This is a genomic window from Reichenbachiella sp. (assembly GCF_039944555.1).
In the GTDB taxonomy this organism is placed as follows: Bacteria; Bacteroidota; Bacteroidia; order Cytophagales; family Cyclobacteriaceae; genus Reichenbachiella.
Genome location: NZ_JBDUYN010000006.1, coordinates 807,399 through 865,069, shown reverse-complemented (window position 1 = coordinate 865,069; position 57,671 = coordinate 807,399). Strand labels below are relative to the sequence as shown.

General features: G+C 41.7%; 45 protein-coding genes (1 of these 45 only partly in view). 20 read left to right on the top strand and 25 right to left on the bottom strand.

Annotated elements, in window-relative coordinates; genetic code table 11:
• Positions 1–32 precede the first annotated feature (32 nt).
• A complete protein-coding gene (locus ABJD64_RS08220) occupies positions 33–1,187 on the top strand; it encodes a hypothetical protein (protein WP_348180313.1) in 1,155 nt (384 codons plus the stop codon).
• A 14-nt stretch (positions 1,188–1,201) separates the two neighbouring features.
• Here ABJD64_RS08220 and ABJD64_RS08215 read toward each other — a convergent pair whose 3' ends face one another.
• Positions 1,202–2,056, bottom strand: coding sequence for a LytTR family transcriptional regulator DNA-binding domain-containing protein (locus ABJD64_RS08215; RefSeq protein ID WP_348180312.1), 855 nt, complete (start codon positions 2,054–2,056; stop codon positions 1,202–1,204).
• Positions 2,057–2,210: 154 nt separating this feature from the next.
• On the opposite strand from ABJD64_RS08215, the gene ABJD64_RS08210 reads away from it, so the two are divergent.
• On the top strand, positions 2,211–3,365 hold the full coding sequence (locus tag ABJD64_RS08210) for a redoxin domain-containing protein (protein ID WP_348180310.1): 1,155 nt from the start codon (positions 2,211–2,213) through the stop codon (positions 3,363–3,365).
• 3 nt (positions 3,366–3,368) lie between these two features.
• Here ABJD64_RS08210 and ABJD64_RS08205 read toward each other — a convergent pair whose 3' ends face one another.
• The 6 genes from ABJD64_RS08205 to ABJD64_RS08180 form a co-directional block, all read right to left on the bottom strand.
• The gene (locus tag ABJD64_RS08205; RefSeq protein WP_348180308.1) at positions 3,369–4,580 is read right to left on the bottom strand and encodes an MFS transporter; all 1,212 of its coding nucleotides are present in this window, start codon (positions 4,578–4,580) and stop codon (positions 3,369–3,371) included.
• Positions 4,581–4,922: 342 nt separating this feature from the next.
• Positions 4,923–6,761, bottom strand: a complete 1,839-nt coding sequence (locus ABJD64_RS08200; protein WP_348180307.1) for a carboxypeptidase-like regulatory domain-containing protein — start codon at positions 6,759–6,761, stop codon at positions 4,923–4,925.
• A gap of 23 nt (positions 6,762–6,784) precedes the next feature.
• Entirely contained in the window at positions 6,785–8,782 is a 1,998-nt protein-coding gene (locus ABJD64_RS08195; protein WP_348180305.1) for a tail fiber domain-containing protein, read from the bottom strand.
• Positions 8,783–8,793: 11 nt separating this feature from the next.
• Complete coding sequence (locus ABJD64_RS08190) at positions 8,794–10,017, bottom strand: caspase family protein (RefSeq protein ID WP_348180304.1); 1,224 nt, start codon at positions 10,015–10,017, stop codon at positions 8,794–8,796.
• A 13-nt stretch (positions 10,018–10,030) separates the two neighbouring features.
• Positions 10,031–10,786, bottom strand: a complete 756-nt coding sequence (locus ABJD64_RS08185) for a hypothetical protein (protein WP_348180302.1) — start codon at positions 10,784–10,786, stop codon at positions 10,031–10,033.
• Between the two features lie 7 nt (positions 10,787–10,793).
• Positions 10,794–12,659, bottom strand: coding sequence for a FlgD immunoglobulin-like domain containing protein (locus tag ABJD64_RS08180; RefSeq protein WP_348180300.1), 1,866 nt, complete (start codon positions 12,657–12,659; stop codon positions 10,794–10,796).
• A gap of 377 nt (positions 12,660–13,036) precedes the next feature.
• On the opposite strand from ABJD64_RS08180, the gene ABJD64_RS08175 reads away from it, so the two are divergent.
• The 3 genes from ABJD64_RS08175 to ABJD64_RS08165 are packed head-to-tail and all read left to right on the top strand — an operon-like array spanning position 13,037 to position 18,773.
• Positions 13,037–14,182, top strand: a complete 1,146-nt coding sequence (locus ABJD64_RS08175; RefSeq protein WP_348180298.1) for an efflux RND transporter periplasmic adaptor subunit — start codon at positions 13,037–13,039, stop codon at positions 14,180–14,182.
• Between the two features lie 3 nt (positions 14,183–14,185).
• Complete coding sequence (locus tag ABJD64_RS08170) at positions 14,186–17,401, top strand: efflux RND transporter permease subunit (protein ID WP_348180296.1); 3,216 nt, start codon at positions 14,186–14,188, stop codon at positions 17,399–17,401.
• Positions 17,402–17,414: 13 nt separating this feature from the next.
• Positions 17,415–18,773 (top strand): TolC family protein, encoded by a 1,359-nt coding sequence (locus ABJD64_RS08165; RefSeq protein ID WP_348180295.1) that lies wholly within the window; start codon positions 17,415–17,417, stop codon positions 18,771–18,773.
• Between the two features lie 24 nt (positions 18,774–18,797).
• On the opposite strand, the gene ABJD64_RS08160 is transcribed toward ABJD64_RS08165, so the two are convergent.
• Positions 18,798–19,313, bottom strand: coding sequence for a DinB family protein (locus ABJD64_RS08160; RefSeq protein WP_348180294.1), 516 nt, complete (start codon positions 19,311–19,313; stop codon positions 18,798–18,800).
• 245 nt (positions 19,314–19,558) lie between these two features.
• Between ABJD64_RS08160 and ABJD64_RS08155 the strand changes: the two genes are divergently transcribed.
• From ABJD64_RS08155 to ABJD64_RS08110, 10 genes are all read left to right on the top strand, one after another.
• Positions 19,559–20,200 carry a sigma-70 family RNA polymerase sigma factor gene (locus tag ABJD64_RS08155; protein WP_348180293.1) on the top strand — a complete coding sequence of 214 codons (642 nt, stop codon included), beginning with the start codon at positions 19,559–19,561 and terminating at the stop codon, positions 20,198–20,200.
• A gap of 122 nt (positions 20,201–20,322) precedes the next feature.
• Complete coding sequence (locus tag ABJD64_RS08150; protein WP_348180292.1) at positions 20,323–21,357, top strand: FecR domain-containing protein; 1,035 nt, start codon at positions 20,323–20,325, stop codon at positions 21,355–21,357.
• A gap of 166 nt (positions 21,358–21,523) precedes the next feature.
• Positions 21,524–24,844 carry a SusC/RagA family TonB-linked outer membrane protein gene (locus ABJD64_RS08145; RefSeq protein ID WP_348180291.1) on the top strand — a complete coding sequence of 1,107 codons (3,321 nt, stop codon included), beginning with the start codon at positions 21,524–21,526 and terminating at the stop codon, positions 24,842–24,844.
• 17 nt (positions 24,845–24,861) lie between these two features.
• Positions 24,862–26,268, top strand: a complete 1,407-nt coding sequence (locus ABJD64_RS08140) for a RagB/SusD family nutrient uptake outer membrane protein (protein WP_348180290.1) — start codon at positions 24,862–24,864, stop codon at positions 26,266–26,268.
• Between the two features lie 24 nt (positions 26,269–26,292).
• Positions 26,293–27,291, top strand: a complete 999-nt coding sequence (locus ABJD64_RS08135) for a hypothetical protein (RefSeq protein WP_348180288.1) — start codon at positions 26,293–26,295, stop codon at positions 27,289–27,291.
• 44 nt (positions 27,292–27,335) lie between these two features.
• Positions 27,336–28,808, top strand: coding sequence for an IPT/TIG domain-containing protein (locus ABJD64_RS08130; protein ID WP_348180286.1), 1,473 nt, complete (start codon positions 27,336–27,338; stop codon positions 28,806–28,808).
• A gap of 105 nt (positions 28,809–28,913) precedes the next feature.
• On the top strand, positions 28,914–30,425 hold the full coding sequence (locus ABJD64_RS08125) for an IPT/TIG domain-containing protein (protein ID WP_348180284.1): 1,512 nt from the start codon (positions 28,914–28,916) through the stop codon (positions 30,423–30,425).
• Positions 30,426–30,465: 40 nt separating this feature from the next.
• Positions 30,466–32,136: a T9SS type A sorting domain-containing protein gene (locus ABJD64_RS08120; protein ID WP_348180282.1), complete on the top strand. Its 1,671-nt coding sequence runs from the start codon at positions 30,466–30,468 to the stop codon at positions 32,134–32,136.
• Positions 32,137–32,377: 241 nt separating this feature from the next.
• Positions 32,378–34,501 (top strand): T9SS type A sorting domain-containing protein, encoded by a 2,124-nt coding sequence (locus tag ABJD64_RS08115; protein ID WP_348180281.1) that lies wholly within the window; start codon positions 32,378–32,380, stop codon positions 34,499–34,501.
• A 121-nt stretch (positions 34,502–34,622) separates the two neighbouring features.
• A complete protein-coding gene (locus tag ABJD64_RS08110) occupies positions 34,623–35,693 on the top strand; it encodes a metallophosphoesterase (RefSeq protein ID WP_348180279.1) in 1,071 nt (356 codons plus the stop codon).
• Positions 35,694–35,953: 260 nt separating this feature from the next.
• On the opposite strand, the gene ABJD64_RS08105 is transcribed toward ABJD64_RS08110, so the two are convergent.
• Together ABJD64_RS08105 and ABJD64_RS08100 are read right to left on the bottom strand one after the other, a co-directional pair.
• The gene (locus tag ABJD64_RS08105; protein WP_348180277.1) at positions 35,954–38,617 is read right to left on the bottom strand and encodes a fused MFS/spermidine synthase; all 2,664 of its coding nucleotides are present in this window, start codon (positions 38,615–38,617) and stop codon (positions 35,954–35,956) included.
• A gap of 194 nt (positions 38,618–38,811) precedes the next feature.
• On the bottom strand, positions 38,812–40,152 hold the full coding sequence (locus tag ABJD64_RS08100; protein ID WP_348180276.1) for a D-alanyl-D-alanine carboxypeptidase: 1,341 nt from the start codon (positions 40,150–40,152) through the stop codon (positions 38,812–38,814).
• 88 nt (positions 40,153–40,240) lie between these two features.
• Here ABJD64_RS08100 and ABJD64_RS08095 point away from each other — a divergent pair, with 88 nt between their 5' ends.
• Together ABJD64_RS08095 and ABJD64_RS08090 are read left to right on the top strand one after the other, a co-directional pair.
• On the top strand, positions 40,241–41,209 hold the full coding sequence (locus ABJD64_RS08095; RefSeq protein ID WP_348180274.1) for a zinc dependent phospholipase C family protein: 969 nt from the start codon (positions 40,241–40,243) through the stop codon (positions 41,207–41,209).
• A gap of 91 nt (positions 41,210–41,300) precedes the next feature.
• Complete coding sequence (locus tag ABJD64_RS08090) at positions 41,301–41,792, top strand: hypothetical protein (protein ID WP_348180273.1); 492 nt, start codon at positions 41,301–41,303, stop codon at positions 41,790–41,792.
• Here the strand turns inward: ABJD64_RS08090 and ABJD64_RS08085 are convergent, their stop codons facing one another.
• From ABJD64_RS08085 to ABJD64_RS08065, 5 genes are all read right to left on the bottom strand, one after another.
• Entirely contained in the window at positions 41,793–43,496 is a 1,704-nt protein-coding gene (locus ABJD64_RS08085) for a hypothetical protein (RefSeq protein ID WP_348180271.1), read from the bottom strand.
• A 166-nt stretch (positions 43,497–43,662) separates the two neighbouring features.
• Positions 43,663–44,541: an alpha/beta hydrolase gene (locus ABJD64_RS08080; RefSeq protein ID WP_348180269.1), complete on the bottom strand. Its 879-nt coding sequence runs from the start codon at positions 44,539–44,541 to the stop codon at positions 43,663–43,665.
• 48 nt (positions 44,542–44,589) lie between these two features.
• Complete coding sequence (locus tag ABJD64_RS08075) at positions 44,590–45,186, bottom strand: TetR/AcrR family transcriptional regulator (protein ID WP_348180267.1); 597 nt, start codon at positions 45,184–45,186, stop codon at positions 44,590–44,592.
• 155 nt (positions 45,187–45,341) lie between these two features.
• Complete coding sequence (locus ABJD64_RS08070; protein ID WP_348180265.1) at positions 45,342–48,284, bottom strand: DUF2723 domain-containing protein; 2,943 nt, start codon at positions 48,282–48,284, stop codon at positions 45,342–45,344.
• A gap of 19 nt (positions 48,285–48,303) precedes the next feature.
• Positions 48,304–48,819, bottom strand: coding sequence for a DinB family protein (locus ABJD64_RS08065; protein WP_348180264.1), 516 nt, complete (start codon positions 48,817–48,819; stop codon positions 48,304–48,306).
• Positions 48,820–48,999: 180 nt separating this feature from the next.
• On the opposite strand from ABJD64_RS08065, the gene ABJD64_RS08060 reads away from it, so the two are divergent.
• Positions 49,000–50,052 carry a bestrophin family ion channel gene (locus tag ABJD64_RS08060; protein WP_348180263.1) on the top strand — a complete coding sequence of 351 codons (1,053 nt, stop codon included), beginning with the start codon at positions 49,000–49,002 and terminating at the stop codon, positions 50,050–50,052.
• A gap of 184 nt (positions 50,053–50,236) precedes the next feature.
• Positions 50,237–50,647 (top strand): nuclear transport factor 2 family protein, encoded by a 411-nt coding sequence (locus ABJD64_RS08055; protein ID WP_348180262.1) that lies wholly within the window; start codon positions 50,237–50,239, stop codon positions 50,645–50,647.
• 23 nt (positions 50,648–50,670) lie between these two features.
• Here ABJD64_RS08055 and ABJD64_RS08050 read toward each other — a convergent pair whose 3' ends face one another.
• From ABJD64_RS08050 to ABJD64_RS08035, 4 genes are all read right to left on the bottom strand, one after another.
• Positions 50,671–50,898, bottom strand: coding sequence for a hypothetical protein (locus tag ABJD64_RS08050; RefSeq protein ID WP_348180261.1), 228 nt, complete (start codon positions 50,896–50,898; stop codon positions 50,671–50,673).
• A gap of 202 nt (positions 50,899–51,100) precedes the next feature.
• A complete protein-coding gene (locus ABJD64_RS08045; protein ID WP_348180260.1) occupies positions 51,101–51,301 on the bottom strand; it encodes a hypothetical protein in 201 nt (66 codons plus the stop codon).
• Positions 51,302–51,312: 11 nt separating this feature from the next.
• A complete protein-coding gene (locus ABJD64_RS08040) occupies positions 51,313–52,281 on the bottom strand; it encodes a sodium-dependent bicarbonate transport family permease (RefSeq protein ID WP_348180259.1) in 969 nt (322 codons plus the stop codon).
• A gap of 5 nt (positions 52,282–52,286) precedes the next feature.
• Positions 52,287–52,652 (bottom strand): hypothetical protein, encoded by a 366-nt coding sequence (locus ABJD64_RS08035; protein ID WP_348180258.1) that lies wholly within the window; start codon positions 52,650–52,652, stop codon positions 52,287–52,289.
• Positions 52,653–52,745: 93 nt separating this feature from the next.
• Between ABJD64_RS08035 and ABJD64_RS08030 the strand changes: the two genes are divergently transcribed.
• Positions 52,746–53,672 carry a LysR family transcriptional regulator gene (locus ABJD64_RS08030; RefSeq protein WP_348180257.1) on the top strand — a complete coding sequence of 309 codons (927 nt, stop codon included), beginning with the start codon at positions 52,746–52,748 and terminating at the stop codon, positions 53,670–53,672.
• 92 nt (positions 53,673–53,764) lie between these two features.
• Here the strand turns inward: ABJD64_RS08030 and ABJD64_RS08025 are convergent, their stop codons facing one another.
• The 6 genes from ABJD64_RS08025 to ABJD64_RS08000 all read right to left on the bottom strand — a co-directional run.
• Positions 53,765–54,682, bottom strand: coding sequence for a M43 family zinc metalloprotease (locus ABJD64_RS08025; RefSeq protein WP_348180256.1), 918 nt, complete (start codon positions 54,680–54,682; stop codon positions 53,765–53,767).
• A 103-nt stretch (positions 54,683–54,785) separates the two neighbouring features.
• A complete protein-coding gene (locus ABJD64_RS08020; RefSeq protein ID WP_348180255.1) occupies positions 54,786–55,142 on the bottom strand; it encodes a hypothetical protein in 357 nt (118 codons plus the stop codon).
• A gap of 3 nt (positions 55,143–55,145) precedes the next feature.
• On the bottom strand, positions 55,146–55,700 hold the full coding sequence (locus ABJD64_RS08015) for an inorganic diphosphatase (protein WP_348180254.1): 555 nt from the start codon (positions 55,698–55,700) through the stop codon (positions 55,146–55,148).
• Positions 55,701–55,771: 71 nt separating this feature from the next.
• A complete protein-coding gene (locus ABJD64_RS08010; protein WP_348180253.1) occupies positions 55,772–56,767 on the bottom strand; it encodes an alpha/beta hydrolase in 996 nt (331 codons plus the stop codon).
• A gap of 82 nt (positions 56,768–56,849) precedes the next feature.
• On the bottom strand, positions 56,850–57,524 hold the full coding sequence (locus tag ABJD64_RS08005; protein ID WP_348180252.1) for an NAD-dependent epimerase/dehydratase family protein: 675 nt from the start codon (positions 57,522–57,524) through the stop codon (positions 56,850–56,852).
• Positions 57,525–57,530: 6 nt separating this feature from the next.
• Positions 57,531–57,671, bottom strand: the 3' end of a protein-coding gene (locus tag ABJD64_RS08000; RefSeq protein WP_348180250.1) for a hypothetical protein. 858 nt of this gene lie beyond the right edge of the window; the window shows 141 of its 999 coding nt (coding positions 859–999); its start codon lies off the right edge, out of view; its stop codon occupies positions 57,531–57,533.

The window sequence follows — 57,671 nt, the reverse complement described above, 5'->3', positions numbered from 1 at the left end:
AAACTTCAAAAATCCGGTAAAGAAGGGAAATTATGAAACATCAATTAAGGTTTTGGGTGCTGATCAGCGTGTTCGGTTTATTCACAGTAAGCTGCAATACAGGAAAGAAAATGCTTCAAATGGGTAACTATTACGAGGCCGTAATGAAATCCGTAGATAAACTAAGAAGCAGCCCAAACAATGATAAGGCCAGAGAGACGCTCGCTGATGCCTATCCATTTGCCGTTAGCACGTTGCTAGATAAAATTGATAGCGAAAAAGCTTCGATGTCTGATTTTCAATATACCCAGATGGTCTATATCTATGAGGATTTGAACGCCATGTATGAAAGTATTCAACACGCACCTGCAGCTAAAGCCGTTGTTTCCAATCCCAAAAAGTACTATTCCCAATTGGCCAGAATGAAGCCAAAGGCTGCAGAAGAACAATATCTATCTGGCATGGACCAGCTCGACATGGGATCACGTGAGAATGCCAAGCAAGCCTACTTCTACTTCAAGGAAGCCAATAAGTTTGTGCCCAACTACAAAGACGTACCCAGCCGCATCGAAGAGTCTTATAACCTTGCTATACTGAAAGTATTGGCAAACCTGAGACCTGTGCAATCCAGAGTATATGATCTAAGTGCAGAATTATTTTATGATGAAGTGGATAAGGTCTTGAGACGAATTGAACAAAATGAGTTCATTCGGTTTTTCTCTCCTCAGCAAGCACAAAATCGGAAAATGTCCAGTCCTGATCAATTTTTGGTAATCAATTTTGAAGATTTTGAAGTCGGCGAAACGCATACAAAAGAGCGAATCGAAAAACTGGAAAAAGATAGCGTTAAACTAAGTACAATCACGTTAGACGACGGTAAGAAGCGCGATGTATTCGGTAAGGTAAAGGCCGAGCTTACGGTCAATAGAATAGAAGTAGTGTCAAATGGCCTGATCAATTTGACTATTACACATGGTGGATTTGATAAACGAATTCTTCTAAACGAAGATTTCGGAGGCCAATACGTTTGGTTCAATGAATGGGGAAATTTCAACGGCGATGAGAGAGCCTTAACCAACCAACAATTAGCCATCTGTAAAGCCAGACAGATCGCACCTATTCCTCCACAGCAAATGTTTGTTGAATTTACGAAACCCATCCATGACCAGCTCAAAAGTAAACTTGTTCAGTTTTATGACGGATATTAATGAGACGTGAGAGCTTAGCTTGTCAAGGCATCTGAAGAGTTTAGGATTTCCTTTAGAAGTTTGATTCTTTTCCTTGAAACCACAAATTCTCGATCTTTTTTACTCCTCAAAATGTATTTTTCATTTTCCCAATGAGAATAATCTTGGACAATTCGGCTGTTGATGATAACGGCCCGGTTGATTCGAATAAATTTATTCATATCAAGCCGTTTTTCAAGCGCCTGAAGATGGAGTGAGATTTTATATTTCGATCCATCTGCATAGGCATAATAATGGCGTCCTTCTTTTTCGAACCAATCTACAGCGTCAAGCTCAAGGGATATCATTCCGAAAGGCCCTTCGGCCTTGATGTAAGTATTAAAAGCTCTTTTTTTGTTCAAATTTACCGTGTACAACAGCTGGCTATTTATTAGCACAAAACCCACAATCAGAGCTCTGTTAAATTCGAACCATGTAAATTCAGAGTGAATGAAATTGTCAGTGGGATCCACTTCAGCCGCTTTTAATATAAACCCTGTGACTACTGCATAGATCAGAATACCCAAGACAAGGCCAATCACAGTTTTGATTTCGTAACCAGCGAAGCTCCTAAGTGTACGAGGTACTTTTTCCAATCTGAGTGGTTTTCTAAGCAGCCTGAAAATTTCAAAAACCACAACAACCATAAAAAAGGAAAGTACGGAGTGACCAATAAAGATATCTGAAGCCAGTCCATTTGTGCAGGCCAAAGTATCCGAGGCGAAAAACGCAAGCGAACCAGCAAATTCAAATTGGCAGGCCACGACAAAATCAGGAAGTAGGATGGCAACAAAGGCCGTCAATATCCATATGGGGTTTCTTAAAAAGTTGAAATCCAGTCGTTCAATCATGAGGGTCAATTTAGCTATTCTAATTTCCGCTTTTCACTACATTTTTTACCTGTTTCAGTTCATACTGTCACGGGACGCTTTGAGGGTCAAGGTCAGCAGATTTAGGTTTGAGTTTAGAAATCAAAAACTCACGTTGAAAAATAAAACTAGATTTATGAAAATTCATCATTGTTTACAAATTCTAATACTCCTTTGGGTCATCAATGGTTGTAACCAAACTCAAAGAAGCGAAACAGTCGGATACGAAGAAAGTGCTACCATCGAGGCTTTCGAACCCGTTGACGTCTACAAAAACCCAAACTCTTTTGAGCAATACATGGGCAGACTGAAGCCCGGTGATTTGCCACCCGCCATGCGGGTAGAAAAATGGTACAATGGGTCACCCGTAGAAAGATTTGAAAAAGGAACGGTATATGTGGTTGAATTTTTCGCTTCCTGGTGCCAACCCTGTAGAAAAAGTATTCCGCATTTGAACAAACTGCAACAGGAGTTCAAAGAGGATTTGGTCGTTATAGCAGTTGCAGCGTCAGAGTCTGAACCGAATACCGCTAAACTCGATAAATTACTCCATGCCAAAAAAGAAGTATTGACGTACCGAGTGGCGTATACTTCCGACGAAAAGACCTTTAAGGATTGGAATTGGGGAGCAAGGAATACCGGATTGCCATGGGCCTTTATTGTCAATAAAAAAGGTGAATTGGCGTGGTTTGGACAGCCCTTTCAAAGTCGATTTGAACCGGTTCTACGATCAGTGTTAAACGATACTTATATACCGGAAAATATTACGGAAAGCAACGAAGAGGACTATGAAGCGAGAAGGGTCCTTTGGGAAGTTCAGGAGAATTTCTGGAATGCCGTCGGGGACAATGACTGGCCAGCGACTCTCTCCTTGGGAGAACAACTATACGTATCAGGAGATCAACTTTTCTATTATGAAATGGCTCAATTATTTCAAATACGATATGAGCGTCTTGGGAAAAAGAAGGAAAGCATAACCTATGCAGAAAAATTAGTCTCAGGGCCGTTAAATGGAATTCCTGAAGGACTTGGGCTTATCGCAGAAGTAATTGAACGGGATAGCTTGGCAGCTGAAGAAAGCAATGCTTTAGCCCTTAATATTGCCGAAGAGACCAATCGATTAACCTATTATGAAAACTCAGAACTACTCTCATTACTTGGAAGATTGTACGCAAAGACTGTTCAAAGGTCTAAGGCTAGGGAGACTTTTCAGAAGGCGCTTAAATACAATGATGACACCGAACTTGAGCAAGAAATCATGGATGAACTTGAACTTTTAGTCAATGAATAGTTGCTAGCCTTTGGATTCTTGAATCACAAGATCCTGTTCGGGAATGTACTTTTGGATTAAAAAGGCCATTAGAAATGAGGCAACTGCTGCAAGGGTAGCATTGCCTATAAAACCAATATCGGTGTAGATAAATCCGGCAACACCGGACCCTACTGCCATACCTAATTGGCCAATGGAGATGGTCATACTCATCATTCTGCCACGTTGATTGTCTTGAATAACCTCTGAGGCCAAAGCCTGAAAGGGGACCATTCTAGCAACTATTAGAAGCATAATGATGAAGAAAACGACAAAGTACATTTCATAATTCATGTTTAGAAAAAACACGCACAGTGGCATGATGATGACCAGAAGTAGATTAGAGAAAATAATGATCTGCTTCCGGCCAGTCTTGTCGGAAATCAGGCCGGAAATAGGCCCTGTAAAGACAGTAGCCAATCCGCCAATGAGAAAGAGCGTAGCAATGTCGTAACTATTGGCTCTGAACGAGTTTTCCAGCCAGGTAGGGAAATACACAATGAATGAAGAAATACTCAAGAACATGAGCATATAACCCATGGCGATAGTTTTTACTGACGGCACGTGCAGAATCTCCCAGTATTTTTTGATCGAATGCTTCAAATTGAGTGGACAATTGGAACTATCGACTTCGGGTTGAGGTACCTTCCAAAGGATGAGAAAAAAGGCGAATACCATTACGAAACCAAAAAACTGAAAAGGAGCAAAAAAGCCGATTTCACCTGCTAAAATCGTACCTGCAGGAATACCCAAAATCTGCCCGGCTGCACTGCCTGTGGCTACCACACCATTGGCCCAACCTCGTTTGTCATTTGGAAAGTAATCACCAATATATGCTACACATGATCCCGTAAGAATACCTCCGGCAAACCCTGATAGAATTCTGAATCCCAGCATGGACCAATAATCTACTGCCAGCTGGTGCATCAGCAAGGAAATGGCCATAGCACCGGCACCTATCAATAAAATCTTTCTTCTACCCACACGATCAGAAATGGGTCCCGTAATAAGGGCTACTATACCTAACGTGATCGCATAGGCAGTAATGAGTGTACCTCTCAAAGCTTCGGTAATGTTCAATTGCTCTCCAATCTGAGAAAGAATAGGAGACATGATAAAGAATTGGCTACTGGCTGCAAACATCAGCAGCCACAGGGAGAACAGAATGATTCGAGCGTTGAGTTGACCTTTGTTCATAAATTGAGTTGTTGGCAAGGCTAACGTAGAAAGGTTCCCAACGTTCAATTTTTGTGACGAAACGCAGTTATCAAGGGTTGGATGGTTAGTAATCTTATGCCAAGCAGTTACCAAACATCTATTTTTAACTTTCAGTAAAATATTGAAACAAACGTGGTCTGTACTAAATCTGACTTCTCTAATAATTCTCTAAACAATAACTGAAAAATGAAAAATGACGACTCAACGGTCGTCATTTTTCTCATCAACTCTTTTCTTGTTTGTTTAAAGTTGCACCGGTTCTTAGTAATGTAGCAGAAATGCAATTTTAACTGATTCAAACATGGACATTATTTATTCCAATCAAGGAGAGGTATCACAAGTCGCAATTGGAATACCATCAAAGTTATTGATGTTGGCCAAGCCAATAGTGGATACTTCAATATTAAACTGGGTGATCACTATGGCTGGATCTGAACAAAGACTGGTAACTGGTACTTCAAGCACCTGAACGAGCCATTCAGGGTTTTCAGGAGGACCCACTTGGGTTTTAAATAGCTCTACAAAAGGTGTGGCTGCGTTCCACAATTCTTGATAACTCGAACCGCAAAATGGATCACCAGGGAACTGTTCTACATCAATAAAGTTAATGTTAATGCCCGTGGTAGGATCTAATGCATCAAATGTTAAGTCTCTTGATGCCAGGCTAACTCTGTAATGTGTTCCGGCTGCATTGAGACACATGGCAACTAGCACAGGGTCTGTTGGGTTTGCAGTTGCATAGATGTCAGTATTAATACTTGTTATATCTGAGAAAACTTCATTTGTAATATCCATACAACTTGGAACGTTCCAGGGATCATCTGTAATAGTTTGGTCACCAGGGCCCGTTTGAAGGACGTAAAGTGATTGAGCAACAGGATTAATCACATCATTAAAAAAAACAACTGCCACAGGAGATAATGGAGGTAATCTATTCATTGAAATCCCATAGGTCGTTAAGGTACCTCCTGGAATAGGAGCAGAAGAAATTTCGCATAGTGGATTTCCGCCATTTATAGCATCAATAGTTCTTGTTCGGACATACAACATATTATCGGCCGCGTCCTCAGTGGTAAGCTCTACTCGAAAGGGTAAAATCAATTCGTTGGCTGCCGGCATGGGCGTTGTATTCTGAAATGAAAAAGAAAGACTCGACGACGGATCGGTTTTAATAATATCGAAATTAATGGAACTAAAGTGAGTCAGTTGTGCTCTATAGGCTTTCAAAGAATCGTCAAATATTGCTTGTCCGTTTTCTTCCCATACGCCATTAGATTCATTGTAATAGAGCAAGGGAATGGCATCTCTGTTTTCTTTTCTTAGTTCCAGTTGCCAATCTGGCACTGGAATGATAACCTCGGCAGTAGCTTTGCTTTCTTGGTCTAGATTGTAAGACTGGTCATCGTCATAAACCTCAATAGAAACAGCACCAAAACTTTGCATGGGTCCCGTTTGACCACGATTGGTAGTAGCAATATTATTGCCGGGCATCCCATTTGGACTAAACATATCTGTTGCACTTATAGAAACGGAAATATTCCCCTGCGCAGGAGCACCAGATTTATTGACTAAAGAATTACCTGCTATTCTAAGCGATGCTCTTGGTAAACGAGCTTTGTTTTGAGATTGAATATCCCAGGCACTTTTTAGTTTTTCGGGCATAATGAAACTGGCAACTCTACCTGAATCATCAAGAACTAAAGGTAGTTTCCCAGTTGGGCTCTGGCTCCAATCTGCTCGGCTCGAACTCGATCCGAGGCTTTCTGTGTTTGTAACTGTCACAGTGCCACCAATACTTGCGTCGATGGTTGCCACGGTTGCCTGATTAAGATAATACTCGTTGTAAGGAATAGAGTCCAACTCTAAACTATCCTGATAAACAACAGATCTGAACCCGAACCCCTTTTTTGTAATGTTGATCACGTAGCTTTTTGACCTAGGTACGGATATTTCGAATCGGCCTTCTGCATCTGTCTTTCCTTGCATATTGTCATTCAAGTGAATGACCTCAATTGTAACCCCTTCTATACCTTGCCCATCATAGTTTAAGACTTTTCCAGCCGCTATGTTTTGATCTGGAATATTGTCTTCACAACTGCAACTCTCAATGGCGACTAAAATTAGAAACATCAAAAGTGCCTTGAAAAATGGAATTCTCATAAGTAAAAATTTAAGTGGATGGTTTATTTAGATTTTGTGGTTAGGGTTAATTCTGTGGTCTCTTTTTTCGGAGAAATTAAGTTGTATAAAAGATCGATCTTTTCTGCTTGTTGGCTAATTAGTTCAGCTAAGTTTTGATCTTTCCTTGTGACAGACCGAAGCTCTTCTTTCAATGATTCAATCTCAGATTTCAGCGTATCAATAATTTTTTGTTGCTCTTGAATCGCCTTGATTGCGACAGGTCCAAAATTGGAATAATCCACCGTATAGACATCGTTGGCCTTGGAGTAATCGACTAAGGCAGGAAATATTGGTTCAACCTCTTGAGCAATCACGCCAATTTTTTTATCCTCTTTGTCATCTTGTTCGTTAAAATGAAATGCTCTAATTGACATGCTCATTACTCTGTCCAATACGTCAGGAATTTGTTCTATATTTTTTTTAAACCGACGGTCTGAAATGGTAGAATACGCTCCAGTGGAATTGTTAAATTGACCCTTGATGGCATCATTGTAATAGGTGATCAAATTGTGACTGGTTGCAAAAGTATAAAGTGTCCACCTGTCAGTACTGCTGGTAATTGAAAAGCCCTCTCCGGCGGAAGGAACTCCAGTGCCATGGACCACTTCAAAAGTAGTAGCTGGACTTGAGCTAGTTCCAACAGCTGCGGTACCATCAACAATTAAATTATCCGCACCTGGGTCACCGGTGCCGCCAACATGGATGCCTCCTGTGGTATTCAATCTGGTAACGTCGACTGTGCCTTCGAGTAGTGCATCAGAAATGGTCCCGTCAGCTACATCTTGTAAATCTGCATCAAGTACGGAGTTGGGCAAGGTTCCAGTTGTTACAAAAGTCGCGCTGATTCCCGTGCCCACTTTAGATCCAGTTAGTGAACCATCAGCCAAATCCTGCAGATCAGCATCTAGTTGCGCGTTGGGCAGGGTTCCGGTGGTAATGTCAGATGCACTTACAGAGACAGACCCAAACTCATAAGCCGTATTTCCCGCATTACTTCTCAGGTATTGACTACCACCGCCTGAAGCAACGGCTGTAAAAGCAGTGAGACCATTTCCAATAACAATACCCGTCAGGGTTGAGGCCCCGGTCCCACCTTTTGGTACGAGTATGGGTCCACTAATCTTGGCAGATGTTATCGAGGCGTTATCTATATTAGCTCCTTTTATCCCGTCGCCTACCTTAGAGCCAGTCAGTTCTCCATCTGCTAAATCATCCAGGTTAGCATTGTAAGCTTGTACATTTGTCCCAATGGCTAAACCCAGGTTGGTTCTGGCATCGGCTTCTGTTGTTGCATTGGTCCCACCATCTGCTATGGCAATGGTGCCGCTGATTTTTGAAGTGGGGATGGTGCCGTCTGTGATGTTTGCACCAGCTATGCCTGTTCCTACCTTAGCGCCGTCGAGTGTGCCATCAGCTAAGTCTTGTAAGTCAGTATCTAATCGTCCATTAGGCAAGGTTCCGGTAGTGACGTTGGTAGCGCTAATTCCTGTTCCCACTAAAGAACCTGATAATTCTCCATCGGCTAGATCTTGCAGTTCAGCATCCAGCAGTGTATTATCAATAGTACCGGTAAGTAGGGTCGAACTGATCGTGCCAGTTATATTTGATCCCGCTACGTTGTTCGCTGTTTCGGCCTGAAAGGAGTAGGGTACGGTTGTCAGCGGAGTTCGGGGTGTTAATTCTGTGCCTCCGTCTACCGAAATACCAATAGTGTAGTCTTCATTCCATATGTCAGTGGGCAAAGGACTGTTATCACCTGTTCCACCTCCTATAATGACTGAAAACAAGCCTTTGTCGACTTCTGAGGTCACGGTTCGGGACAAAACCTCAGAACTTCCGGAATCATAAAATTTAAAGACAAAACTATGGGTAGCTCCGTCATTGACTGGCTCGCCCGCATCATCCGTCAGGTATCCCTGATAGGATATCGTTCCGTTCACTTGAGCGAAGGTTGAAAATGTGATTACCGAACCGATAAATATTAGTATTAGCCTATTCATTACTTCATTGTTTATTTGACTACAAAAACAAATTCACTGCCTGGAGCATTATCGCCGAATTTCCCTATGCGGGGCTCCGGGGTCAGTTTTTCCACATAAGAATAAATTTCATTCAATGTCAAAATGCCATCACTGCCCCCAAAACTGTTGAGCGCGTCTACTACGTTTTTAGCAAAAGGAGAATGTTTTCCGGGTATCCCATCACTTACATACTCTTTTCCTCCGCTGGTCAAATACTTTCGCGTTTTGACCGATAATTTTCTTAAAATGTAATCTGACTGTGATACCTCTTCGTAGATTTCCGCACTCCTGGAAGTGGCAATCGCATTGTCGAATGTACCACCGAAACATACGTCCATCATCAGAAACACGTGTTCAGAGGGGATGACATTCAGGATGTTGCGCAAGCGATTGTAAGAAACATAGGATGTTTTTCCTGGATCATCTTTCAGGGATTCTTTTACCACTACAAAGCCTTCTTTGAATCCTTCATCGAAATATCCGTGCCCCGCAAAAAAGACCATTAATTGATCCAGTGGTGCGTATTCCATTTCGCTATATTCACGAAGCTTACTGAAGATGACATCCTGGGATGGGTTTTCTATGACCTCGATCTCAAATCCATAGTATTTCTCGAGCATCGATGCGATGGTACGGCCGTCATATATCGGATTAACCAAGTCTGACCAGTTATCGAAGTTATCGGAAAGAAAGAATACCGCACGGTCCTTACGGTGTAGTTTGGCAGCATCAGCCAGTGCCGTTTCTCCTACATGGACAATCCTAAAGCTCTTGGATACCACGCCATCCACATTTTCTACCACCACTTCCAAAACATTGATTCCATCCATCATGGTGATGTCACGTTCGATGGTCATTTCTTGCTGCTGATTTTCTTCAGGCTTCACAGACATGCTACCCCTTAGAGATGCTTCTTTTGCCACAAACCCTCGCATATTAGCATCGGTGTGTTCGTGCAGGTTTAGCTTCACACTACTGATGCTGGAGGAAGACGAAATTTTTAGTTTTGAAAACAGTTTTTTCTCAGTGAGAAAAACGGTTTCATTGGCGGGCTCAATCCATTCAATAAAGGGGACTGAGCCACTTTTTAGGTCCTTTGAGTCCGTTAGATTGACGTCAAAAGCAACACTCTTACTTTTTAGGTTCTGAGCGTCAGCAGCATGGATCGATAGGAGGATCAATGCTATTACGGTATTTAATAGATAGTCTTTCATAGCTCTTGAGAATTTATGGATCTGGAAAATCAGGATGACCGGCCAGCGGTTCTACAGCGGACGAGCCGCCGCTTTCACTCCCTCCGGAAGAATTGAGTAGAAGGTATGCTCCGGCTGCCAGGCCGGCCAGTGCGCCGACCTTAATGACGATAGGAATTTTTGGTACAATCTGGAAATAGCCTGTATACGTGGCTTCATCCCGGTTTCTGGTATTCGTAAACTTCAGGCGATAATCTTTGCCCGGTTTGGCAGATCCTTCAAAAGCGTATTCGTACTTCCCGCTGTTGGGAACATTTCGATCGCCACCCACACGTGATTGATCTTTGTACAGCTCAATGTCGATTTGCCCTCCCATATTACCCGACTTCCAAAGCAATGGGTAGGCTTGGCCTCTTTTGAATTTGGCCCCGGCATCAAATCCAGTGATCTTAACAAATGGAATATATACACGTGCACGAATCTCCAATGCCAGCTCACCTTCATAACCCCCGATTTCCTCGTAGGCATTCCAGCTGATCATATGATACACGCCTGGTTTTATTTCAGCCCCTACTTCACCACTTACCTTTGTGAGTGGTTCCGCAAAATTGTCTTTAGAAGAGTACAGATCAATCTGGTATTCGTGGTTGGGGTTCGAATCATCGAGTGAATAGTAGACATTAATCAATTCACCTGCCAGCTCGATTTTTTCCATAGTCACCGTTTGGGCTGTCAATTTTAGAGCCGCAATGGATAATGCAAAAAAGAGAAGTAGTCTATATTTTAACATATCTCATTTATTTTGAAATAATAAGCTTGCCCGTAAACTGCCTTTGCTTATTGCTTGAGTGAATACTAATTCGATAAAAGTACATGCCTGATGGAGCTTCTTTCCCATATTCGGAAATACCATTCCAGTTAAGCTTGTGTAAGCCCGATGTCAGGTCACCCTGGTAGATTTGTTTAATCATTCGGCCCTCTTTACTATAAATGATGGCGTCAACATTGTGAATTGCTTCTTGTGAAGTCAATATCACTGGAAAGACCATTGAAGACGAATGGTTAGTCATTGGGTTGGGGTATGGGGCACCAACAAATGATTGATCAGGGCCCATTTGTTCCAGTACGTCTTTGCCATAATATATCTCCAGATTGGAGTTGTTGCCGGTTGTGAGTTTATTAGATGATCTCATATCGAGCATCATCTGGTTTTGAACGTCATAGAGATACATCTCAACAGCATGTTCACCAAATCCTGAATTGTCCCAACTTAATGTGATAGGCCCATCCTCATAAGAATTGAGTTCGAGTTGCCACTTGTACTGCGATTGGGACTCTACGATATCCTTACTAAAAAAGCCAAGTGGGTGCTCGGGGTGAGCAAAATTCATTTCTAAATAAGAAAGAAATCGCGGTGGATTATGATCATCGAAATAGTCTTTTCCATTTTTTGCTTCGGTATGCATACCAATCCCGCCAAGGGAATTTGAATGACTACCTTGTTCGATTTTAAATTCTACTTTCCAGTTTTTAGCGCTGAGTGTTGTTTCAAAAGGTCTGTGCATGAGTCGACCACCTGATAGCGTTTGTCCTGAAAATGGAATTTCAATGGACGTTGCCGCTCCCTCCAGATAAGCGATGCCTCCCTGAAAAGGAAGTAGTTCATCACCATTGGCGTAATCTCCTTCAAAAAGCTTAATTACCCCGATATTAACTGCAGAATTATAAGTTCGAACATTTTCCCAGCTTATTGGAACCGTGTACGGGTTACCGATCATATTCCACCCACTTTGTAGATCGATAGAAAAAAGGTTGTCCTGATTGTTTTCTGAGGCCGTTACATTGGTGCCCAATTCCAATGTCTGGTTGTTTTTGTCGCTGATCAACAGCCAGTACCCCTTTCCTCTGTTGAGGTTTTTGGCGCTTCCGTCCGGATACTCGCTGAAATTATTGTCTCCATCGTGTGAAAAAAGCCGCCATTTGCTTTTGTCGTAGTCGCCGAGGTCGATCAGTGCGCTGAATAAGGTAGCTACTTCATTTTGATTGATTTGATAGGGGACAGAAATCATCCTGTAATCTTCTGCCAAACTTCCGAGATTGATCAGGGTATTTGGAAATGTAACCTGAGGACTGGTACCATAGGCAAAGAGGCTACCGGTAGTGGGATGGCGTCTTCTTCTATCGGTTACGTCTTTGGCGACGAAGTAATACTCGATACCCATTTCATCGTAATCATTGGATTGCAGAGCATAAGTAAATTTGTCTCCGGATTCAATAGTCAATGGAATAGAATCAAAGGCGCTACCACCGATTGGTCTGATCCAAATGGCAGCATATTCAACGCCGTCCAAGTCCAGTATGTCGGCTGCAATTGTGTCTCCCTGGATGATATTAAATGCTGAAAACTGATATTCAGCCAACACATTTATATTGGGAGCAAAGTTTTCCTGGAGTAGAGTAGATATAGATGAGTAAAAACCACCGGATAAAGCACCGGCATCAGAATTAGCAATAGATTGCCCGAAGTTACCGGACAAATTGATGGTGCCGTTTGATGCATTGGTATGTGCGGCAGATACAACAGTTTGCAACTGTATACTTTGAGCATACAGCAAATGTATTCCCAAAATCCAGGTTAGTACGGTACAGGTGGTCCTTTTCAAGTTTCTACGTTTTCAAGATAAAATGAATCCCAAAAGCTGCTTAGCACTCTATGTTAATTAAGATTCAAAAGTCCTGAATATGACGTTCGATAATATAAATATAGTTACATTTTTTTGAATTAAAAGAATGCACCATAAATAGAACATCCATGTATGAGTATCCAGTGTGAATTCGAATCATGTATTCTCTCGAATTTGGAAGATAGACATCAATGAATTGATCGCATGAAAACCGCAGGTCATCGATGATAATTGAACTTTAAAAATCATGAGAATCAATCAGATCAAATTCCCACCACTCATAAAATAAAAACCTATTACTGAAACAAAAGAATCATTTTTGCGATAGAAAACTGACAATTATCACTAACACCTAGATGGACAAACAGATCAAACGGAAAATAGTCTCATTTATAACTGTAGTTCTAATTATTGGAGCTACAGCATTTGCTTTCAATATGCTCTCAAGTCAAAAGGAAGCCCCACCACAACGACCTAAACCGATAGCCAAAAACTATGTCATGGCAGAACCATTTCAGCCATCCAAAGTAGAAACCGTGATAGAGGCTTATGGAAGAGTAGGATCTTCTAAGCAAATCAACGTGATTGCAGAAGTGGCAGGTAAATTACAGCAGGGAAGTGTGCCACTAAAAAAAGGACAACGTTTTCGCAAAGGGCAGCTACTCTGTAAAATTGATAACGTAGAAGAGAACTTAAATCTAAAAGCTCGCAAAAGTAGCTTCTTGCATACCTTAGCTTCTATTTTACCGGATATCAGAATTGACTTCCCATCAAGCTTCCCTATTTGGCAGGCCTATTTTGATGGAATAGAACTGGATAAAAAAATTCCTGCCTTGCCGGAACCAAAATCGTCCAAAGAAAAAACCTTTTTGGCAGCTAAAAATATCCTGAGTGAGTACTATGCTATAAAAAGTGAAGAAGAAAATCTTAAGAAGTTTTATATATATGCACCATTCAATGGTAGCGTGGTTACCATCAACTTTCAAGTCGGATCTGTGGTCAGTCCTGGAGCCAATATTGGAACAATTATAAGTACGGACGAGTTAGAATTGGAAGTGCCTGTTGAGCAAAGAGATATTGATTTTGTGCAAAAAGGCAAGGTAGTAACCATCGTGGATGAATCCGATTTTGAGCAAAACTGGATTGGAACGATTACCAGGGTAGCGGATTTTATCGATCCTAATTCTCAAAGTGTAAGCGTTTTTATTAGAATTCAAAAACGTTCTAAATACGAAGCTCTTGATGGCTTGTTTCTAAAAGCGCGTATTCCAGGTAAGCCTGTAGAAGATGCTGCGAAGGTGCCACGAAGAATTCTCAAAAATAAAAATGAGATTTTCGTAGTGCAAGATAGTGTGCTGGTGACACGCCAGGTGAGAGTCCATAAGGTCTCTGAAAACGACGCCATTATCAGTGGCCTAAAAATAGGAGAGATGATGGTAACAGATCGACCTTCTAACGCTTCTGAAAACATGAAAGTAGAAATCGTAAAACCTAAATCTTAAACTATGAGAAAGGTTGTAGAATTTTTTATAAAATTTCCCATTTGGGCCAATGCCATCATCTTAATCGGTGTACTGGGAGGATTGGGTACCTATTATTTTAATCTAAAAAAATCCTTCTTTCCAGAAAGAGACGCAAGATACGTAAATGTATCAGTCGCCTATCCCGGAGCTTCACCTGTTGAAATGGAAGAAGGGATCACTATCAAGATAGAAGAGTCGCTCAAAGGATTAGAAGGTATAGAAGAGGTGACTTCCACATCTTCCGAAAATAGTGCAAACATCAGTATTCGTTCAAAGGACGGATATGATCTGGACGAACTAACAACAGAAGTTAAAAATGCAGTGGATCGCATCAACGCGTTCCCAGTTTCTGCAGAGAAGCCGGTAGTGGCGAAGCAGAAATCGACCAGCATGGCAGCCTTCATGGGTATACGAGGTTCGGTATCTCTGTTAGAATTGAAAAAGGCGGCAGAACAGGTAGAAGATGATTTCTTTAAGTCCGGATTTATTTCTCAGGTTAGATTGTCAGGCTATTCTGATTTGGAGATTTCGATAGAAGTCAGAGAGCAGGATTTGCTACGTTATGGGCTCACTTTTGCACAAGTGGCTAGCGCGGTACGAATGAATAATCGTGACATTTCAGGTGGTTCGATTAAAACTGTAGATGAAGAAATTAGAATTCGGGCTAATTCGAAAGAGTTTGATCCTAGTGCGCTTGACGAAATTATCGTTAGGGCCAACCCCGATGGTACCAAACTACATCTCGGAAAAATCGCTGACGTGAAATTGCAGTTCGCTGATGTGCCGAACAAGTTCTTTTCAAACGGAAAGCGAGCCATTAACATCGCAGTCCAAAAATTGCCAGAAGAAGACATAGAAAAGATATCCAAGTTTTTGGATGACTATGTGAAAGAATTCAATACCAAGCAAGAAAACATTGAACTGTCCATGGGATTTGATTTTAATTCTATGCTCGAAGATCGTTTGGAATTGCTGATCAGAAACTTTGGCACTGGCCTGGTCTTGGTATTGCTCACACTTGGGTTTTTCCTCTCACTTAGGTTGTCTTTTTGGGTAGCCATGGGTATTCCGATTTCCTTTTGTGCGATGTTCATCATCGGGGATATGGCAGGAATTACGATCAATATGCTGACGCTGACGGGTATGCTCCTTGTTGTTGGTATTTTGGTTGATGATGGTATTGTGATAGCCGAAAATATCTATACGCATTTTGAAAGAGGGAAAAAGCCACATGAGGCTGCCATAGATGGTACCATGGAAATGTTGCCGTCAGTGTTTACCTCGGTGATGACTACCATCGTGGCTTTCATGCCACTCATTTTCCTGGACAACAATGGGTTTACAAAAGAAATGGCCATTGTGGTAATTGCCTGTTTGGCATTTTCACTGGTAGAGGCCTTCTTCGTATTACCAGCTCACTTGTCGCATAAATGGGTGCTGCAAGGAAGGAAGACCAAAGGATGGTATTATACATTCCGACAGGGAATGGAAAAACTAATCGACCACGTTCGATACAATATGTACTCTCCATTTATCAATCGATTACTTAAATATCGCTGGATTTCATTCATGATGCCTTTTGTGTTCATCATCTTGGTATTGGGCATGTTTGCAGGCGGCATCATCAAGTTTACTCCATTTAGCCGTCCACCAATTGATGATATCAACGTGGATTTGGTTTTAAAACCAGGTACAAGAGAAACTGTTACCGAAGATTATCTTTGGAGTTTTGAGAAATCGGTTTGGAAAGTACATCAGAGGTTGCTTGATGAAGGTCGAATCAAAGATACGATCATGACTGATGTGGATGTGCAATTGGGTTCTACATCCGATAGGAAAAATACAGGATCACATACCGGAGCCGTACGAATTGATTTCCACAAAATGGATGAAAACAACATATCCGGGTATGAGGTCGCTACACTCGTAAGGAATGAAATTGGTACCGTACCTGAGGCAGAAAAGTTTAGCGTAGGTGCCGCGAACTATTGGGGCAAACCCGTGGCCATTTCACTAAAAAGTAAAAATATTGACGACCTGGATAAAGCCAAAGAAGAAGTAAGAGATGCACTACTAAAAATGTCTGACCTTATAGACGTTGGTGATGATGCAGCTGCCGGACAGCGTGAGATGGAGCTGGAACTGAAACCATTGGCCTATCATTTGGGCTTGACCCAAAGCGATATTACACAACAAATCCGTCAGGGATTTTTTGGAGAAGAGGTCCAAAGATTGCAAGTCAATACAGATGAAATTCGTGTCTGGGTACGATATCCAAAGGAAGACCGATTGAGCATTACTCAATTGGAATCCATGAAGATCAAGCGTAATGGCGCGGAGTATCCTTTGTCTGAGTTGGCAGATTACAATATAGGTAGAGGTATTACCAGCATCAAGCATTTCAATGGAAAACGATCTATACAAGTATTTGCTGAGTTAGCAAACTCTAAAACAACTCTACCACCAATTTTGGAAAAGGTATCTACAGAGATCATGCCTCCAATACTCAATAAATATGCAGGTTTGGAATACAGTTTTGAAGGGCAATCTCGTGGCAGTCAGCGCCAAACGGATTCATTTATGGCCATTCTGGTGCCGGTTATTTTGCTGATGCTTTTGTTTATTACCCTCAACTTCAGGTCGTTTTATCAAACCTCTTTGATCCTGTTTTTGCTTCCTCTAGGATGGGCTTGTGCCGCGTTTGGACATTTTTTCCACGATGCAGTGGTTTCCTTTGTAAGCTTCTACGGAATGCTGGCATTGTCCGGTGTCATAGTAAACGACGCTGTTGTGATGCTGGATCAGTACAACAGAAACCTCAAGGAAGGAATGAGTGTTATGGATGCGATCAACAAAGCAGGGACGGCAAGATTTAGGGCCATTCTACTTACCTCATTGACTACTGTGGCGGGTCTCTTTCCATTGATATTAGAAAGTAGCTGGCAGGCTCAGTTTATTATACCCATGGCCATATCACTGGCTTATGGCGTGTTGTTTGGAACCCTGTTTATTTTGTTTTTCTTCCCGGTGATGATCTTGTGTTTCAATGACATCAAAGTATATATCACCTGGTTCTTTAGAGGTATTTGGCTCAGCCTGAAAGCCGTTTTCTGGGGCGAGCATATGGAAATACTGAAGCCAACAAAAGAGGAAGTGGAACCTGCCATCATCGAAGGAAAAAAATTAGCTGAATACTGATTGATATAATTAAATGAATAATCAAACAAGGAAAGCCATCTTGGCTATAGGTGTATTTTGCCTGTTTTTTGGAAATATTGTTACCGCACAAGAGCCATTGTCCTTATCACAGGCGATCGAAATGGGCCTGAAAAACAACTTTTCGATTCAGATCGAACAAAATAAGCAGCTGCAGGCTGCCAATAATAATACCTGGGGACAGGCAGGTATGTTTCCGAATATTGCCTTGGGTTTGGGTGGGGGACTCAGCAAGACGAGTCTCGATAACCCAGCCAGTTTCCTGTCTTCAGGAAACATAAAATCGAATAATTACAACCCGACCATTAATCTAAATTGGGTTTTGTTCAATGGCTTGAATGTCCAAATAACCAAGCAAAAACTGGAACTGCTTCAGGATCAGTCGGAAGGCAATGCCGCTGTCATCATAGAAAATACGGTACAGGCCATTATACTGGCTTACTATAATGTGCTTCTGGAAAGGGAGAGGACAGAAGTGTTTGCTAATACATTGAGCTTGTCAAGGGATAGGTATGACTATGTGAAGTTGAAAGGGGAGTTGGGGAGTGCAGTTACTTTTGATATACTAAGGGATAAAAATGCATATCTGACCGATTCGTCGAACTACATCACTCAGATACTGAATCACAGGAATGCTGTTCGAAACCTTAATCTGCTGCTGGCTCAGTCGATTGATATGAATTACTTGTTTTCGGATAGTCTGGAAGTGCAAAAAACAGCTTTCAATTTGGACGAAATGGCATCTGCTATGAAGTCATCCAACAGCAATTTGAGAAATCAATATGTTAATCAGGAGATATTAAGAAAAGATATTCGAATAGCGAGCTCTGCGCTCTACCCGAATTTGAATCTTGGGGTTAGTGGTTCGAAGAATTGGCAGACGCAGGATTTGAGTGATGCTCAGTTTTCAAATGGAACATTTGGTGAATCCGGGATAAAGTCCACCACCGGCAACCTATCGGCGAATCTGACATTGTCATTTACCTTATTCAATGGAGGAAAGATCCGGAACCAAATTAAAAATGCACAGATTCAGGAACGGATAGGTCAGTTGCAAATCAAGGATTTGGAGTTGACCCTGGACAATTCATTGATTAGTAGCTATGATCAATACAATCTACGTCAGAATCTGAATGCCATCGCATCTGAAAATCTGGAAACCGCCAATTTGAACCTGGAAATGGGTGAGGAGCGCTACCGAAATGGTAGTATCAATTCATTCAATTACCGAGATCTACAAATTACCTATTTGCAGACAGCTCTGAGCTACTATCAATCCATTTACAATCTCATTGAATCCAAAACTGAATTATTGAGATTGTCAGGTGGGATATTAAGCGAACCGCCGAATTAGTTTGGGTAATTTGAGATAACTGTTTCACCTCTCCCCAAAAAATGGTGGGTCAATCCCAAGTACTCGCAAGTAAACATAACCCTGACCACGATGATGGATTTCATTGTCGATGACATACTGAAGCACAGAATAAAGAGGGCCGTCGAAAGTCTCAAACGCCAATTCTATTTCTTGAAACCGATGTGGTGGAATTTGTGCCCACAAAATATCTATGGCAGCCGTGGTATCATCCCAAAGTTGTAACAAATCGGCTTTGGTTTTGACATAGTCTTGCTCATCTTTTTCCGTTTCGACTTCTTCCCATTCACCACTTATTAGCCCGTTTAGTGTGGGTACGACCATATCAATCATTTCTGTAGCCAGTCTTGAGAATGGACGCATGCGTCCAAGCGAAAAGGTAAGCAGGTCGAGTTCTGGAAAGGCATCAATCACCCGACGTGTCAATCGACGATGTCCTTGCCACGCTTCCAGGAGTTGATCAGGGCTGATGGCAATTTCCTTGGTTTGATCTTCAGCAGTTGAGTTGAATAGATTTTGCATTGGTTTTCGTTTTGATTTACTCAAAGAAAACTCCAGTCACTGACAACCCTATGTCAGTGAATTTTCGATAGAAAAAATAAATTTTAGCATCTGGCCAAATCGCCTTTTTCATTTCGAGTTGGACCGTTCAGAACAAACGCCACTCTTTTTATTGAAACTTAGCCCTTATATTCGTAAATTATTAAGGTAGGAACTACGATTTAGCAGCAGTTTAAAAAGAAATCGCTGATCTGCAAAGGAAGCGAATGAAGCAGAAAGATAATAGCAAGACCACGGGGCTGGATTTAGGCAAAGGTGATGAGCAAACCATCTGGAAGAATTTTGTCAATGACAACCAGGACGCTTTGTCCCAGATGTATGAAGCTTATTCTCAAAAACTATATAACTACTGTCGACAATTTGATTCAGATGACTCTCTAATATGGGATGTCATTCAAGATCTTTTTTATGATTTAATCAGAAGAAAAAAACATCTGGCAATACCAAATTCTGTGACCGCCTATTTACTCAGCAGTGTCCGAAGAAAAATAATCGAGCGATTGGAACAGAAAAAAAAGGCCAAGGAGCAATCCTTAGATCCGGACAAACACGCCTTTCAGGTACAAATCTCAGAAGAAAATGAGCTGATCAAGCGAGAATTATCTTCCGAGCAAAAGCAGCGTTTGGAAAAGGCCTGTAACGAACTTCCCGTTAAGCAGCGCGAAGCCATCCTTTTGAAATTTTATGAAGGACTGAGTTACGAGGAAATCGCTCAGGTTATGGATATGACCAAAAATAAGTCGGCCAGGGCTTTGGTTTATCGAGGTCTGCAATCTCTTTCCATCAAATTATCTGACATGGATCCAAAAAAGGGATTAGCTGTACTTTATACTATTTCAATGGTTTAATAAGGCATTTCACATCCTTTTTGAGATTACTTCAGACTTTTTTTAAAAAAAGTTTGAAATCGCTATGGTCATTTGTGTTGATGCCCCCTCTATCATAATAGACCACCTGCAGAAAACAGAAAATGGAATACAACGAATATACAACCGAAGATTTTTTGAAGGATGAATTTTTTATCTCTTCAATGATCAATTCAGATGCCGAAGACTTTTGGAAAGATTGGACAAATACTTCACCAGCCAACCTGTCCGACTACAATTTGGCAAGACAAGTGATCCTATCTCTAAGCTACAAAGATGTAAAGCGGCCACAAAAAACAGACTATAAGAGAACGTTGAACAATATTTTGGCATTGGATAATGATTTGCGCCAGTCGACCGAAAAGATACCAAGGCAAAAAATCCTTACTCTCCCGAATGTATTCAAAGTGGCAGCTTCGATTGCATTACTCATAGTATCAATTTGGGTGTGGAACCAATATCAGCCAGGTGGTGGAATGAATCAACAAGATCAGGAAATTGTTTTGATAAGCAAAACAGCAGCTCATGGCCAAAAGACCACGGTACGCTTATCTGATGGATCCAGAGTAACCCTAAACTCTGGAGGAAAAATTACCTACGAGAAAGGCTTTTCTGAAAAGAAGCGTAAGATAGAATTGACAGGAGAAGCTTATTTCGAAGTTGCTAAAGATGCAGATAGGCCATTTGTGGTATCCACCAGAGGCATATGCACAACCGCCCTTGGTACCTCATTCAACATTCGGGCATTTGGTGATGAATCAGATGTGATTATATCCCTGGTTACTGGAAGAGTTAGTGTTGGTCAAAAGGAAGGGTTTGATGTAATGCTCAATCCCGGAGATCAGCTGAAATACAATATGGAGGGAAATAATGTTGAGCAGAATCAGTTTGACACAACCAATATATTGGCCTGGACCAAAGGCATTATCGTCTTCGAAAATGCCTCAATGGAGAAAGTCATCAAAGAATTAGAAAAATGGTACGGTGTGACTTTTGAGTTTGAAAATAACTCTAATACCCAATGGAAATATTCGGGAAAATTCGAAAATCAGAGTTTAAACAATGTACTCGAAAATCTGAGCTACTCTCAGAAATTCCACTATGATCTAAACGATAAAACAGTGAAACTAAAATTCTAAAAAAATGAAAATTCTAGCAGAACATAACAAATCACCATAGGGCGACAGGCATAAGATCAGATGGTTTTATGCAATAAAAAGGGGCTCATCTATTGAACAAAATTCGACTCTTGGATCAACAGACAAGCCCGGAAATGATTTACGTTAAATAAACCATATCAAATTTATGAAAAATATTTATCTCTTTATTAAAGTGCTTATGAAGTTATCATTTTACGGCATTTTCATTCAAGTGTTATTTCTAAATGTTCTGATCGCGTCAAATGGATCAGCTCAGGGATATAAAAGCCTCAGCGAGGTTTATATCGAGCTAGATGCCAAAGATTTGACCATCAAAGGACTGTTCTCAGAAATTGAATCTCACACTTCATTTGAATTTAATTATGATGACAAATCAATAGATAAGCGTGCAACTGTCAAATTATCAGAGACTCGACAATCGGTAGAAGAGCTGCTGGTAAGCGCAGGACGAAGTGCCAATTTGCACTTTCGTAGAATCAACAACAATATCAGTGTTCAGAAAGCAAGCACCAAAACCGGAAATAACGAAATCGTCATGGAACTTGAGGATATTCTTGTCAAAGGTAAGATTACCGATGAAGCCGGTGAACCTTTGCCTGGTGCTACTATTATCATCAAGTCAACTAATCAAGGAACTACCAGTGATATAGAGGGGAATTATGCGATTCAAGTCTCCGAAGATGGAATTTTGATTGTTTCATTTGTGGGTTACACAGTCATGGAAGTAGTGGTTGCCAACAGGAGCGTTATAGACGTTCAGCTTCAGCCGGATGTAAGTACCCTTGCTGAAGTGGTAGTGGTAGGCTATACTGAGAAAGACACAAGGAAGCTTACCTCTTCAATAGCTGTTGTGAATTCAGACCGAATCCAGCAGGTACCTATGGCAACCTTCGATAATATACTGCAAGGTGCAGCTCCAGGAATGTTGGTACAATCCGGTACTGGACAACCTGGCCGACCAGCCGATATTGCCATAAGGGGAGTTAAATCTATTAATTCCTCAACAGCACCTCTCTATATATTAGATGGCATAGAGATTACTGGAGGTGATTTTGCCGCAATCAATCCCAACGATATTGGTTCCGTTAGTATATTGAAGGATGCGGCGGCTACCCAGATTTATGGATCCAGGGGAGCTACGGGTGTGATTGTGATCACTTCCAAGTCAGGTGTGAAAGGAGAGTCCAAACTTGAGTACCATACATTTTTTGGCATTTCTCCCAAGCCAAAATACAATGATGGACTTAGACCACTCACCTCTGCTCAACTCATCGATCTGCAGCATGAAATCGGAATTGGGGCTACAGTTGGTCTCTCGCAGACCGTACTTGATTCTCTTAAGCTGATAAATACAGACTGGCTGGACGCTACCACGAGAAACGCCAAGATACAATCACATGAAGTTAGTTTTTCTGGAGGAAGTAACAATACCAGATTTTACATCTCAGGGAGCTATTTCTCCCAGGAGGGAACCAGTTTGAGATCAAAATTGGATAGATATTCACTGAGGACAAAAGTGGATTATGAAAAAAATAATTTCAGTATTGGATCCAGTCTCTATTTAGCTCATACGGAAACTGAAGACAGCGAGAGTGAAGGTTCTTTCGGCAGGTCCAATCCTTTTTATTCCAGTATCCGCGCCAATCCTTATGACCATGTCTATGACCCGACAACCGGGGAATATGCTCTGCCGCTGGATCTATCGGCTAGTAGTACTTTCAATATTTTGGAACGAATAAAGACGAACGATGAAAATAGATCTATCAATCAGGCAATAGCGAGCCTGAATGGAAGGTATAAGATCCCGTTCGTTAAGGGTTTGAGCGTGGCTTCACGATGGAGTGTAAATTTTAGTCAGCGTGAGGAAATCGATTACATTGATCCGAATTCATTCAGTGGCCCGAGGAGTCAGGGAGGTCAGGGAAGGCTAGCTCATGATTTCAGCCGAAGGGTTCGTTTTACAGGGACCAATTCTATACACTATGATTTCAATATTGAAGATGATCACTTCTTTAATGTAGCGGCTTACCAGGAGTTTGTGTATTATAACAGATCCGATACCGAAATTGAGGTGTTTGGCCTAGATAAAATTCAAACCATTAGCGGGGCCACACCGGGAGCAGATGGTAATGGCTTCATACCAACATTCGGTGGACTGACAGATGAAAATTCACTCTCATCGTATTTCGCCACCATCGATTATTCATACAAAAACAGATACAATGTTACGGGAGGGGTGAGACGTGATGGGTCTTCCAACTTTGGTTCGAACAATCGCTTCGGTAATTTTTACTCCGTAGGACTGGGATGGACGCTGTCTGAGGAGAATTTTATGTCTTCTTTGGCCTTTGTCAACTACGCCAAGTTTAGAGCCAGTTATGGTACTGTTGGTAACCAAAGAATTAATGAGAGACCAGATTCCAACGGTGAAAGCGTCAGTAGTACAGCTGCCAGGGCGGTATTTGGATCTACTGCTGCGTACAACGGTGCAAGTGGCCTCGTGTCGAACCTGGCTAATCCGGATCTAAAATGGGAGCAAACTGAAAAACTGAACATAGGATTTGACCTTACCGCATTCAATGATTTTGTGACGATGAATGTGGATTGGTACAATGAGACTACGGTAGACCTTTTGCTCAACGTTCCAATTTCTCGAACCACCGGTTTTTCAAATCAAACCAGAAATTCAGGTACGTTAAGAAACAGAGGTATTGAATTGGCCATTACAACCAAGAACCTCAATTGGAATGGTTTCAAATGGATCACAAGTCTTAATCTGGCCAAAAACAAAACGACAGTAGAGAAATTACCTGATGGAAGTTTTAAAATTGGCGACTTTTTATACGAAGAAGGAAAAGAGCTGGGAGTTTACAATTTGGTCAGGCGCGAAGGTATAAATCCTGCTAATGGCAAGACGCTCTGGTATGACAAAGAAGGAAACCTCACTGAAACGTATAATGAGGATGATGCAGTAAATATTGCGCCCAGCTTACCAAAGTATCATGGTGGATTTACTAATACGTTCTCTTACAAGGGTTTAGAATTAAGAGTATTTGTCTCCTTTGCGCAGGGCCACAGCATATTCAATACGGTCAGAACGTCTCTTGACAATCCTACTAAGATATCAAGAGGAAGTGTATCCCAAAATGCGCTGAGGTTTTGGAGGCAACCAGGGGATATCACGGACTTGCCCGATCCAAATAAACAAGCCACTTACGAAGGTGATTCAGGATGGCTGGAAGATGCCTCATATGTGAGGTTGAGAAACGTAATTTTATCTTATAATCTGCCGTCTTCGATAGTGAATAAGCTGAAAGTATCAGGAATACGCATATACGCCCAAGGGCAAAATCTGTATACCTGGACTACATTTTCAGGCCTTGATCCCGAAAATACGGCAGCCAATTATGTAGCCGACTACCCTTCACTGTCCACATATACCATGGGACTCGATGTTAAATTTTAATTGTGAATCAAAGAATCATGAAAAAATATAAATACATACTATTTAGCTTCTCATTGATATGGTCTTTCTCATGTGATGACAAACTTGAGATTACACCACAGGATGTTTTGGTGGCTGAAGTTGCAATAAGCAATCTCGACGATTTAGAAACTGCTTTAACCAGCGTATATAGTGCATTAAGAGGGGACGGACTGTACCAGGAGTCTATGGTATATCTTCCGGACCTGATGGCGGACAACCTTAGAATTGGTGACAGCAATGGCGGTGCCCTCAGAACAGAAGCCAATTGGCAATATTCGTCAGGTGACGATATCGATACCTGGGAAGAGGCCTATAGGTTAATCTTTAGAGCAAACCTGGTAATCGAAAATGCCGCTCGCTTTGAAGATGGTACGCAAAAAAACAGGATTTTGGGACAAGCTCTGGCACTAAGAGCGCTGAGCCACTTTGACTTACTTAGATATTATGGGGCAGATTATGGAAGAAATTCCGCTTCTAAGGGGGTGCCGGTAATCGAAGTGAACGAAGTTGGAAAACCTGCCCGAAACACGGTGGCCGAAGTTTATGACAAGGTGTTTGAAGACTTGCTACAGGCTAGGACCTTGCTTGGTGATGTTGACAAAGATGTGCAAGAAAATGGACCTTATTTTATGGACCAAAAGGCAGTCAATGCCTTACTTGCCAGGGTGTCCTTGTATGCAGGAGAGTGGCAAAATGCGGTAGATTATGCAACCAGCGTTATCAGCTCAAGCACTTTGGCCAACCCTGCAGACTATGCAGCCATGTGGGCCAATGACGCAGATGCTGAAGTAATATTTAGCGTTATATTTTCTACTCCTGACGAAGGTAGACTTGGGAGTCGCTTATTTGATATAAACACGAATCGGTCTACGATCACACTTACCGCTGATGTTGCAGAGCTTTACGATGCCGCCAACGATGTAAGGTTTAGCTCATTTGTCTTAGTTAATCCGGATGCCAATCCTGGAGATGATGTGTATTTGCCCATCAAATACCCTGGTAGAGGAGGCGAACGCGGACTCAACAATGCCAAGGTGTTGAGAGTAAGCGAAATGTATCTCATCAGGGCCGAGGCATATACCAACATAGCCGGTCAAGACGCTGCGGCAATGGCCGACTTGAACGCGCTGAGAACCAGTAGGATTACAGGATATGCACCCGAAAACCTATCAGGAGCAGCCTTGGCTGACGCCATAGAAGTAGAACGACGAAAGGAATTGGTAGCTGAGGGACACAGATGGTTTGATTTGAGAAGATTAGGAAAGGGTGTTACCAGAGGAGCCGATTGTCGAGGTTTGACCACCAGTTGCGACCTGGCTGCTGGAAATTTCCGATTTGCCTTTCCAATACCACAGGACGAAATACTGGCCAATCCCAATATGGTACAAAACGATCAGTATTGATTACCTATTTAAAATTTAGAAATAATGAGAAAATATATACATATAATATTAATCGTGATCCTGTCAGTTTCTTGTCAGGTAGACAATATAGGACCTGTATTAGATAGCAACATTGATCTTATCTTTTTTATGGAAGATGGCATCGATGTGAATGAAAATAGTACCGAGCCGATTTTGGTTGAGATAGGATCAATCAAGGGCGGAAATTCTGCTCAGTTGACGCTGGGAGGTACTGCAGTGGAAGGAACTGATTATACGGTAACAGGTGATTTAAATCTTTCTTTTGCAGAAGGAATCTATAGTACAAGCATTAGCATTTCGCTGATCGATAATCTGAACCCTGACGATGACAATACCATTATTGTCTCTTTACCCGAAGGCCAGGGTTATTCTGAGAATAGCAGGCGAGAATTTGTAGTAAATATCATCAACAATGAAGTGAGTTCAGGGACTGTTGTATCAGCCATTTCGGCATCAAATGATGATGTAGAAGAAGGTGCGACGGGGCCTTTAGACTTTGATAGTAGCGATTTAGAGCTTGGAGAATTTGATACAGGTGGTACACCCGATCGAGGGTTGCAAACCATAGGACTTAGATTCAATGGAATTGCAATCCCTGCAAACGTCACAATAACTTCCGCAAGCATTCAGTTTACCACTGATACTCCTGGATCTGGAGCTGCTGAGTTGACTATATATGGTGAAAATGTTGGAAATGCCACGGAGTATATAGACGTGGACTTCGATGTGTCAAATAGGCCTAAAACAACTGCAAATGCTGTTTGGGCAATTCCTGAATGGCTAGCCGCAGGGGATAAGGGTGCTGCTCAAAAGACGGTTGATTTGTCTGCGATTGTTCAGGAAATTGTGAATAGAGCTGATTGGACAGCGGACAATTCTATCAATTTTATCATGGTACATACAGGCGTAAGTGTTGGCGTTACTGCCAATGATGCAGGTAGAGAGGCGGAGACGTTTGATGGATCAGATGCTCCTGTTTTAACTATTGATTGGGAATTATAAGGCCCTCACTACTTTCAATAATTTTTATCTTGAATAACGAAATCATGAAAATAATAACAAATAAAATATGGAGCCCCATCCTATTATCTCTGGCATTGATAATGTGTATAGGTTTTTGGTCATGTGATGAGAATGAATCCGACAAAATTTCAGTTTCTCCTCAAAGACTACCTACCGTGACCTCCATAGAACCCACCAGTGGAATATTGGGTACGAGCGTAACGATCACCGGCACTAATTTTACCGACGTGTTGGAGGATATTGAATTAAAATTCAATGGCGAAATAGCTGTTGTTACTGAATCATCAGAAACTTCTATTATTGCAATAATACCTTCTAATACGACTACGGGTGCTTTATCTCTAAGGATTGGTTCTTCTATTTTGCAAGGTGGCGGCCCTGTATTTACTGTTCCAATACCAGAGGTTACTTCATATGATGTGGTGAGTGGAATATTGGGTACATCAGTAACTATCACGGGCGCGAATTTCAGTCCTGAGCTGGCCAATAATGGGGTAAGTTTCAATGGCGTATCGGCGGTTGTGACCGAATCTACATCAACTACGATAACAACGACTGTACCTTTCGGTGCGACTACAGGTGCTATCACCGTAACCGTAGATGGCCAGGATGGATTTGGTCCCGAATTTACGGTTCCATTACCGTCAATTAGTGCCTACGATATCAGCACCGGACCAACTGGAGCTATAGTTACCATCACAGGTGCAAATTTCAGCACAAATATCGCAGACAACGTGGTAAGTTTCTTCGATGGTGTAGAGGCTGAGGTGACTGCATCTACCGAGACTTCTATTGTTACTAGTATTCCTGCAGGTGCCTCCACAGGGCCGATTTCTGTAAATGTAGGTGGCCAATTGGCATCAGGTGCTGACTTTACGGTTACTGCTACTACACTGATCATACCTTTAGACAGTAATGACGACGATGTGGAAGAGGTAGTTCTGGTAGACCCTGCATCTTCAGATCCAGAGGCTGTTTTGGGTTTTATGGATTTGGGCAGTAGCGACTTAGAGTTTGGTGAAATAAGTGATGATCAGGGGCTTGTTACAGTTGGTCTGCGTTTTAACAATGTGGCTATACCTCAGGGTGCAACAGTAACCAATGCTTCAATTCAATTCAATTGCGATAAAGAAGGAGCTGATCCAGTTGAAGTCACTATATACGGCGAGAATGTTGGAAATGCCGCAGCGTATGACGGAACCAGCGGAGAACTGACGGCCAGAGCCCTTACTACTGCCAATGCCGTTTGGGACATTCCGGAATGGGTAGCAGCAGGAGATAGAGGGGATGCTCAAAAAACGATTGATCTATCTGCAATTGTTCAGGAAATTGTGAACAGGGGCGATTGGTCTTCGGGCAATAGCTTGAACTTCATCATACAAAATAGCGGAGCAAGTGCGAATGTGACTGTCGATGACGTGGGCAGAGAAGCTGAAAATTATTCCGACTCGTCGCCTGAAGACGGAGCGGAGCTAACAATCAAATTCACACAATAACTACTCGATCTGAATCGTGCATTGAAGAACCGAACGCGATTTACTAATCTGATCAGGCGACCGTACTTACTCGATAAGTATGGTTGCCTATTCTACACAATCAACATGAAAGTTTTATCAAAGTATTTCTTTATATCCCTGGCAATTCCGTTTCTTGCTAGTATCATTTCATGCTCTGGTGATTCTGATCAAAAGGAACCGGATGTATTACCCGTGCCAACGATCACATCAGTGGACCCATTAGAGGGCAAAGAAGGGACTCCGGTCACTATTACCGGTACTAATTTCAGTACGGACAGATCATTCATCAACGTTTCATTCAATGGTGTGGAAGTTGAAGGAATTTCCTTCTCCTCGGCCAATCAGATCTCTACTATGGTTCCGGATGCTGCTACTACCGGAACTATAATAGTTACCATTGGTACTCAAATAGGTGAAGGACCTGTGTTTACAGTTAAGCGAAGTTTTACGGCAAGCCCATTGGTAGGATCTGCAGGTACGGAGGTTACACTTATTGGAGAAGGTTTCAGTTCTATACCTACGGAAAATCTTGTCAAGTTCAATGGTATTTCTGCAAAGGTGAGCCTGTCAACCCGAACACAAATATCTACCGTGGTGCCTCAGGGTGCTACTACCGGACCTATTACAGTTACCGTTGATGGTCAGAATTACACCCAAAAAGGCCTTGAATTTGTTATTCCAGCCGGGATTGAAACACCAGAAAATTTCAAAATTGCTTTTATAGGAGATACTAATATCGGAAGCGGAGCAGATGCGGTTTTGAATCTGATAAGAAATGAAGGAGCGCAGGCAGTGGTACATGCTGGAGATTTAGATTATGGAGATAATCCGCAATCGTTTGAAGATAATATCAACGGTATTTTAGGAGAAAATTTCCCTTACTTCTATTCAGCAGGAAATCATGACGCACCAGCCTGGAACGGTCCTGATGGATATCAGGCTTTTTTGGAGGCCAGATTCAAACGACTGGCTATCCCTTGGAGTGGTGATTTAGGCGTATTGAGTTCATTTTCATATGGCGGAATCTTTTTTGTATCCACCTCGCCAGATGAACTTGGCGTCAGCCCTGAAGAGGCAGGGAATTATATTCGGAATGAATTGGACGCGGACAATTCTAAATGGAGAATCTCTTTCTGGCACAAAAATCAACGATTGATGCAAATCGGTGGTAAAAGCAATGAGGCCGGATGGTATGTATACGAAGAATCACGAAAAGGGGGTGCGATCATTGCTACAGGCCACGAACATTCTTACAGTAGAACTTATGAGATGAGCAATTTTGAGAATCAATCGATTTCTGCAACGGCAAATATCGTGAATATTGTGAAGGATGATCCTACCACCACTCCCATTGATGAAGGAAGGTCTTTTGCATTTGTTTCCGGGCTTGGAGGAAAAAGTATTCGGGATGCTGAGAGTGACTTGGACAGTAATCCCTGGTGGGCCAATGTCTATCATTCAAACAATGGGGGTCAGCATGGTTCGCTGTTTGGCGAATTTAATTACAATGGAGATGCCTCACTGGCCAGATTTTACTTCAAAGATATCGACGGACAAGTCAGGGATGTATTCTTTGTGAGATCTCACAATTTATAGTCAAATAATCAAAAACCACAGCAACAGAAAATAGCTCGACATGAAAAACATAATTTTAACAGTCTTATCACTTTTATTTGGCTTAACGATTTCTTCATTTGGTCAATCCAACGATACGTGCGGAGCTGTTCCCAGCGAGATGTATTTGGATCATCTAATTAGTAGCTCAGGAGCACGCGAAGAGCTGATAAATCAATATTATAAGGAGCAGTCATCCGCCAAAGTGACGAGCATTAGCATTCCAGTCCAGTTTCACGTGACCAGAACAGATGATGGTGAAAATCAAGCAGTAAGTGACGCAAACATACTCAGTGTCCTGGACAATCTTAATGCTGCTTATGCACCAATGAATATGACCTTTATGGCCTGCGGACAAACTAAATTCATTGACAATACCAGTCTGCATACCAATTTCAATAAGGATACGGACGATACTATGCTTGATCAATATGATGATAAGTTTGTTTTGAATTTCTATTTGGTTGGCAATTTGGATGGTCTCAATGGCTATGCGAAATTTCCTCAGGATCAAATAGACAGAGTGGTTGTTGAAGCGGAAAATGCGCTCACTTCTACGGTTATTCATGAGGTGGGTCACTATTTTTCTCTGCTACACACTTACAGTACATCACGTGGTATTGAATTGGTAGACGGCTCCAATTGCCTGGTCTCAGGAGATTTGATATGTGACACACCACCAGATCCGGGGGAGAGAGATTATTTCTCCAATTGTACGTACGTAGGAACTGTTACGGACCCTGAAGGTCGGGCCTATGCACCAGACGGATTTAACTATATGGGAAAGGGTGAAAACACTTGCAGGAATAGGTTTTCAACCATGCAGCAACAAAGGATCTTAGCCTCTGCGATGATGGATCGGTACTATTTGGTGGATTGTTCGCAAACGGAACCCACAATCACCTGTACCAATACAATAGAGTCGTTCCCATACGAAGAAAGTTTTGAAGATTATGCCGGAGGAACGGCCTGGAAGCAAAACATTGATGATCAATTCGGATGGGAGGTAGGAGCAAGCACTCCGTCAAGTGATACCGGACCGGATCAGGCAAAGGATGGCAATTATTTTATGTTTACCGAATCTTCTGATTACCAGAATGCGACCGGCATCATCACCGGTCCATGCTTTAACCTTCAAAATCAAAGTGCATCTGAGATAAGCTTTTCTTATCACATGTTTGGAGTGGACATCGGGAAACTTGAATTGCAGATTGATCAGGATGAAAGTGGTACATGGACTACGATCTGGGGCCAGCAAGGAAACAAAGGAGATCAGTGGCTAGAGGCAACAGTGAGCTTAAATCAATACCTGGGAAGTACCGTACAGCTTAGGTTTTCAGCACGAACCGCTGGAGGATCTAAAGGAGATATTGCCTTGGATGAGGTTGTGGTTTCGGATGGAACAGTATTGGCCAGTGTTGGAGGAGAATCTATCAATGAAGATAGATTGATTTTATATCCTAATCCTGTATCCGAAACGATGACTATTCAATACAAAAGAGCATTTCTCGTTCGCCAGACGTTGTTGATCACGAGCATCGATGGCCGAACGATGTACAACGAACCTCTTGATAATCTTAATACGTCAGGTGAACTCCGTTTGGATGTGAGTCGATGGAGTGCAGGAACCTATATCGTCCGTATGACCGGGCAGACTGGTGACCAAACGACAACTTTTGTTCGACAACCTTAACCCATGTAAGAACTATATATGAGAAATCAATAATAATTTTCCAGGCTTTTAAATGACTATCCTATATCCTGTGAATGTGCTCTAAAATCAAATTAGAGAATATTGCTGGCAATGATTTGGAGGACTTGTTCGGAGAATTGTAAGAAACACAAAGCTTTTAAAACGTACCACACAGCCTCCCCTTAAAAAGAGAGGAGTGATAGCTGTGTGCTTTTTCTAACCAAACAAAACCACTTACATTATGAAAAACAAAAAAAAATACTTTAGAAAATTAGCATTGACAGTGCTGTCCTGTTTTCTGTTTCTTTATGCTTCAGCACAGTATACTATTCCTGTATCTGTTCATATAGCCAGAACAAGTAGTGGAGGAAGTCCCAGAGCAACAACGAGTCAAGTGGATACAGAAATTGCTACACTCAATAGTGCCTATAGTTCCATGGGAATCACCTTTGTCAAATGTGGACAGAATTTTATTGATGAAGACCGACTCTGGGATCAGTTTGATGACGGTGATCAAACTGAAAAAGACTGGCTGGATAATTTCACTGACCCGAATGTGGTGAACTACTTCATTACTGATTTAGAAGGAGGAGGCCATGGAAAAGCAGTTTTTCCATACAAACAAAAAGATTGGTTGGCGGTTGACTATGACGAAATGGGTACATCTACGGTGGCACACGAAATGGGACACTACCTCAACTTACACCATACTTACTCGGGTGTAGATGGAGATGATCCGGCAAGTTCATCAAGCCTGACCATTGCAGACGCCGAGGGCTCTAATGGATGGAAGTACGGTGATTATCTAATTGACACTCCGCTGGATCCGGAAGAGAGAGACGATTTTAATTCTAGTTGCGTGTACACAGGAAATCAGAAAGATGCCAATGGAGCTAGCTTCCATCCTGATGGGCGTAATTTTATGGGCAAAGGACATAACTATTGTAGAGACAGATTTAGTGCTGGCCAGGAGGCCAGAATATTAAGATCAATCAATATTGATCGGTACTATTTGGACTGTAATGATTCTGGAAATACAAATTTAACCTGTGCCAATTCATCGTCAGTATCAAGTTTTCCTCATAATGATAGTTTCAACGGAGGATATGCCAATTCACCATGGGTGCAAGCCAGATACGGAGATGAGCTCAATTGGGAAATTGCTCCAAATACAGACTCAAACAGTACAGGGCCAAATAGTGCACAAAATGGACAAACGTTTATGCACGCAGAGGCTAGTTTTACCTATACGTCGTCCGATGATCTTTCTTTGCTCAGTCCTTGTTATGACTTATCAGGTAAAACTACAGCTGAAGTTGAATTTTACTATCACATGTATGGCTCTGGAACAGGAACGTTGAGGCTCGAAGTAAGTACAAATAATGGATCAAGCTGGTCAAGTCTTTTTAGCAAAAGCGGTCAGCAGCATAGTTCAGGAAGTAGTTCATGGACACAGCAAGTTGTAAACCTTGATAGTTATGTTGGTCAAAGCATCCAGCTAAGACTTAGGGCAACCTTGGGTACAAGTTCAAAAAGCGATATCGCCATAGACAATGTCACCGTCGACGCAAGCGGTAGTGGTGGTGGCTCTACTACTGTACTTTCCGAGAGTTATTTTGAGAGTGGTTGGGATGATTGGAATGATCTAAACACAGGTAGTACCGATTGTGAAAGAAAAACCAACACTTCTTTTGCAGCAGAAGGCAATGATGCGATACGAATCAAGGACAATTCAGGCACTAACTCGACAATGGAATCAGACGCATTTGATGTAAGCGCTTATTATAATTTAGAAATAGAGTTTAAGGTGATTGGCGATGATCATGAAAGCAGTTCTGAGACCTTTAGTGTATTGTATTATGATGGATCAGTTTGGCACAATGAAGCCACGTATAATTATAATTCGGATTACTTCAACGGGAGTGTTCGAACTAAAACCGTGTCAATTTCAAGTAGTCAGCGGAATTTTCCATCCAATGCCAAATTTCGAATCGAATCAGATGGGTCATCCTCAAATGGGGATTATACCTACATAGATGCAGTAATAATAAGAGGAAGCACGGGTTCACAAGCTCGAACCCATGATTCAGGTGCAGGTCTGGAAAACAATAGTTTAGAGTTTCCTCAAAACGTATCGAAAGTCAATCTCTACCCGAATCCGGCGTCCCATTTTATGAAGATTACATCTATTGGACAAGTGATGTCTGCTCAGGTATATGATATAAATGGTGCTGTTCACAAAGGAATAGCTTTTGACAGTAAGGAATCGACTGTAGATATTTCCAGTTTGAGCAAGGGTATTTATGTTATCCTGATTACGACTGACAAAGGAGAAGCCTATACCAGAAAATTTATTCGAGATTAAGCGAAAACATTTAGCTTAAAAGGGTCGCGTTCGCGATCCTTTTTTAAGGTATTAGATTTACCTAAATATCCGGTCAAAACGTACTGACAACTTAAATGATTAATTAAAAACAAACACCGTTATGAATTCAATTTTTTGTACCCTAATAGCAATTTTATGCCTTTGTAATTCTCTTTTAAAGGCCCAAATCAATGATTGCCCTTATGTCTTTTACGACAAAAATAAAACAGTGGTCAAATGGATTGAAGAAGGGCAGTTGGTGGAGAAAACATATCTCAATGATGACTTTAAAAAATTGAAAATTGAGACCTGCGAAGATTTCGAATCGAAATATTTAAGACTTGATACGGCTTCGGTAATAGATGACGAACAAAACTTTACGGAAGTATCCAAAATAGCAATCCTAAGTGATATACATGGTCAGCATGATCTGTTTATCCAATTGATGCAAGCTCACAACGTAATTGATGAAAAGAGAAATTGGATTTATGCAGATGGTCATTTCGTCATTGTGGGAGATGTATTTGACCGGGGAGATAAGGTAACTGAAACGCTTTGGTTTTTGTACAAACTCGAGCAACAAGCTATAAAAGCCGGGGGAAGAGTCCATTACCTCTTAGGAAACCATGAAATCATGGTATTGAAGGGTGATCTACGGTATATAAGTGAGAAATATGAATTGGTTTCTAAAGAAATGGGCATGACTTACGATCAGCTATTTGGAGTCAATACCCTTCTCGGTCAATGGCTCCGAACCAAACCTGTGGCTATTACGATCAATGACATAGCTTTTGCGCACGCCGGATTTTCACCGGAGTTTGCTGAAGGTAAGTTTGATATTCAATTGGCAAACCAGCTGTTTCATGAAGAGATTATTGATCAGGAAAAAGAGGCTATCATGAATAAAGAGACTTTGAAATTCATGGTCAAATCCAATGGGCCAATCTGGTACAGAGGGTACTTCCGGGACTCGACCTTTACCAAACAAACAGCGAAGGAAATCCTGAGTAAGATGCAGGTGAAAAATATTGTGGTAGGGCACACCTCGATGGAAAGTGTCATGTCACACTATGACGGGCTGATATATAGCGTGGATTCCAGCATAAAAAAAGGGAAATATGGAGAGATTTTGTTTTGGGAGAATGGACGGTTTTTTAAAGGGCAACTGGATGGTAATAGAATTAGTTTCTAACTAAAATACGGGATGGTTTAAATGAAACAAGACGCCTCAATTTACACCCTATGAGAGATGTACTCAACGCACTGTGATGCCTATAGAGACATCTCGCTACGCTTCGATCTTACGGCGTTGTTTGCTTTTTTCACCTTTTCCCAAAAGCAGGAAGTTCTATACCTAAAATTCTCAAATGAACGAATCCTTGCCCTAGGTGATGGATTTCATTGTCAATGAGATACTAAATGATTGAATAAACTCTCCAATGGCCGTGTATATTATCTATTGGCAGGCTTTTTTGAGGCTTCTAGTAGTTGGGTGACCAATACATCCTTTATTCCTAGTTCTTTAGCTCTATTTAGCCTGTGGGTCGCTTTTTTGATCTCTTTTTGTTTAAGTAAATCGATGGCAACAAATACCTGGATACGTCCCAGGATTCTGCGAGTATCAAAGTGGTTCGGTATTTTTTCAATGGACACATTAAGTAACTTTTCAGCCGCTGACCAGTTTTGCGTAGTTAAAGCCAATTCTGCAATGGCATTGTTTTTATTTGCTTGTACATGAGCATTCAGTTCTGTTAAGGTCTCCTGAAAATTGTCATTTGGGATCTCAACCCTTAAGGGCTTTATGTTGCCAAGAATATTTGACATGATAGATCGCACATTTGCGCCCCTTGCTTCTATCAATACCCGTGGTGTCGAAAACTCAATATGCTGATGATCTAATGTAATTAAAGAGGCATCTCCTACATATTTTTTGACCATTTCAGATTGCAAAGCACATTGGCCTATAAGCAAATACGGGTTGTCGTAGCCGACACTGCCTAAAGTTTTAGCACCGCTATTTTCTATCCTATTTTTAATTTGACCTATGTTCAGTCGAATCATGCTGGAAGCAGCAGCTATGGCCAATACTGGCTTTTGCCCAAAAGTGTCGGAAATCCAAAGCTGCACAAATGGGAATACGGTAGTGAAGCTTTTAAGAATACTCTTGAGGTCGTTTTCGGAGACTTGTTGTAATGGAATATATTGTACCATTATTCCGTCTTTTGCCAGGTGGTTTTTGCAAGCTTGTACATGCTCAAGAGCATACATGGCAGATGTGCCGGCACTACTCATTTGAAACATATCCCCAACTATTACCTTGTACTTTACAGCACTTGTTTTGACATAACTTCTACCGTCATCAATGATGATATTCAATCGCGGATCGGAGATGATTTCTTGATTTTCTTGTTTGAATTGCAAGGCTGCTTCGAGTTGAGAAGGTACAATTTCGATGCAATCGATATGCTTTACTTTTTTGTGCTCAGCAATCGCGGATAACGTAATTCCGGTGGCAAGGCCTATGACAAGCACAGAGTCTGGCCGCTCATGCAGTAGCATGGGCAAGTGTCCCTGTCGGCGTTGAACCAGCATGGCGTGCTCATCCGTTCCGCCAGATTGGTAGACTCCATTTACTTTTAATATTTTCACATCTTCCCTTCCGCGTACGATGCTTTGGTACACACCAACGTTTGCACTGACCCCCTCTTTATAAAACAGCTGTTTATACCCTTGAGGCACATATGATTCGAGCAATTTTCCAGATACTCCGTAGCCGATAAAAACTGTAATTATAAGAGCAGACACTACACCGTATTTCCATTTCTGACGAGACCTGACTACGTTCGATTCTTTGATAAAGAATATGCCCAGCATGAGGTTGATTGTTGCCAGGACAACAAGGCTTTTGGATAGGCCCAAAAATGGAATTAATAAAAAACCAGCACAAAATGACCCGAGTATACCACCTACGGTGTTCATGCTATAAATCTTACCTACGGCATCTCCAATATCCTTTGATTTGCCTCTATACCATTGTATCATGACCGGAAACAGGCTGCCCATCAATCCAGAAGGCACAAATACCAAAGCTCCGGTTTTCAACCCCATGGCCGCCAGATAGCTAAACCAATTGCCATCAACTACGCTATCAAGAAAAAAAGCACTTTCAGATAATTTTAACGAGCAAAATATACTTACAGCAAGAGAAATTTGAATGAGTGCAAACCAAAGCGGAGGAGATTTCATTTTGGTTGTAAACCAGCCGGTAATGATGCTTCCCAGAGCAATTCCCAGTAGGTAAAGTATTAAAATCAATGAAAATGTATAAGTGGAACTAGGCAAGTTCTGAAGCAAAGATCGGGTCCACAAAACCTCATAGGCGATTGCGCAAAACCCTGAAATGGTATAGGCAACCAGGCATTGTTTGGATGCGGAGTTACTTGTTTGTAAGAACTTTATTTCGGGTTGTACTGAATCCGGTCCTTTAAGTTTCCCATATAAATAGGCGGTTAATCCGATGCCAATACTTAGGCAGGCCCCAATGACCGCCGTCATGGATAGCCCATATTTTTCAATTAAAAAAAAGCCGGTTAGGCCAGCACCTGTAACAGCTCCGAAGGTATTGGCTCCATATAATTTTCCGATTTTGCTTCCTTTGTTCGTCGTTGTCGTACGAATGTGCCTGCTTAGTACAGGCAAAGTACCACCCATCAAAGTGGTAGGTATGATCAGAATGCCAAACGACAAAAGAAACTTGATGATCAGGGATGAAATCGAGTTGGAGCCAGTAAGGTGGGGCACTAAGGTTAGATAAATATGGTCTATCAACCCAGTAAGAAAAAAGGATATCAGGCAGTAGATTCCAATGACCATTTCAATCCCTGCGTAAATGAAGATAGGTTTTATTTTGGTTTCCCATTTGCCAAGTAAGTAACTCCCCAAGGCCATCCCACTAAAAAAACTACTAAGAATTGTACTAATAGAGTAAATAGAAGAACCAAACAAAAACTGGAGTTGCTTGGCCCACACAATTTCATACAATAGGCTTACCCCTCCGGATAAAAAAAAGAGAAAAATGATGAGGTCGTCCTTCTTTATGAATTTATTACTTTTCAAAATTGAAATATTTGAATAGAGGTTCTGTCATATAAGAAAGGAGAAAAAAACCAGCATTACCTGGAAAAAGGAAGGAAATATTTTTAAAAAAGGAAGTGCAGGCTTGTAATAGATATCCTATTGAATTACTTGGGCTGAATCGACAAGTTTTGCGGAATACAATTAGGAGGACAGCCTTGAAGTATTTGGTCATTTCAATACCGCTCATAAATCAGCCGCATCACCTTTTCCATTTCAAATTTTACCGGTCGTGAGCCTGTTGGATAGTTATTGTTCATAAAACTGAAAAACAAATGTTTGCCGGATTGTGTTTGGATAATTCCAGTCAGGTTATGGTTATTGCTCAATGTACCAGTTTTGGCAAAAACGTAGGGACTTTCTCCTTCTCGTGGCTTGTACCAGTCTTTGAGTGTGCCATCAACTCCACCAATGGATAGGAGTTGTTTCATTTCATTGATTGACACCTTAGTAGATATGTGATTGAGCACCTCAATCATGCCACGTGGAGTCATCAGGTTGTATCGGGATAAACCACTGCCATCTTTCCAGACAGGCGGTTTGGGGTAAATCTTGAGGTTATGTTCTTGTGCATACCGTATCACAGCTTCAGCGTTTAATGGCAGATTCATTTCACTTGCGCAGAGATAAAGGATGTGTTCGGCGGCAAGATTGTCACTCCGCTTGAGCATAAGAGCGAATAACTGTGCAGAAGGGCGGCTATAGGTCAATTGAGAACTGTTGAAATTGAAGCCTTTTGCCCAATTTACTTTACGTTTCAAAGTATCTTCCAGCAAGGCAATGGTCAACTCATCCGAAGTTTTGAATGGTACGCTGTTTTTATAGTTACTTCTGGCGGTATCAGGAGCGAAGCTGAAAATATTTGTGTTCTTTAGTCGATACGGACTCTTTTTTTCTGAGTCTATTGTTCTGGTTTCAGCAAAGGCTGAAAAGAACCTGGGTTCCACGGCAAAAGAATCTTTGATTGAGTCGTACGCGTATCGAATGGTATTTCCATAGATAGGAAAAGCTGAGCGTTCGGGCTGAAAGTAGTATTCATAATCTTCCCACGACCAGCCCGGAGCAAATTGATCATCGTTGAAATCAGGCTTGACATAGTGCAAACTATAGGAAGTGTCTTGTAGCATTTCCAGGATTGGCTGTTCCTCAAAGTCAGGATGCAGGAAAGTAGGGTCACCTGTACCAGTAAAGAATAAGGAATCGTTTATGACCTTATACCTGAGGCCAGGTATCGAATCCCTCATCATGGTCAGTCCTGCATAGAAGGTCAGCAACTTGGTATTAGAGGCTGGAGTGAAATATTTATCGTCATTCAATTTATAGAGATAGGTACTATCTTCCGGATCGTAGAGCGCAAATCCGGTAAAGTGACTGTTGAACAAGGGAGAACCGACCAGGCTTTTGTTCAGCAGATCTCGGCGGTATTTACCCTTTAATGTTGCACAGGAAGAGAAGAGGATAGACGAGCCGATTAGGAATAAAAAGACGGGTTTGAGCTTCATAGGTAATGCTTGCATTCAAGACTGAAAATTAATAGCTCAGGAAATAATTTTACTATTAAAGTCTCTTTATTTTAGCTAAAACTAGAATAACCAATTCTTTACCTTGAAAAAGCAGATCATCATACTTCTTCTGGTTGTTGTCAGTTTGGGACTTTCATCCTATCGCTGGGGTTTCTTTGCGCATCGCAGAATTAACAGATTAGCCGTGTTTACTATTCCTCCGGAGCTCATGGGTTTTTATAAAAAGCACATCGTGTATTTAACGGAAAATGCCATTAATCCTGACCAACGGAGATATGCCGTAGACAATGAAGCCCCCAGGCACTACATTGACCTTGACATCTATGGAGATAGTGCGTTGCAGGTCGTACCACACAACTGGTTTGATGCAGTGGAGAAATATACAGAAGATACTTTACAAGCTTACGGTATTGTGCCCTGGCATATTACACTCATGAAATATCAATTGACCAAGGCCTTTGAAGAACGCGACCTGGATCGAATACTGAGATATTCTGCAGATATTGGACATTATATTGGCGATTCGAATGTCCCTCTTCATACCACAGAAAATTACAACGGACAGTTGACCGGTCAGTATGGAATCCATGGTTTCTGGGAGTCACGACTGCCTGAATTGTACTCAGACGATTATGATTTTTTTGTAGGCAAGGCCGAATATGTAGAAAACGTTCAGGAGCGAGCCTGGGCGGCAGTTACTGCCGCACATTTAGCCATGGACTCGGTTCTGTCCTTTGAAAAAGAGCTTTCGCAGCGCTTTCCGGAAAGTAAGAAGTATTCCTATGAGCAGCGCGGCAATTCAACCATCAAAGTTTATTCACAGAAGTATTCACAGGCATACAATCAGATGCTGGACGGAATGGTAGAGCGTAGAATGAGGGCAAGTATTAAGATGGTAGGGGACATATGGTTTACGTGCTGGGTAGACGCTGGCCAGCCAGATGTAGAGGTCTTGATGAATCTGGAAATAGAAGAGAAGCAAAAGAAAAAACTTGCCGCAGAGAAGAGGAAATGGGAGAAACGAACCGTGAAAAGTCGAGAGCACAATTAGTACAGATGGATGTTTGATCATTGTAAATGGCTGTATGTCTAAAAATAATTGAGATCATTTTTTTAGCAGATATTTTTAAGTCAAAAAGGATATGAACTACACAATAACATTCATCCTTTCTGCTGTTCTATGCGCTTGTACTCAATCAGTTGATCTCGAAGCAGCCAGAAAAGAAGTGATGGAATTGCATAACAAGCAGCGCGAATATCATGTCGAAGAAATGCCCGAGGAATTCGTAGCCTTGATGACAGACGAATTCATGTCTGTAAACCGAGGCAAAATCAGTAAACCTACGAAAGAAGCATCGATTAAGCGATTTCAAGGTTATTTCGGAAACGTAGAATTCGAAAAATGGGATGATTTGGCCGAGCCGGTGATTCGGTTTTCCGATGATGGAAGTATGGCTTATTCCATAGTAAATAAGGAGGTGGTGGTTCGGTACCAAAATGACTCCAACCAATGGATGCGAGGAAAGACCGAATTTTCGTGGCTGGCGGTGTATAAAAAAACGGACGAGGGTTGGAAAGTTGATGCGGTGGCTTCTACCAATCTGCCAGACGAAGAAGAAATTATCTCAGAATAACTACTTCCCCTTCGCTAGGGTCACAATATCCACCAAAGCTCGGATCAGGTTTCTGGACTCCTCGACGTCATTGGTATGAATGGTGAATTCATTTTCATAATTCTGAATTTCGCCATCCTTGTAGTATTTGATTATTTTTTCTTTGAAGTTGGTTTCCAGCTTTACGGAAATGGACCTCCCTGAGACGTCAAAATCAATGTTTCGCTCGTTGAGATCGGCAAAGTTTAATTCATAAATAAGCTCCTTGCTGCCCTTCTCGTCTATTTCTATCTTGGTGAATTTGAACTTTTCAAGATTTCCTTTGTCGACTAAAGCCAAACTCTGGCTATACGTATCGCCTCCTTCTCTTACATCTTTTACAGCTCCGGTTAGCCAGTTGACCTTAGCTTTTAGCCCATCATTTGGTACGAGTGGTCGATAACTCTTTCTGCACAATTCGATCGATTTTTTGATGGCATATTGCTGTCGCCTGGCATTTTCAGCGTCTTCGCAATAGAGTTTGAATGACTCGTCGTAAGGTAGCAATTCGCCATTGTCATAGACCTTCATAAGCTTTTGTTTTTTATTGGTAATGAGTTCGATATACATTTTGGAGCCACTAATGTCATAGTCGATTACCTTGTCATTGATGTCAATCCAATTGAAAACGTGTTGTTTTTTTTCAGATTTACTTTCTGAAATTTGCGTGATCGCGTATTCTGCCAGGCAATCTGCATTGAAGGATTGTTCGTAGGTGTTATCTCCGTATGCCAGTGTTTTGGTCCCTGCGCTTACCGCTGCCAGGGCATCGGATTTGGTTTTGAAAACCGGGAACGAAGACTCCACCTGCGCTTCGGCCTCAGGAATGATAAGAGTAAGCACGGTCTGCAGATCTCTGGCCTCTTCTACATTATTTGTTTTAATCACGATATCGTTGATGAAGGGCTTGGAAAGCCCATCCTGACTGAATTTGATCAGGTTGTTTTTCCTTTTGGTCTCAAACTCTAACCCAAATTCCGAGCCGCTGATATCGAATCTCACCGTATTCACATTGATGTCGGCCAGGTTAAAAGAATAGTCAGCCTGCTTGGAAGATCTGCCTGTTTCGACAATGCTAAGTTTTACTTTCCCCGCATAGGCAGCATCGCGTTGGAGTGACTGCGCATAAGACTCGTCCGAATAGATGGCATCTTTTACGTTGGTTTCCAGCCATGAAAGCATTTCTTCATAGTTTTTGAGACTCAGTTTGTTGAGCATGATTTTTTCAGCAATCGGAATGGCTTTTTCAATGATCTGACGAATTTTTCGCGCATTATCGATATTGGATGCCACAATTTGAAGTTCTTCAGTGTAGGACTTTACCTCCTGGTCTTGAAAGGTTTTGATTAAGTCCTGACTGTTCTTGATTTTCAAATTAACTACAATCAAATCCCGTTCAGTACTTTCTCTGACGGTGTATGGGTCTATATCAGCAATATTCAACTCATAAGCATAGGAATTGGCCGTGCCTTTGGTGCTTGTCTTGGTATAGCTGTATTTGATAACACTGGTATGCTCAAAGAGCAATTGTGGTTCGTAAGTATACTTGCTGGTTTCAACCTTGCCCACTACGGATTCTAGCTCGGTGAAGAGCTTGTTGAACTCAGGCTGCTGAGCCAGCGCATCTATAGCAAAGAGAATACAGACAAGGAATATTTGGGTAGCTGATTTTGTGAAAGCAAGCATGTTTATTGGATTATTCTGCCACAATATATAAACTAACTAAGTCTGTACAAAATCCTGACCCCTTTTTGAATCATTAGTTTAATCAGATGTATATAAAATCTCACTCCATCCGAATGAACCTTAGACCTTCTAATAGAGTGACTGGAAATAAATCCGGGAATTTTTCCTAAAAAGCCAGTGCATAAAGGCTTTTATCGCTTTTGTTTGGCCCCTTTGACTGAAGTTCACTAGTCACGCGATTAATCACCTTTTCATCCCAAAGCATCTTATAGTGGCCGGTTTTCTCAAGCAGCAGGAGCTCTGATTTAGGCCATTGATTGTAGATGTCAATGGAATTGGTTTTAGGGATTATTCGGTCATGTGCATCATGAATGAGCAGAAGACTATTGTATTGTAGTTTGTCGCTCAGACCGTCCACCCTAATGTCATCTAGTGGTTCGCGAAGGATATTTTCAGCTCGCTTGCAGAGCTGCTGATGTGCTTTTTTATTGAGTCCTACGAAATTGGAGAAGTCTTCAAAAATTTGAGTAATCTGGTTTGGACTAGTCAGAAAAATCAGCTGGTTTACCTGATAAGTTGTTTTTGATAGGGCGTAGGCAGTCACAGCGGACCCAAACGAATGAGCCACGATAGAAAACGGTTGTTTGGGATTGAGGTGATTAATCACTTCCAAAAACACCTCTTTACAGATTTTGAGGTTTACCTTTTTCAATTTGGAAAAGCCATGGGCGGGTAGATTAAAAAGGATGACGTGATGACCTCTTTCTGCTAGTCTTAAAGCGATGGCAGACATGCTTGCAGCATTTGATTCCCATCCATGAACCATCAAAACCATAGGGCCATCGGCATTGCCTAATTCATAGCATTGTATATCCTCTAGATAATGCTTGATGGTGAAAGATTTCGCGACTTTGTAAAAAGAGAGTTCTTTGGCTCTTACCTTTTTGTTTAGTGGTCGTTGGAATAATTCGAAGGCTTGGTTCCCTGCAAAACGTGGAGCAACTGCCGAGGTCATTCTAAAGTAAGTTTGGATGATTTTTTTCATAGTTTTATAATTTATTATACCAATCGGTATATTTTAGGTTAAATTTTTTTAACTCTTCATTTCGGAATCGATCATGTGATCAACATGGTTCATTAATTCAGCCAAGTGACTTTCATCATTCAGCATGTTGGCGATAAAAACACCTCCTTGTATTTGTGCATAAATTTTGTTCGCATATTTCTGAGCATCTATCTCGCGTTTGACAGAGCCTTCGTCTTTGGCCTGATCTATAATGTCAGCAATGCTTTGGATGAGTTTGTTCATCACATCTACCACTCTTTTGTACAGGGTATTGTTGTGATTCATGGAATCAATGCCCACATTTAGCATTGGACATCCTCCATAGAGCTTTTCGTTTTTGTGATAAATCCTGAAGAATGCCGTAATTTCCTTCAGTTTGGTCATACCGTCGGCGTCCATGGTCATCCGTTCTCTGAGCCTTCCCATAGCTCTACGGATATTGTAGTTAAAGGCCTGAAGCGCGAGTTCTTCTTTGTCTTTGAAATTGCCATATATGGCTCCCTTTGTGAGGCCTGTGGCTTTGGTAATATCCGACATGCTGGTACCGGTATACCCGTGTTTGTTGAAATAGGGGCCAACCTTTTCAATAATGAACTGCTTCGTTTTTTCGGCTTTTGTCAGCATAGCAATGCAATGGTAATCAAAAAAGATTAAAAAATATACCAACTGGTATATTTTTTAATCACAAGACAATAGCCATTGGGTTTAATTCCCCGACCTTTCTTGAAGATATGAGCCAATTCGAAAGTTAATTCCCCGCCAGCTTGCTGCGAGGATTATTAGCCATTCAATTCCGCAACATACTTTTCGAAAACTTTGGCATAGGCTGCACTCCTGTCTGGGTGACCATTTCTGTGGTAAATGAGAGCTAATTCGCGCAAGGTGTAGAGGCTCTTTCTGATTTGTTGAGAATCATTGTGCTCATTCTTCATGGCATATGCCAGGTAGTCTTCTGACTCACCTGCCAGAGTGTCTGCAATGTGATTGGCCAGAGGCAATTCATGGACCTGTAATAACAAATCGGTGGTGACGATATGCGAAAGATCGTAAGGAGCCATCATTTCGGGAAAGACCTCTAGCGCATATTTGATTGTTTTTTTAGCCTTTTCAACCTTTCCGGTGTCTAGAAGGTTTTGGGCCAATTCATTATACTGGTGTCGCTGGTTCATCAGCATGCCTCTATAATAATCGTTATATAGGGGTGTTTCTTGCTTATAATCGCGCCACAGCCCATTCGTTACCAGGCGATCAAACATTTTTTCTTCATCTACCAGCAAACTATCGTCGTCAGGGTTCACTACAGGAAGCAATTGATACGCACTTCCCTCCTGTACCATATGCTTCTTCAAATCAAAATTTACACTATTAAGCGAGGTGTAGTTGAAATAAATGGGGCGCTTCCATCTGTTGGAATCTATCAAATCCAGGATCACTAAATCCTTTTTCTCCAACGCTCTGCCTTTGAGCTTAATTTCTAACTTATCGGTCATAAGGCCGTGAAATTGCTTAGGGATTTTGTCCTGTACTTGGGCAAGATTAGTTTTTATATAAAAACTGTCCGATGGAGTCGTGTTAAGATCTGACCAGCCGGCAGTTGCCTGAAGGGCCTTGCTTTCTTTTTTGAGAAGTCCCAAATATTGACGAGCACTTATGGCTCCCTTTATTTTTGGGTTGGGGACTAGCGGCAAGTAGTCGTTTAGGCCTCCTTGCTTGTAGTTGGCTTGGGTGAGCGAAAGTGGGAGTGATTCGGATTCATTCACCTTTCGGTAAAACTGATTGACATACCAGTCTGCATTTGCATAACTCATCACAATGACGCGTACATCTGTTCGAAACCCTTCTACTTCCTGAACATACCAAAGCGGGAAGGTGTCATTGTCACCGCCGGTAAACAGGATGGCATCTTCATCACAAGAAGCCAGCATCATTCTGGCCTGGTCAACACTCAAATACCGATGGCTCCTGTCATGATCGTCAAGGTTTTCAAACAACAAAATCCCCGGGACCAGTAAGGATACCAAAGTGGCTAAGACCAAAGATCTCTTTAGGTTCAACTTTGGAATGGATTTCAAAGCATTGAAAATGCTGATCACGCCCAATCCGATCCATATGCAAAAAGCATAATAGGAACCCACATAGATGTAGTCCCTTTCTCTAGGTTCTACTGGTGGCGCATTGATATAAACCACTATAGCCACGCCAGTCATCAAAAAGAGCATGCCAGTTACATACAGCTGTTTTTTATCTTTTCTCATTAAAAGAAAAAGACCCGCAAGTCCCAAAAACAGCGGAAGCATGTAGTAGTTGTTGCGGGCGGTGTCTTTTGACAATGCTTCAGGCAAGCGTTCAAACGCATTGACCAGTCCCAATGATGGTGCACCTTCGGTTCCACCCGATTTTCCCACAAAGTTCCAAAGAAAATAGCGAGCATACATGTGCCCGATCTGATGGGAAAATAGATAACCTATGTTATCCGCAAAACTTGGTTTTTCACCCTTTTTCAATCCAGTTATTCTGCGATAAGCCGGAGCATGTTGTGGCATGCTGCTGCTATGTAGTCTGGGTAAAATCATTTGATCGCTGTCTCTGTAGACATATTCCATTTTGTGATCTTTGATCTTGTATTTGTCTTCGCCAACCTCATAAAACGGCTTGCCCTGTTTTTGATCTACAACGGGTGCGTCATAGTATTTTCCATAGAGCAAGGGACGTGTACCGTATTGCTCCATATTGAGATAATAAATAAGGCCCAACAGATTCCTCGGGTTGTTTTGATTGATTGGAGGATTGTTACTGGCCCGAACCAACACCACTGTGTATGACGAATAGCCGATTATGATGAATCCGATCGCCAAAATCAAAGTGTTGGCATTCGCCCAAACTCTTTTTTGGGTGTAGCTAATAGCGTAAATCCAGAGCCCTACTATCATAAGAAGCAGGGTCAATGCACCGGATCCGAAGGGGAGTCCCCAGCTGTTTACAAAAAGGACCTCTAGGTTTTTGGCCAGATTAGCCCCTGAGACTAATCCATAGAGAATGCCAATCAGCAATAGTCCTGAAAGGGCAAGTGCAACAGTTCCGCCAAGAAGGGAGGTCTTTTTATATTTTTTGAAGTAATACACCAGCCCAAGTGCCGGAATGGCCAGCAAATTAAGCAAATGCACACCCACAGAAAGGCCCATGAGGTAGGCAATCAGGATCAACCAGCGGTTTTGCTCTGAAGCATCTTCTTTGCGTTCCCATTTCAAGATAGTCCAGAACACCAGGGCCGTTAAAAATATAGAAAAAGCGTATAGCTCAGTCTCTGTAGCAGAGGTCCAAAATGAATCTGAAAAAGCAAAAGATAACGCACCAATCAAGCCACTGGACATGAGCAATAGAGATGAAGGTTTGTCAGAGAATTTATTCATCAACTTCTCTGCTATCATGACAATGCTCCAATACAAGAACATCACTGCCAGCCCACTGGTCACCGCACTCAAAGCATTCACCGCAAAAGCTACCCATTCTACCTGACCAAGCGCCATAAGGCTCCACAACCTTCCAATCAACAAGAACAGAGGAGCCCCCGGAGGATGGGGAATTTCCAATTTATAGCTGGCCGCGATGTACTCGCCACTATCCCAAAACGAAGCGGTGGATTCCAGTGTGAGTAAGTAAAGACTGGTACATACTAAGAAAAGCGTCCAGCCTATGAGGTTATTAGTCTTGTTGCAAGTCATTGTTGAGAGAGTTTAGTGCTTATTGTTCTGCTAGCATATCATGAATGGTTACCAGGTGATGATCATCGTGTTCTGCTACGAAGTAAGCCAAGTCAACAAGCTTCATTGGTGTACCTAGTCGGGGATGTTTGGATTCATGCTTGAGCTCAGAAGCTGTACAAGAGCGCAATTCTTCAATGAGCTTTTTTCGCTGTTGTGTAAAATCGGCAACAAGGTCTTTGACCCTTCTGGCATCGTGCTCGGCGTCTTCCGTCTTTTTGTTGGTTAGATCTGCCTCTTTCAGGTCGGCTTCTCCTGCTCTGATTTGCCGGACGCGCTGTAGCCACAACGGCTCAAGATCACCCAGGTGACCGATTTCCTTTTTGATGGACCATTTGTGATTGGCCGAAGATTGGAGATAAGAGTTGGCGCTGTTGTTTAGTTTGTGCTCGATACGGAGTCCTGTTCCCTCGAGCCTCTCGATGATGCCTAGTAAAAGGGAGCTGTCTTCTATGGTAGGAAATTTTCTTTCAAACCATTTTGTTCTTTTGATCATAAGTTAGCAGTTGTACTGCACTCATAATCGTAAGAACCGGAGGCGTGGTTTCAGTTTTTTTGAATTAACTCTCCTGGCCAACGTTATAAATTCTCTATTCTTTAATGATGTGATCATCAAAAATGAGTATTAGTAAAGCAAAAACCTTACTTTTAAATACAAATAAAACTGCAGACAGGCATGTATCTAAAAAAGACATATTCAACAGTTCAAATGGCGTGGTGGACTCGTTTCGAGTCCATTTTCTTTGTGGGGATTATTACGGCATGGGTGAGTGCTTACCATTTTTTCGATTTGACGTGGCTAAAAATTCCATGGACACCGTTAGCCTTGATTGGTACTGCCGTGGCTTTTGTCATTGGTTTTCAAAACAATGCATCCTATGGCAGAATTTGGGAAGCACGTCAAATTTGGGGAGCCATCGTGAATACCTCAAGAACTTTTGGTATGTTCGTCCAAGCTGTGATCAACAATGAATATACCGATCAGCCCATGAGCAAAGAAGAATTACAGGGAGCGATCAAATCACTCACCTATAGACACATTGCATGGATGACTGCCTTACGACATGCAATGAGACAGTCCAAACCGTGGGAAACCGCTGTGCAGCATAAAACAAATCAAGAATGGGCCAGCCCTCCAGAATGGGATACGACGCTTGAGGAGGATTTGAAGCCCTATATTTCTGAAGAAGAATACAAAGAGATTCTAACAAAAGACAATAAGCCCACGGCGCTTTTGTATATGCAATCTGCCCATCTCCAACAACTGAAAGAAAAAGGTGCAATATGGGAATTTTCCTTTCTGGAATTAGAGGGTATGCTAAAAGACCTTTTCACGCATCAGGGTAAGAGTGAGAGGATCAAGAATTTTCCTTATCCCAGGCATTTTGCTACATTGAATCACTTCTTCATGTGGATATTTGTATTGCTTTTGCCACTTGCCATGGTGCCGCAGTTTTTGGAAATTGGCCATGAACTTGCAACTGGCTATCCCTGGATTAGCAAGTTGTTCATTTGGTTTTCCATTCCTTTTTATACCATAGTAGCTTGGGTTTTTCACACCATGGAAAGAATAGGACGAACTGGGGAGAATCCTTTTGAAGGCACGGCCAATGATGTACCCATTTCTACCATCGCCAGAGGAATTGAAATTGATTTAAGACAAAACTTGGGCGAGGCAAAGGACGAAATCCCCAAGCAGTTTGAAGCGAAATTCGATACGCAGTTTTAGGTGGAGCAGCCAATTCTTTTGTTGCAAAAAAAGATTTATTGTTTTTGATAAGTTTTGAACTTCTCAGCGCAAATGTTGTTCGTTAGTGTAGCACTGTCATGAAAATTTGATGTTGTGCTTGTGTTAGTATTGGATCTACATGTTAGAATCAACTTCTAACCTCATTAGAAAACGTATAACTATCATGGAACAAAAACACCCATTACCACCATTCAATTTAGAAACCGCCAAGCAAAAAGTGCAAATGGCGGAAGACGCCTGGAATACCAAGAATCCGGAAAAGGTTTCTTTGGCGTATACAGTAGATACCGAATGGAGAAATAGAGACCTTTTCATCAACGGTCGTGAAGAGGTAAAGTCTTTTTTGAAGGAAAAATGGCAAAAAGAGTTAGACTACAAACTCAAAAAGGAACTCTGGACTTTTGCGGATAATCGAATAGCCGTTCGTTTTGAATATGAATTTCACAACAAAGAAGGGCAATGGTTTCGAGCTTATGGTAATGAAAATTGGGAGTTTGATGAAAATGGCCTGATGAGAAAAAGGTTTGCAAGTATCAATGACCTGGCCATAAACGAAGCTGATAGAAGATTATAGCAAATCCCGAACTAGCGAATAGGTCAGTTCTTGCCTTCCTGATTGAGTTCTTTTTGCAATTCTTCTAGTTTAGGAATATCGGCATCTAGGCTTTCCTTCATTTGCTCCACCTGTTCGATTGGAGCTTTATCAAAATTACTGGGGTGCATATAAATGGCAGACTGCGTAGTGTCTGCATTTCCCCCTTTGATAATCATATAACCTAGAATGGAAAGACCTAGGATGGATAGAATGATTGCGAATGTTTTCATAGTATCTTTTTGAGAGGTGGAGATACAAAAATTTCACCATTGTCTATAGTAAGCCAAAATGACAGCTATTTCAGGATTCAGAACTCCAGATCACAAGTACTTTGGCAGGACAAGCTGAATTCAGAACAAGTGAGGGCACCACCGTTTGGCGGCACCCCACTTGAAACTAATTAAACCTCAAACATTGCCTTTAATTTTTTGGTTAGGCTCTTGAATGAATGGCATCGGCAAGAAGAGCAAAGCTCGCAATAGCCATACCTAACGCAGCTCCGATTTTCAATCCTACTTCAATAAGAAACCAGCTTTCTTCATGACCGAAGATGGGTGCTATCTCGATGCTTGCGGTAATGCCTATACCTCCACCAAGCAACAGACCAATGAATAATGTTCTTACCTTTTTCATTTTATTTTACATTAGGAATTCATAGCAATAATTGAATAATAGAAAGGTATCCCTATCATCACATTGATTGGAAAGGTGATACCCAAAGCCATGGGCAGATATAGCCCGGGATTGGCTTCCGGAATGGCCTGCTTCATAGCTGCCGGCACAGCTATGTAGGAAGCACTGGCACCCAGGATGGCGAATAAAAGCTGGTTACCAATCTCATTGGTAACCAGCATGCTTATCATTAAGGCAAGAAGGCCATTGATAAAAGGCATAAGACTTGAAAAAAGAAAGGGATACAAGCCCTTATCCATTATACTTGATAATTGCTTGCCGCTAGTAAGTCCCATGTCCAATAGAAACACTGCTAAAAAGCCTTTGAAAATATCTGTTGTGAAGGGTTTGATCCCGTGTGCTTGCTCTGCTGAGGCCATGTAGCCGATAACCAAACTGCCCAGTATTAACAGTACGCTGCCATTGGTGACCGAGTGTCTCAAAATGTTGGTCAGGCAAGAATTGCCCTTTTCGGTACCGCTTCTAAAATAATTAACCAGAAGGACACCAACGATAATGGCCGGAGCCTCCATAATGGCCATTACGGCAATCATATGGCCGCTGAAACTAATTGTTTCAAAGTCCAGAAAAGAAGTGGCAGTGACAAAGGTCACTGCACTCACAGATCCGTAAGAAGCCGCGATGGCACCCGCATTCTCAATGCTCATTTTTCTGCGTAGCAGTAAAAAAGAGGCTATGGGTATCAAAGCCGCCAAGAACAATCCAAGTCCCAGGCTATAAACGACTTCTGAATTCATACCACTATGGGAAAGCTCTTGTCCTCCTTTAAAACCGATAGAAAGCAGCAGATAAATTGAAATAAACTTCGAACTGTTTTCAGGTATATGAAGATCGCTTTTGATCTGAACCGCAATGATTCCCAGTAGAAAAAATAGTAGGGCTGGATTGGTGATATTCTCAATGAGTGTTTGCAAATCCATGTCCGTCAGTCCGTGATTTTCACAGTAAGGGTTTTCGTGTATTGAATTCTTTTTCCCAATTTTTCAGCTTGCAATATGAAACTGTGCAAGGTCATTTGTGACAGTCCTTCTACCTCAAGGGTATGGCCTTCGACCCACTCTTTTTTTGATAAGCTTTCTCCTTTACTTTTTATTGTGCTATCAAGCAGCTCATACAGTGAAGATGCATTTTTCCGTACATCATTTTTCAATTGTGCAGGCATGGGACTGGGATGGTCATGAGATGATTTTAATCTGATGGAAAGTTCCTCCGCTGTTTGGGTATCCGAGAATACCTCAAAATGATTTGCACTTTTTTGCTCTTGTTCTAATGGTTTAGTTAATACTTTCATGACGTTTTTGTTTGTTGATCTCGAAGCGAAGCTAGATATTTGTATTCATAAGTTTTTATTTAATATTTTTATGTAAATCATTAACTAATAGTTATGCATTATACTTTTCATCAACTTAAGGTATTTCTGAAAGTGGCTGATTGTCAGAGTATTACTAAGGCTTCCGAAGAGCTGCATTTGACTCAGCCGGCTGTTTCAATCCAGTTGAAAAAATTACAAGACCAGTTCGAAATTCCATTAACCGAGGTCGTTGGAAGGCAACTCTACGTCACAGATTTTGGAGAAGAAATAGCAAGACGAAGTCGTAGGATTCTCGAAGAAGCAGAGGGGATCAAATACACTATTGATCAATATAAGGGTTTACTTACTGGCAAAATTAGGATCTCAGTGGTCTCTACAGGAAAGTACGTGATTCCCTATTTTCTTAAACCCTTTATGGATCTACACCCTGGAGTGGATATATCTATTGACGTGTCCAATAAAAACAAGGTAGTAGATGGACTGATCAAAAATGAATCTGACTTTTCACTTGTATCGGTGCTACCCGAGGCAGTCAAAATCGATAAAGTTGAGTTGATGGAAAATAGATTGTATCTGGTCGGCCACAGCGAATTTTTGAATAGAGTTAAAAAGCCAAAAGATCTCGGAAAAGTCACATTGCTCTACAGAGAACAGGGTTCTGCCACGCGAAAGGCCATGGAGCAATACATTGATGAAAATAAAATAGTTGTGGGGAAATCCATGGAGTTGGTTTCTAATGAAGCGATCAAACAGGCAATTAATGCAGGAATAGGATTATCGATAGTTCCGTTGATAGGATTAAGGACTGCCTTGAAAAGAGAGGAAATCCGGATCTATCCACTCAAGGGATTGCCAATTATTACCAATTGGAATCTGGCTTACCTAAAGGACAAAGAGCTGACTCCGGCACACCAGGGACTTATCAAATTTATGGAAGCGAATAAACAAGAAATAGTCAATAAGCATTTTGATTGGGCACTCAATCCTTTGGATGACTAGTCATTTTGAAGAGGATACCGCAAAAAGTAGAGGCAGGGTTTAAGATGAACCTCTCCAGATCTAGGCACAGTCAATTGCTAAAAGAAATAAGTTTACTGAGAGTTTTCCAATCCGGGAGAAGTCAAAAGAGAAGTCCTCCTGGGACTTTTTTCCAAAACGTAGTGTATTCGTTCGATCTGGTCATTCGTAAATACGTTCATTACATAATCAGGCGTATAGTTCATATAATTGGCAATCATAACTTCTTCCCCGTTACAGCCCAAGTAGGACTCTTCTTTTGTTACCTCATGATCTACGGCTGGAGTATCTTCACAATAGTCATTGCTTTCACACACTCTATTTCCCCAAGTGTGTAGAAGGCCCAAATAGTGCCCCAACTCATGTGTAAGGGTCCGACCTAAATGATGTCCACCCTCTATTTTTGATTCGCCAAAATGAGCCCAGTTGATAATAATTCCCTCGGCACCTCCTGGAAGAGGCTTTTGAAACAGATCATCACCAGGAAGATTAGAATCAGGACCTGTAGCTTTCCCTAGCAAAACGTTTGCGAAGTTGTCCGGGTAGGGTACCACCCAAATATTGATGTAATTTTCGGATTTCCAATAGCTCAAATATGCATATTGCTCAAATTCAAATTTGGGCACATCGTCCGGGATTTCATCCACTCCATATTTTACCCTTATGATGCCAGTCGTGGGATTTCCTTCAGGATCTTGTTTGGCTAGAACAAAGGCTATTTTTGAATCTCCACCATCGGGATGATTGTTGAAGCCCGGGGTGTTGGTTTTTCTTTTAAAATCTTCATTAATGATCTCTATTTGCCTTTTAATACGTTCATCTGAAAGGTTTGTGCCTTCACCAATTGGCTCTCCTTGATGAAGTACATGTACAACCAGGGGAAGCACAAAAATATCGTCTGCAGGCTCGTCAGGTTCTAAATCTTTTGAATCTTCTGAGCAAGAAAAAACAGTAAATAATATGAAGTACAGGAGGGCTCTTTTTGCATTCATTATCAACACTTCACGCAAAATTTAGATTAAGGTTTTGCTTCTTGATGCTATGTAATAAGAGTCCTGGGATTTGAGTTGACCGATCTGGCGTAGGGTGTACATCTCATCTCCCATTCTTTTTGCGGTCAATATACTCATCCATTCGAGAAAGTAGACGCCACCATTCTGAGCCGTCTTCTCTATAGACACGGATGGCTCCGGCACGAACCAGGATTTTGCGAAGCTCGTCATCTTCGAATCCACCCAGGTGCTTTTGAAGTACGTCAAACGAGTGGTCGATATGACTCTTATGACTCAAGAAATGCTTGGCAGTCTCTTCTGCCATGAAATCCGTCTTATAGGTTTCCTTTAAGATTTGTAGATTATGGCTGAGTTGTTGTCGCTGGGTAAAGTAAGTGATGAGCCCGCCGAAGGCGGTGCCAATCAGGGCGGCTAGTGTTGGGAGTAGGATTTCGGTCACGGTTTAGTCGGTATATTGAGACATTAGTTTTTTGTAATCCTCCATGCTCTTGAGGATAATTTCTTTCGCCGTGGAGGCATTTTGAAACTCTTCTACCTCTACCGTCTTGTGCTCCAGCTTCTTGTAGTCTTCGAAGAAGTTTTTCAACTCCTTACGAAAATGATCTGGCAGTTCTGAAATGTCGTTGATGTGATTCACACTCATGTCATTCTCGGCTACAGCAATAATTTTATCATCCGCTTCACCACCATCCAGCATGCGCATCACCCCGATGACCTTGGCAGAAACAATGCACAAGGGTACAATATTGATTTGAGAAAGCACCACGATATCCAGGGGATCCTTATCATCACAATAGGTTTGTGGTATAAAACCATAGTTGGCTGGGTAGTACATGGCTGAGTACAATACACGGTCCATCATCAGAAGGCCAGATTCTTTGTCCAGCTCATACTTGGCCCGAGTGTTTTGAGGGATTTCTATGATACCATTGACAATATCAGGAGTATGATCACCTACGGTTACTTTATGCCATGGATTACTGGGATATATTTTCATTGGAGACAGTCTATTTATAAAAAAAGACAAAGTTAATAGCTGAATCTTTAAACCTTGATTCTTTATGCTAATTAGTTGATAATCGAGGCATCTTTTCGTAGTTCTATCCGCTGGTTTTCAATGAAATTGAAAATCCAATCCTGGACGTCCGATTTTTGAGAATCATCTGCTCCAATGAATGCATGGTTGGTATGCTCCAGAATGTGCATTTCGTTTTCGACTTCCAGGCTATCCAACAGCAGTTTCAATGAAGTAGACTGGTCGAGCGGGACAATCTGATCCTTATTGCCATGAATGATAAGCACCGGAGGCAAGTTCTTCTTTAGATACGTCACCGGAGAATAAAGATCGGCGACAGTTTTGGTTTTCTCTAAATCCTCTTCCGGATCAAAGCCAAATACCTTGTTGGCCAGATTCAAATGTTGATTGATAGGCTTGGGGAGCTCTTTGATCATGGCCATTAGGCTATCCAAACTTTCAGAACGATAAAGTTTATACAAATCGTTTGGCCCGTATATGTCGACAACGTAGTCAAGTGCCGTTTTTTCGTGGGTCAAGCCAAAGTCTGATGGATTCGAAAACACATTCATCATGGCGATGTGAGCACCTGCCGACTCACCCATAATGCCAAAGTAGTCCAGATCTAGGTTGAGGCTATCTGCACGATCACTAATCCATTGGATGGCATCAAATCCGTCGGCAATACAGGTGGGAAAAGGAGATTTGCCGTTCCTGGCCAGTGTGTATTCGATACTGATTATGGTATATCCATGGTCCCGCAGTTGATTAACCGCCCCATTGACACGATTGGTGTTCATGGACTCCTTTCTTCCGGCAATCCATGCACCACCATGAACGAAAAGTACCACCGGAGATTTTTCATGAACAAGCTTGGTCGGGTGATATATATCCAGTGAGAGATCGCCTTTGTAGGTTACACCGTAGGATATTTGTCCTTTGGTAATAGGCGCATCGTTGGCATAGAAAAAATAGACAAGTCCCGTCGAGATGATCATGAAGAACAGGAGGACTGAAACCAATAAATATTTAGCTACTTTTCGTCTCATTGAGTACTACATTTTACAATTTTCGTTACAGTTTAAAATATTTCACCGCTAGAAATATGTGACTATTAACCAAAAAGGTTGTTTAGCTTTTCGAAAGTTCAAGGATGCCCTTTGGTCTGATGATCTTTTCATCATAACCCCTTAATGTTGCGTTGATCATTGCCTGACCAATTTGCGTGGTGTTCACCACACTGTTTGGGGCGAGTAGCTTCATGAGTTTGACCAACCACATGAAGTAATCATACATAAACTGATACACTTTGGTTTTAGATTTGATGCCTCGAAGAGGAATAATCGCTCCGGGTCTGAACATGAAGGCCTGCTTAAACCCCAGGCCAAGTAGGTCATTTTCAGTCTTTCCCTTAACCCTGGCCCACATAGTTCTGCCTTTCTCGGAAGAATCTGTACCCTCTCCAGAAACGTAGATGCAGGTCATTTCGGGATTCTGTGCCAATAGAGTTTTAGCCAAAATAAGCGTAAAATCGTAAGTTAGTTCCTTGTATTTTTCTTCTTTCAGTCCGCCAGCACTGACTCCCATACACAAGTAGCAGGCGTCATATCCGGTTAGTTCGTGCTCGACGTTACCAAAGTCCAAAAAGTCAGTATGAATCAATTCCTTCAGTTTGGGATGATCAAGGCCCGTAGGTGTTCTCCCAATTACCAAGACATGATTTATAATCTGATGATCGAGACATTCGAGTAAGACACCCTTTCCCACCATACCTGTGGCTCCTGTTATGATTACTTTTAGGCCCATGGTCGACTATTTCTGTTGCCCATTGTTATACTCCCGGATGAAAATCGAGGTGGCTTCTGCCAATGTAGCTTCACGATTCATATATGGAGTAAGATGTTTTTCCAACAATGGAAAGTATTTAGAGAAGACCCGATTCCTTTCCATATA

What these genes read in the sequence shown, in the direction of transcription:
- ABJD64_RS08220 (WP_348180313.1), top strand. Translation starts at nt 33, where the DNA reads ATGAAACATCAATTAAGGTTTTGGGTGCTGATCAGCGTGTTCGGTTTA.
- ABJD64_RS08215 (WP_348180312.1), bottom strand. Translation starts at nt 2,056, where the DNA reads ATGATTGAACGACTGGATTTCAACTTTTTAAGAAACCCCATATGGATA.
- ABJD64_RS08210 (WP_348180310.1), top strand. Translation starts at nt 2,211, where the DNA reads ATGAAAATTCATCATTGTTTACAAATTCTAATACTCCTTTGGGTCATC.
- ABJD64_RS08205 (WP_348180308.1), bottom strand. Translation starts at nt 4,580, where the DNA reads ATGAACAAAGGTCAACTCAACGCTCGAATCATTCTGTTCTCCCTGTGG.
- ABJD64_RS08200 (WP_348180307.1), bottom strand. Translation starts at nt 6,761, where the DNA reads ATGAGAATTCCATTTTTCAAGGCACTTTTGATGTTTCTAATTTTAGTC.
- ABJD64_RS08195 (WP_348180305.1), bottom strand. Translation starts at nt 8,782, where the DNA reads ATGAATAGGCTAATACTAATATTTATCGGTTCGGTAATCACATTTTCA.
- ABJD64_RS08190 (WP_348180304.1), bottom strand. Translation starts at nt 10,017, where the DNA reads ATGAAAGACTATCTATTAAATACCGTAATAGCATTGATCCTCCTATCG.
- ABJD64_RS08185 (WP_348180302.1), bottom strand. Translation starts at nt 10,786, where the DNA reads ATGTTAAAATATAGACTACTTCTCTTTTTTGCATTATCCATTGCGGCT.
- ABJD64_RS08175 (WP_348180298.1), top strand. Translation starts at nt 13,037, where the DNA reads ATGGACAAACAGATCAAACGGAAAATAGTCTCATTTATAACTGTAGTT.
- ABJD64_RS08170 (WP_348180296.1), top strand. Translation starts at nt 14,186, where the DNA reads ATGAGAAAGGTTGTAGAATTTTTTATAAAATTTCCCATTTGGGCCAAT.
- ABJD64_RS08165 (WP_348180295.1), top strand. Translation starts at nt 17,415, where the DNA reads ATGAATAATCAAACAAGGAAAGCCATCTTGGCTATAGGTGTATTTTGC.
- ABJD64_RS08160 (WP_348180294.1), bottom strand. Translation starts at nt 19,313, where the DNA reads ATGCAAAATCTATTCAACTCAACTGCTGAAGATCAAACCAAGGAAATT.
- ABJD64_RS08155 (WP_348180293.1), top strand. Translation starts at nt 19,559, where the DNA reads ATGAAGCAGAAAGATAATAGCAAGACCACGGGGCTGGATTTAGGCAAA.
- ABJD64_RS08150 (WP_348180292.1), top strand. Translation starts at nt 20,323, where the DNA reads ATGGAATACAACGAATATACAACCGAAGATTTTTTGAAGGATGAATTT.
- ABJD64_RS08145 (WP_348180291.1), top strand. Translation starts at nt 21,524, where the DNA reads ATGAAAAATATTTATCTCTTTATTAAAGTGCTTATGAAGTTATCATTT.
- ABJD64_RS08140 (WP_348180290.1), top strand. Translation starts at nt 24,862, where the DNA reads ATGAAAAAATATAAATACATACTATTTAGCTTCTCATTGATATGGTCT.
- ABJD64_RS08135 (WP_348180288.1), top strand. Translation starts at nt 26,293, where the DNA reads ATGAGAAAATATATACATATAATATTAATCGTGATCCTGTCAGTTTCT.
- ABJD64_RS08130 (WP_348180286.1), top strand. Translation starts at nt 27,336, where the DNA reads ATGAAAATAATAACAAATAAAATATGGAGCCCCATCCTATTATCTCTG.
- ABJD64_RS08125 (WP_348180284.1), top strand. Translation starts at nt 28,914, where the DNA reads ATGAAAGTTTTATCAAAGTATTTCTTTATATCCCTGGCAATTCCGTTT.
- ABJD64_RS08120 (WP_348180282.1), top strand. Translation starts at nt 30,466, where the DNA reads ATGAAAAACATAATTTTAACAGTCTTATCACTTTTATTTGGCTTAACG.
- ABJD64_RS08115 (WP_348180281.1), top strand. Translation starts at nt 32,378, where the DNA reads ATGAAAAACAAAAAAAAATACTTTAGAAAATTAGCATTGACAGTGCTG.
- ABJD64_RS08110 (WP_348180279.1), top strand. Translation starts at nt 34,623, where the DNA reads ATGAATTCAATTTTTTGTACCCTAATAGCAATTTTATGCCTTTGTAAT.
- ABJD64_RS08100 (WP_348180276.1), bottom strand. Translation starts at nt 40,152, where the DNA reads ATGCAAGCATTACCTATGAAGCTCAAACCCGTCTTTTTATTCCTAATC.
- ABJD64_RS08090 (WP_348180273.1), top strand. Translation starts at nt 41,301, where the DNA reads ATGAACTACACAATAACATTCATCCTTTCTGCTGTTCTATGCGCTTGT.
- ABJD64_RS08085 (WP_348180271.1), bottom strand. Translation starts at nt 43,496, where the DNA reads ATGCTTGCTTTCACAAAATCAGCTACCCAAATATTCCTTGTCTGTATT.
- ABJD64_RS08080 (WP_348180269.1), bottom strand. Translation starts at nt 44,541, where the DNA reads ATGAAAAAAATCATCCAAACTTACTTTAGAATGACCTCGGCAGTTGCT.
- ABJD64_RS08075 (WP_348180267.1), bottom strand. Translation starts at nt 45,186, where the DNA reads ATGCTGACAAAAGCCGAAAAAACGAAGCAGTTCATTATTGAAAAGGTT.
- ABJD64_RS08070 (WP_348180265.1), bottom strand. Translation starts at nt 48,284, where the DNA reads ATGACTTGCAACAAGACTAATAACCTCATAGGCTGGACGCTTTTCTTA.
- ABJD64_RS08065 (WP_348180264.1), bottom strand. Translation starts at nt 48,819, where the DNA reads ATGATCAAAAGAACAAAATGGTTTGAAAGAAAATTTCCTACCATAGAA.
- ABJD64_RS08060 (WP_348180263.1), top strand. Translation starts at nt 49,000, where the DNA reads ATGTATCTAAAAAAGACATATTCAACAGTTCAAATGGCGTGGTGGACT.
- ABJD64_RS08055 (WP_348180262.1), top strand. Translation starts at nt 50,237, where the DNA reads ATGGAACAAAAACACCCATTACCACCATTCAATTTAGAAACCGCCAAG.
- ABJD64_RS08050 (WP_348180261.1), bottom strand. Translation starts at nt 50,898, where the DNA reads ATGAAAACATTCGCAATCATTCTATCCATCCTAGGTCTTTCCATTCTA.
- ABJD64_RS08045 (WP_348180260.1), bottom strand. Translation starts at nt 51,301, where the DNA reads ATGAAAAAGGTAAGAACATTATTCATTGGTCTGTTGCTTGGTGGAGGT.
- ABJD64_RS08040 (WP_348180259.1), bottom strand. Translation starts at nt 52,281, where the DNA reads ATGGATTTGCAAACACTCATTGAGAATATCACCAATCCAGCCCTACTA.
- ABJD64_RS08035 (WP_348180258.1), bottom strand. Translation starts at nt 52,652, where the DNA reads ATGAAAGTATTAACTAAACCATTAGAACAAGAGCAAAAAAGTGCAAAT.
- ABJD64_RS08030 (WP_348180257.1), top strand. Translation starts at nt 52,746, where the DNA reads ATGCATTATACTTTTCATCAACTTAAGGTATTTCTGAAAGTGGCTGAT.
- ABJD64_RS08025 (WP_348180256.1), bottom strand. Translation starts at nt 54,682, where the DNA reads ATGAATGCAAAAAGAGCCCTCCTGTACTTCATATTATTTACTGTTTTT.
- ABJD64_RS08015 (WP_348180254.1), bottom strand. Translation starts at nt 55,700, where the DNA reads ATGAAAATATATCCCAGTAATCCATGGCATAAAGTAACCGTAGGTGAT.
- ABJD64_RS08010 (WP_348180253.1), bottom strand. Translation starts at nt 56,767, where the DNA reads ATGAGACGAAAAGTAGCTAAATATTTATTGGTTTCAGTCCTCCTGTTC.
- ABJD64_RS08005 (WP_348180252.1), bottom strand. Translation starts at nt 57,524, where the DNA reads ATGGGCCTAAAAGTAATCATAACAGGAGCCACAGGTATGGTGGGAAAG.